The 42500-nt window shown below is 69.0% G+C and carries 46 protein-coding genes and 1 tRNA gene (1 of these 47 running past the window's edge); 27 read left to right on the top strand and 20 right to left on the bottom strand.

Translation table 11 applies throughout. The features are described from left to right. Positions 1-1356, bottom strand: the 5' portion of a protein-coding gene (gene casA / locus H565_RS0106955) for a type I-E CRISPR-associated protein Cse1/CasA (protein WP_281170897.1). 402 nt of this gene lie to the left of the window's left edge; 1356 of the gene's 1758 nt are visible here — the first part of the coding sequence; its start codon is at positions 1354-1356; the stop codon falls past the left edge of the window. 148 nt (positions 1357-1504) lie between these two features. Between casA and H565_RS0106950 the strand changes: the two genes are divergently transcribed. The 7 genes from H565_RS0106950 (at position 1505) to H565_RS0106920 (ending at position 10506) form a co-directional block, all read left to right on the top strand. Next, on the top strand, positions 1505-4369 hold the full coding sequence (locus tag H565_RS0106950; protein ID WP_027460405.1) for a CRISPR-associated helicase/endonuclease Cas3: 2865 nt from the start codon (positions 1505-1507) through the stop codon (positions 4367-4369). A 295-nt stretch (positions 4370-4664) separates the two neighbouring features. After that, the gene (locus tag H565_RS14615) at positions 4665-5585 is read left to right on the top strand and encodes a hypothetical protein (protein WP_034408657.1); all 921 of its coding nucleotides are present in this window, start codon (positions 4665-4667) and stop codon (positions 5583-5585) included. Between the two features lie 153 nt (positions 5586-5738). Continuing rightward, positions 5739-5996, top strand: coding sequence for a MerR family transcriptional regulator (locus H565_RS0106940; RefSeq protein WP_245576180.1), 258 nt, complete (start codon positions 5739-5741; stop codon positions 5994-5996). Positions 5997-6099: 103 nt separating this feature from the next. Continuing rightward, complete coding sequence (locus tag H565_RS0106935) at positions 6100-9525, top strand: DUF927 domain-containing protein (protein ID WP_157468911.1); 3426 nt, start codon at positions 6100-6102, stop codon at positions 9523-9525. Beyond that, positions 9522-10025, top strand: coding sequence for a hypothetical protein (locus tag H565_RS0106930; RefSeq protein WP_027460401.1), 504 nt, complete (start codon positions 9522-9524; stop codon positions 10023-10025). The genes H565_RS0106935 and H565_RS0106930 overlap by 4 nt, the downstream gene beginning before the upstream one ends. Continuing rightward, complete coding sequence (locus H565_RS16350) at positions 10022-10246, top strand: hypothetical protein (RefSeq protein WP_156103461.1); 225 nt, start codon at positions 10022-10024, stop codon at positions 10244-10246. The genes H565_RS0106930 and H565_RS16350 overlap by 4 nt, the downstream gene beginning before the upstream one ends. Continuing rightward, complete coding sequence (locus H565_RS0106920) at positions 10243-10506, top strand: hypothetical protein (RefSeq protein ID WP_027460400.1); 264 nt, start codon at positions 10243-10245, stop codon at positions 10504-10506. Before H565_RS16350 ends, H565_RS0106920 begins: the two co-directional genes overlap by 4 nt. Here the strand turns inward: H565_RS0106920 and H565_RS16585 are convergent. Next, the gene (locus H565_RS16585; protein WP_169726660.1) at positions 10501-10698 is read right to left on the bottom strand and encodes a hypothetical protein; all 198 of its coding nucleotides are present in this window, start codon (positions 10696-10698) and stop codon (positions 10501-10503) included. The genes H565_RS0106920 and H565_RS16585 overlap by 6 nt on opposite strands. On the opposite strand from H565_RS16585, the gene H565_RS14610 reads away from it, so the two are divergent. Together H565_RS14610 and H565_RS0106910 are read left to right on the top strand one after the other, a co-directional pair. Next, entirely contained in the window at positions 10626-11540 is a 915-nt protein-coding gene (locus H565_RS14610; protein WP_281170896.1) for an RNA-guided endonuclease InsQ/TnpB family protein, read from the top strand. The two genes, H565_RS16585 and H565_RS14610, sit on opposite strands and share 73 nt — an antisense overlap. A gap of 142 nt (positions 11541-11682) precedes the next feature. Further along, positions 11683-11895 carry a hypothetical protein gene (locus tag H565_RS0106910; protein ID WP_027460399.1) on the top strand — a complete coding sequence of 71 codons (213 nt, stop codon included), beginning with the start codon at positions 11683-11685 and terminating at the stop codon, positions 11893-11895. Between the two features lie 868 nt (positions 11896-12763). Here H565_RS0106910 and H565_RS0106900 read toward each other — a convergent pair. From H565_RS0106900 to H565_RS15715, 3 genes are all read right to left on the bottom strand, one after another. Continuing rightward, positions 12764-13111: a hypothetical protein gene (locus tag H565_RS0106900; RefSeq protein ID WP_157468910.1), complete on the bottom strand. Its 348-nt coding sequence runs from the start codon at positions 13109-13111 to the stop codon at positions 12764-12766. Positions 13112-13152: 41 nt separating this feature from the next. Beyond that, complete coding sequence (locus tag H565_RS0106895) at positions 13153-13458, bottom strand: hypothetical protein (protein ID WP_034408649.1); 306 nt, start codon at positions 13456-13458, stop codon at positions 13153-13155. Between the two features lie 187 nt (positions 13459-13645). Then, the gene (locus H565_RS15715; protein ID WP_157468909.1) at positions 13646-14047 is read right to left on the bottom strand and encodes a hypothetical protein; all 402 of its coding nucleotides are present in this window, start codon (positions 14045-14047) and stop codon (positions 13646-13648) included. 146 nt (positions 14048-14193) lie between these two features. On the opposite strand from H565_RS15715, the gene H565_RS16345 reads away from it, so the two are divergent. The 3 genes from H565_RS16345 to H565_RS0106875 all read left to right on the top strand — a co-directional run bounded on the left by H565_RS16345 (position 14194) and on the right by H565_RS0106875 (position 16669). Next, positions 14194-14433: a helix-turn-helix domain-containing protein gene (locus H565_RS16345; protein ID WP_034384728.1), complete on the top strand. Its 240-nt coding sequence runs from the start codon at positions 14194-14196 to the stop codon at positions 14431-14433. After that, the gene (locus H565_RS15710; protein WP_027460396.1) at positions 14430-14876 is read left to right on the top strand and encodes a type II toxin-antitoxin system PemK/MazF family toxin; all 447 of its coding nucleotides are present in this window, start codon (positions 14430-14432) and stop codon (positions 14874-14876) included. Before H565_RS16345 ends, H565_RS15710 begins: the two co-directional genes overlap by 4 nt. 503 nt (positions 14877-15379) lie before the next feature. Next, positions 15380-16669 (top strand): tyrosine-type recombinase/integrase, encoded by a 1290-nt coding sequence (locus H565_RS0106875; RefSeq protein WP_027460395.1) that lies wholly within the window; start codon positions 15380-15382, stop codon positions 16667-16669. A 404-nt stretch (positions 16670-17073) separates the two neighbouring features. On the opposite strand, the gene H565_RS0106870 is transcribed toward H565_RS0106875, so the two are convergent. The 3 genes from H565_RS0106870 to ffh all read right to left on the bottom strand — a co-directional run bounded on the left by H565_RS0106870 (position 17074) and on the right by ffh (position 20101). After that, positions 17074-17149 (bottom strand) — tRNA-Lys (locus H565_RS0106870). 516 nt (positions 17150-17665) lie between these two features. Beyond that, the gene (locus H565_RS15995; protein ID WP_084542912.1) at positions 17666-18538 is read right to left on the bottom strand and encodes a tyrosine-type recombinase/integrase; all 873 of its coding nucleotides are present in this window, start codon (positions 18536-18538) and stop codon (positions 17666-17668) included. 216 nt (positions 18539-18754) lie between these two features. Beyond that, on the bottom strand, positions 18755-20101 hold the full coding sequence (gene ffh, locus H565_RS0106860; protein WP_027460394.1) for a signal recognition particle protein: 1347 nt from the start codon (positions 20099-20101) through the stop codon (positions 18755-18757). Between the two features lie 106 nt (positions 20102-20207). Here ffh and H565_RS0106855 point away from each other — a divergent pair, with 106 nt between their 5' ends. The 3 genes from H565_RS0106855 to H565_RS0106845 all read left to right on the top strand — a co-directional run bounded on the left by H565_RS0106855 (position 20208) and on the right by H565_RS0106845 (position 22618). Next, on the top strand, positions 20208-21389 hold the full coding sequence (locus tag H565_RS0106855; RefSeq protein ID WP_027460393.1) for a thiolase family protein: 1182 nt from the start codon (positions 20208-20210) through the stop codon (positions 21387-21389). Positions 21390-21398: 9 nt separating this feature from the next. After that, positions 21399-21716: a YciI family protein gene (locus H565_RS0106850; protein WP_027460392.1), complete on the top strand. Its 318-nt coding sequence runs from the start codon at positions 21399-21401 to the stop codon at positions 21714-21716. A gap of 65 nt (positions 21717-21781) precedes the next feature. Next, positions 21782-22618, top strand: a complete 837-nt coding sequence (locus tag H565_RS0106845; RefSeq protein WP_027460391.1) for a 3-hydroxyacyl-CoA dehydrogenase family protein — start codon at positions 21782-21784, stop codon at positions 22616-22618. 61 nt (positions 22619-22679) lie between these two features. On the opposite strand, the gene H565_RS16340 is transcribed toward H565_RS0106845, so the two are convergent. Both H565_RS16340 and H565_RS0106835 read right to left on the bottom strand, forming a co-directional pair. Continuing rightward, the gene (locus tag H565_RS16340; protein WP_157468908.1) at positions 22680-22844 is read right to left on the bottom strand and encodes a hypothetical protein; all 165 of its coding nucleotides are present in this window, start codon (positions 22842-22844) and stop codon (positions 22680-22682) included. A gap of 11 nt (positions 22845-22855) precedes the next feature. Continuing rightward, a complete protein-coding gene (locus tag H565_RS0106835) occupies positions 22856-23446 on the bottom strand; it encodes a peroxidase-related enzyme (protein ID WP_027460390.1) in 591 nt (196 codons plus the stop codon). 58 nt (positions 23447-23504) lie between these two features. On the opposite strand from H565_RS0106835, the gene H565_RS0106830 reads away from it, so the two are divergent. Beyond that, positions 23505-24005, top strand: a complete 501-nt coding sequence (locus H565_RS0106830; RefSeq protein ID WP_027460389.1) for a DUF456 domain-containing protein — start codon at positions 23505-23507, stop codon at positions 24003-24005. Between the two features lie 58 nt (positions 24006-24063). Here H565_RS0106830 and H565_RS0106825 read toward each other — a convergent pair whose 3' ends face one another. From H565_RS0106825 to H565_RS16965, 6 genes are all read right to left on the bottom strand, one after another. After that, positions 24064-24738 carry a hypothetical protein gene (locus H565_RS0106825; RefSeq protein WP_027460388.1) on the bottom strand — a complete coding sequence of 225 codons (675 nt, stop codon included), beginning with the start codon at positions 24736-24738 and terminating at the stop codon, positions 24064-24066. 10 nt (positions 24739-24748) lie between these two features. After that, positions 24749-25135 carry a YkvA family protein gene (locus H565_RS14575; protein ID WP_051363458.1) on the bottom strand — a complete coding sequence of 129 codons (387 nt, stop codon included), beginning with the start codon at positions 25133-25135 and terminating at the stop codon, positions 24749-24751. A 2-nt stretch (positions 25136-25137) separates the two neighbouring features. Beyond that, positions 25138-26088 carry a CPBP family intramembrane glutamic endopeptidase gene (locus H565_RS0106815; RefSeq protein WP_034408644.1) on the bottom strand — a complete coding sequence of 317 codons (951 nt, stop codon included), beginning with the start codon at positions 26086-26088 and terminating at the stop codon, positions 25138-25140. 98 nt (positions 26089-26186) lie between these two features. Beyond that, positions 26187-27227 (bottom strand): threonine aldolase family protein, encoded by a 1041-nt coding sequence (locus H565_RS0106810; RefSeq protein WP_027460386.1) that lies wholly within the window; start codon positions 27225-27227, stop codon positions 26187-26189. A 36-nt stretch (positions 27228-27263) separates the two neighbouring features. Further along, the gene (locus H565_RS0106805; protein WP_027460385.1) at positions 27264-29288 is read right to left on the bottom strand and encodes an elongation factor G; all 2025 of its coding nucleotides are present in this window, start codon (positions 29286-29288) and stop codon (positions 27264-27266) included. Positions 29289-29295: 7 nt separating this feature from the next. Then, on the bottom strand, positions 29296-29421 hold the full coding sequence (locus H565_RS16965) for a hypothetical protein (protein ID WP_281170895.1): 126 nt from the start codon (positions 29419-29421) through the stop codon (positions 29296-29298). 144 nt (positions 29422-29565) lie between these two features. Between H565_RS16965 and H565_RS0106800 the strand changes: the two genes are divergently transcribed. From H565_RS0106800 to H565_RS0106750, 11 genes are all read left to right on the top strand, one after another. Further along, positions 29566-30399 (top strand): PRC and DUF2382 domain-containing protein, encoded by an 834-nt coding sequence (locus H565_RS0106800; protein WP_027460384.1) that lies wholly within the window; start codon positions 29566-29568, stop codon positions 30397-30399. Between the two features lie 95 nt (positions 30400-30494). Further along, positions 30495-30983, top strand: a complete 489-nt coding sequence (locus tag H565_RS14570) for a YsnF/AvaK domain-containing protein (protein ID WP_051363456.1) — start codon at positions 30495-30497, stop codon at positions 30981-30983. A gap of 37 nt (positions 30984-31020) precedes the next feature. Further along, a complete protein-coding gene (gene mnmC2, locus H565_RS0106790; RefSeq protein ID WP_027460383.1) occupies positions 31021-31701 on the top strand; it encodes a tRNA (5-methylaminomethyl-2-thiouridine)(34)-methyltransferase MnmC2 in 681 nt (226 codons plus the stop codon). Further along, positions 31698-32666 (top strand): FAD-dependent oxidoreductase, encoded by a 969-nt coding sequence (locus H565_RS0106785; protein ID WP_027460382.1) that lies wholly within the window; start codon positions 31698-31700, stop codon positions 32664-32666. Before mnmC2 ends, H565_RS0106785 begins: the two co-directional genes overlap by 4 nt. A gap of 35 nt (positions 32667-32701) precedes the next feature. Then, entirely contained in the window at positions 32702-33700 is a 999-nt protein-coding gene (locus H565_RS0106780; protein ID WP_027460381.1) for an isocitrate/isopropylmalate dehydrogenase family protein, read from the top strand. Between the two features lie 143 nt (positions 33701-33843). Then, the gene (locus H565_RS0106775) at positions 33844-34761 is read left to right on the top strand and encodes a phospho-N-acetylmuramoyl-pentapeptide-transferase (RefSeq protein ID WP_027460380.1); all 918 of its coding nucleotides are present in this window, start codon (positions 33844-33846) and stop codon (positions 34759-34761) included. Positions 34762-34862: 101 nt separating this feature from the next. Next, positions 34863-35813 carry a class I SAM-dependent rRNA methyltransferase gene (locus H565_RS0106770; RefSeq protein WP_027460379.1) on the top strand — a complete coding sequence of 317 codons (951 nt, stop codon included), beginning with the start codon at positions 34863-34865 and terminating at the stop codon, positions 35811-35813. 80 nt (positions 35814-35893) lie between these two features. Continuing rightward, entirely contained in the window at positions 35894-36538 is a 645-nt protein-coding gene (gene abxC, locus H565_RS0106765) for a monothiol bacilliredoxin AbxC (protein WP_027460378.1), read from the top strand. Between the two features lie 158 nt (positions 36539-36696). After that, the gene (locus H565_RS0106760; RefSeq protein WP_034408639.1) at positions 36697-37515 is read left to right on the top strand and encodes a hypothetical protein; all 819 of its coding nucleotides are present in this window, start codon (positions 36697-36699) and stop codon (positions 37513-37515) included. After that, a complete protein-coding gene (locus H565_RS0106755; RefSeq protein ID WP_245576178.1) occupies positions 37512-37952 on the top strand; it encodes a DUF8082 domain-containing protein in 441 nt (146 codons plus the stop codon). Before H565_RS0106760 ends, H565_RS0106755 begins: the two co-directional genes overlap by 4 nt. 67 nt (positions 37953-38019) lie before the next feature. Next, positions 38020-39648: a HAMP domain-containing protein gene (locus tag H565_RS0106750; RefSeq protein WP_027460375.1), complete on the top strand. Its 1629-nt coding sequence runs from the start codon at positions 38020-38022 to the stop codon at positions 39646-39648. A gap of 69 nt (positions 39649-39717) precedes the next feature. Here H565_RS0106750 and H565_RS0106745 read toward each other — a convergent pair whose 3' ends face one another. The 4 genes from H565_RS0106745 to H565_RS0106730 all read right to left on the bottom strand — a co-directional run. Further along, complete coding sequence (locus tag H565_RS0106745) at positions 39718-40683, bottom strand: hypothetical protein (protein ID WP_027460374.1); 966 nt, start codon at positions 40681-40683, stop codon at positions 39718-39720. Further along, positions 40680-41186 carry a PH domain-containing protein gene (locus H565_RS15700; protein WP_027460373.1) on the bottom strand — a complete coding sequence of 169 codons (507 nt, stop codon included), beginning with the start codon at positions 41184-41186 and terminating at the stop codon, positions 40680-40682. Before H565_RS15700 ends, H565_RS0106745 begins: the two co-directional genes overlap by 4 nt. Positions 41187-41217: 31 nt before the next feature. Then, entirely contained in the window at positions 41218-41544 is a 327-nt protein-coding gene (locus H565_RS0106735) for a hypothetical protein (RefSeq protein WP_027460372.1), read from the bottom strand. Positions 41545-41696: 152 nt separating this feature from the next. Then, on the bottom strand, positions 41697-42500 hold an 804-nt coding region (locus H565_RS0106730), incomplete at its 5' end, for a DUF1517 domain-containing protein (RefSeq protein WP_027460371.1).

The raw sequence follows: 42500 nt of genomic DNA, 5'->3' as shown, positions 1-42500 counted from the left end.
CTGCACGTGGTCGCGGAAGCGCTCTGGATTCTCGATAAAGGCTTCCGGCAGCGTGTACGTCTCCTGGCGCATGGCAAAGGCCTTGCCCTGGTCGGTCAGTTGGCCGAACACGACCACCGGAATCACCGGATGGGCCGCGCGGGCGTCGGGGATGCCTTCCTCGGCCCAGACGTCTTCGGGGGCGTCCTGGGAGGGGGCGGGCGGCGGCTTCCCTGCCCCGGCCCTCCGCTCGGCGACAGTCTGCATCACGTCGCGGGCGTGCGAGACGGTTCGGGGGGGGGTGCCGGGCCGCACCTTCACCTTGCCCTGGCGGTTTTCGTCCACCTGGGCGGCGGGGTCGGGCAGCAGCGCATTCAGGTCGCGCCACAGCAGCCGCTCACGCCGCAGTTTGTAGGGAAAGGGCTGCTCGTTCTTGGGGTCGCGGCTGGGGCGCAGGCTGACCATCGGGTCGGTGCCCGTGCCGCTGCCCTCGCCCGGCCCCTCCAGCGGCACCCCAGCGCCGAAGCCTATCGACCGCACGACCACTCCCTGCGGCGTCTCCTCCGGCAGCAGCAGCACGCTGCGGCTGGGCCACGCGTAACGGCTCGCGTACCCGGCGGCCACACGGGGCTGTTCGGGGTCGTAATGGGCGCGAATCTGGGCCACGGTGAGGGGGGCCTCCTCCCAGGGGGGCAGGTCCGGCCCGTGCATCGCCTGCGGGTAGGGCACCAGGTTGAGGCACAGGGTCTGGTACAGGTTCGCGCCCTCCGCCAGAAAGAGGCCCGCCGTGGCCACCGGAGCTGCACGCGCCGACGTGGTAAAGCGTTTAATCAGCCCCCCCAGGGCGAAGTTCTGGTGCTCCAGCAACCGCAGGGCCGCCTGCGCCGGGGTCAGAGCGTCGGAACGGTCTCCACCAGGCCGGGCCTCCACGTTGTAGAGGGCGGTCGTATTCGGGCTGCCCTCCTCGGCGCTCAGGCGGGTCCAGTGGCTGCGGAAGTTCTCGCCCACCAAGGCCGGGTCCAGGTCCGCCACCTGCATAAAGGGCCGCGGCCCGAAGAGGTGAAAGCGGTCGGCGTAGCGGTCCAGATAACGGGCCACCTCATCCGGGAAGCGCTCCGCCAGGTACCAGTCAGCCCCCTGCTCGGCGTCCTTTGGCCCCTTCAGCGCCCGGTGCAGCACCGCGAGGTGCAGGCGGTAGAGCGCGGCGGTCTGCAAGGGATGCCCGGCGTCGATGCGGCGGAACTCGGCGGCCCGCAGCAGGGAATCCCGCAGGGAGACGTGCCGCCGCTCGCCGCCCCCAGCGACCACAGGAACCCACTCCCTGTCCAGTAGGGAAAACGTGTCCAACAGCTCACCTCCGTGGGCACAGTCAAGCACGCTCGGCGCGTCGGCGCGGACGAGTTTGCCCGCGGACTTGTGGTGTGCCCTAAGCCTTAGCCTGCCGCTGAGGTGCGTCAGTGGTTGACAGCAGAGGCGAGACTCAGGTGTGTCACCAACCGACGCCGAGAGCAAGTAGGCTCGCGACATGACCCAACTCCACCCCATCACGGCGGCGGCGCGGACCCTGTGGGCCAAGAGCGCGAAGAAAAACGCGGACGGCACCCAGGGCGCGTGGCTGCCCGTGCTCAATCACCTGCTTGACGTGGCGGCGTGCGCGGCGGAGATTCTGGAGCTGGAGCCGCCGCAGACGCGAGCACTGTTTGAGGGCGACCTGGGGCTGGGGGGCGAGCAGGCGCTGGCCTGGACGCTGGCGCTGGTGGCCCTGCACGACCTGGGCAAGGCGAGTCCGGCCTTTCAGGTGTTGTGGGCGGAGGGGCGGGGCGGGGTGGACCCAGCGCTCCGCTTTCCCCCTGACCTGCGCGAGCCTTACACGCCGCACGGGGTGGTGACCCAGGCGGTGCTGCCGGACTTTCTGACCGGGCTGGGATGGCCGGGGCCGGTGGCGCGGGGGGTGGCGGACGCGGTGGGCTGTCACCACGGCTTCCGGGTGGAGGACCGCGAACTCAATCTCCCGCAGGCGCAGACCGGGGACGCCCGCTGGGGACAGGTCCGCCGGGAGCTGTGCCGCCTGGTGACCAAGGGCGTCGGTGCCCGCTACGACGCCGTGCCCACCGTTCCCACCCTCTCCCCTGCCGCCTTCATGCGCCTCGCGGGGCTGACCAGCTTCGCGGACTGGCTGGGCAGCTCCTTTCCGCTGCCGACCACGACGGACTTCTCGGCCTACGAGGACCCAGCGACCTACTTTGGGCGGGCGCGGGAGCGGGCGCGGCAGACGCTGGCGGGGATTCGCTGGCCCGCATTCGCGCCGCTGCGGGAGGAGGTGCCGCCCTTCGCGGACGTGTTCGGCTTCTCGCCCCGCCCCCTCCAGACGGCGCTGGCGCAGGCGCTGGCGGATGTGAATGGCCCGGCCCTCGTCCTCGTCGAGGCCCCGATGGGCGAGGGCAAGACGGAGGCGGCCTTTTACGCGCACCTCCAGCTTCAGCACGCGGCGGGACACCGGGGAATGTACGTGGCGCTGCCCACCCAGGCGACCGGGAACGCGATGTACGAGCGCTTCGCGGCGTTCCTGGCCGCGCAGGGCCGCAAAACCCCGCCCGACCTCCAACTCGCGCACGGGGGCACGCTGCTAAACAAGCACTTCCAGGCGACCATTCAGCGCACCCGCAACGCCCCCGGCGACCCCGCCGAGGCGGGTGGCTACGGCGTCCGCGCCGAGGAGTGGTTCACCAACCGCAAGCGGGCGCTGCTGTCCGAGTACGGGGTGGGCACGGTCGACCAAGCGCTGCTGGGGGTGCTGGGCGTGCCGCACCAGTTCGTTCGGCTGTGGGGGCTGGGCAACCGGGTCGTCGTGCTCGACGAGGTGCACGCCTACGACACCTACACCTCCGAGCTGATTGCCGCCCTCGTCGCGTGGCTGCGGGCGCTGGGGTCCAGCGTGGTCCTCATGAGCGCCACCCTGCCGGAGGCGAGCCGCCGCGCCCTGCTGCGGGCCTGGGGGGTGGAGGACGCGCCCACGGCGACGGCGGCCTACCCGCGCCTCACGGTGGCCCCGGTGGGGGGCGAAGTGCAGACCCTGACCATCCCCGACCACGACGAGGATGGCAACGCCAGCCGTCCGCGCCAGCACCTCACCCTGCGGCCCCTGGGCAGTGAGGCGGCGGGGGTGGCCCGGCAAGCGGTGGACCTCGCGGTGGGCGGCGGGTGCGTGGCGGTGATCGTGAACACCGTCGCGCGGGCACAGGCAGTGCAGGCGGAGGTACTGGAGGAACTGGAGCGGCGGGGGGTCACGGCCCGAACTTGCACGCAGGGGGGGAAGAAGGACCCGAAGGCCGTCGGCGTGCTCCTCTATCACGCCCGCTACCCGGCAGACGAGCGGCTGGAGCGCGAGGAACGGGTGCTGCGCTATCTGGGGAAAGGCGGCAAGCGCCCGGAGCGCTTCATCCTGATTGCCACCCAGGTGGCCGAGCAGAGCCTCGACTTTGATGCGGACGTGATGCTGACCGACCTTGCCCCCGCTGACCTCGTGCTGCAACGGGCCGGGCGGCTGCACCGTCACGCGGAGAACTGGGAGCGGCGGCACGGCCACGACGCTGCCGTGCTGTACGTCGCCGGACTGGACGAGTGGCCCAGCGAGAGTCTGGAGCGCGAGTTCTGGGGCCGGGTGTACGCCCCCGCGCTGCTCTACCGCTCGTGGCTGGCGCTGCGGCGGCGGCTGCCGGGGGGGCTGACCCTCCCCGACGACCTCGACGCGCTGGTGCAGGAAGTGTATGCGCCTGAGTTTGACGCGCCGGAGCTGGAGCCTGAACAGCGTGAGCAGCTCGCGGCAGCCGAGGCCGTGCTCAACAACCAGCGCCGGAACGAGGCCACGACCGGCACCTTCGCCCACATTGGCTGCCCCGCCGACTTCTGGGGCACACGCCTCCACCGCCACCCCGACGCCGACCCCGACAGCGAGAGCGCCAGCGACGACCCCGCAGCCCTGAGCGCGGAGGAGGACGACTTTCCCGGCACTCGCCTGGGCGAGGAGAGCGTGCGGCTCGTGCCGGTGGAACGCGCCGAAAACGGGGCCTGGCGGGTGTGCCGTTCGCCCTTCTGGGACCGGACGCGGGAAGACCTCGCGCCCCGCTTTGACCGGCTGGAGAAGTCAGAGACGGAGCACGCCCGCAAGATTTACCGCCGCTCGCTCAGTGTCTCGCGCCCGGAACTTGTGCGGGCCGCTAAGCAAGGCACTCTCTGGGAAGGCTCGCTGGGCACCGAGCACCGGGGCTGGCGAGCGCACCCGCTCCTGCGGGGCGCTGTGCCACTGGTGCTGACGAGCGGGATGACCGAGGTGGGGGGACTTCAGGTGCGGCTGGACCCAGAACAGGGCCTGGTGTACACCCGCCCCTGACAGCGGGCCAACACCAAAAAGAAAAACCCCGTCTAGGACGAGGTTCTTTCTGGTGGGTCGCCCGGGACTCGAACCCGGAACCCGCTGATTAAAAGGAGACGTAAGGGCGGGCCGGGGATGCCCTGCCCCTTCCCCTTTTCTGTCGCTGGGCGCTGTCTGGGAGGGCATTCATGGCGAAAGCCCATCCGGGGCTTTCCGGCGAAAAAGGGGTGCTTTCTGGCCCATATGGGCCACGCTTGGCCCACGGGTGCCCTGTAGTATTCGGCCCTTTACGTAATCTGCTACGCTGTACGGCATGGCACCCGCCCCCAGCCTGAACGCCTACGCGCCCGGAACATGGGCGCGGGTGGCGTCCCCGGTGACGTGGGCAGCTCACACCCTGACGCCCGGCGGTATGTTCGGCGCGAAAGTTGTACGCGGGCCGCTGATTGTTTGGGCCAAAGGGGGCGGCGAAGGGGAAGACCTGCCGCACCTGGGGCTACCCCAGCCCTCGCCGCTCGAAGTGGCAGCGGCCCGGCTGAACATGGCCCCGCACTTCCTGGCCTTCCAGCGGGCGACGCGGGGGCGGGGGCACATCTCAAAGGGGCCGCGCCGGGGGCGGCGCGTGGGGATGTTGGTCCTATGGCGTATGAAGCTGGGGTCTAAGCTTGGCTATATCAAAAAGCAGGCCCTTGCATGGGTTGTGTTTCTTGCCATGAGAGAAGCCCGCCGCGTGGCGGGTCTCCGAGGGGCTACGGCCCAGTGCGTTGTCCTTAGCCCCTCGGAGAAGAAGAAGGCCCGGCGGTCCATTGAAGAAGAACGCCGTATGGAAAGGCTGCGGGCACTCGCCCCCGCGTGGGCAGATGAAAGCAACCCGGATGGCGTGGACTGGGAGTACCTGCGGGAGCTTGCCGATAACTGCTATGTGGCATGGCAGCCGGAAGAACAGCCGGAGCAGTTCACTTTCTGGAAGGCAGGCGGGGCGCGGGACATGCTGGCCTATGCCCTGCTTACCCATGACAGCCGGGCAGCGCGGGCCATCATGCGGGCTATGAAGCGGCAGGCGCGGCAGGCTTCCCTCGCCCTCACCCTCGCCCTTCGCGCCCTTGAAGCTGCCGCCTACCGCGCCCACCTCGCCCGGCGGGTTAAGCCTGTTTCTCGCCGCACCCGTGCGCCCCGGCCCCTGTACGCCCGGCCACGGCCCCCCACCGCACCCCTAGCACCCCCCCTGGCCTGAGCTGCCGGGCTGCTTCGAGTATGGCGAAGCGGCACGCGGTAGGCCCGGCCCTGCTTTGACGTGTGGCCCCTGTCCCCAGTGGACAGGCGCGGCCCCTCAGACATGCACCCCTGACCCGGCTTTGATACAGCCCGGTCAGGGGCAGGGGAACATATGACGCTGAACCTAGACCCTCACGCGGCGGCCCGCCCGGACGTGCTGCCCGCAGAAGACCGGATGCTCAGCCCTCAAGCCCTGTGGAAGCGCTACGGGCTGCCCCGTGACCTGATTTACAGGGCGATTGGAGACGGCGAGCTGCCCGCCTACAACACGGCCCGGCGGGGTAGGCCCCGCTATTTGGTGGCACAGGCGGACTTCCTCACGTGGCGCGAAAGTCTGCGGGTGGCCCCTGCGGCGAAGGGCAACAAATGACGCCCGGCGGGAAGACCGGGCGAGTGGGCGAAGCGGGGTGGCTCCGGACACAGCATAACGGGCAGCGCGGCCCGCTGTGTCCCCCTCGCCTGGGGGGTGGGCGATGAGCGCCTTAATGGACGCCCTGCGGCACCCCGCGAACCGTCCGGGGGCTTTGGTCCGGCGGCTGGCGGGCATCGTCAACCCGGCGGCAGACCTGCGCGGCCTGGAAGACGGGGGCGGCGCTATCTGTGACTTCCGGCCTGGCCTGGAAGAGAAAGACCCGTCCCTGTCGGTGAGCATGGGCAGGGACGGGGCGGTCTTTAAGCGCTTTGGCGGGGACGGCTTCGAGGGGGGCGCACTCGCCTTCACCGCTTCCGCCCTGGGGATAAGCGAAGGCGAGGCGGCGCGGCTGCTGATTGAGTGGGCCGGAATCCCCGACACGCCCCCCGAAGCCCGGAAGGGCCAGGGCAAGAACGCCCGCCCCAACGGGTCGCCGGGAACGGTCGCCCCCCGACGGGTCAACCCGGACGCGGTGCGGGAAAAGCTGGCCCTCCAGGGGCCGCTCACCCCGGACGCCCTGGCCCACGCCCTGCGGGGGTGGGTGCCCATCGAAGCGGGGGAAGACAGCCCGGAACATGCGGAACTCGCCCGGCGCGGCCTCTCCCCCGCCCTGGCGTCCGGCATCCTGCGGGCGTACCGCTTCGCCGGGAAGGTGGGGCGGGAAGGCGGCCCGCAGAAGACCTACCGCTTGTCGCGCTTTGTCTTGCCCGGTGCCGTGGCCTTCGAGGTACGCGGCCCGGACGGCAAAGCCTGGGCGGTCAAGGTGCGGAACCCCGGCAGTAAGGCAGACCTGGAAGCGGCGAAGGCAAACAGATACGCCTACCTCACGAAAGGCGGCCACAGCCCGGCATGGTGCGCCCCCGGCTTCGAGGGGGACGCCGCCCGGCCCATGCTCGCCATAGAAGGCGAACTGAACGCGGTAGCCGTGCAGGTGATGCTCGAAGCGGCGGGGCAGGGCCACGCTTACCGGGTGCAGGGGGTGGCGAGCGCTTCCGCGTGGCCCCACCTGCACGGCCTGGAAGCGGGCCGCGTGGCCTACCTCTATGCGGACCCGGACGCGGAAGGGGACGCGGCACGGGGCGCGTGGGCGGCCCTGTGCGCAAGTGCGGGGGCCACGGTGCGGCAGGTGGGGCGCGGGGGCGGCGCGGGGGCGCACGTCATCCCCTTCGCCTTTCCTTCGCCGTCCGGGTCCGGGGACGTGACGGGTGGGGATGCCTGTGACGCCCTGGGGCGGGTGCCGGACTTCGGGACAGCGGAAGACGTGGCCGCGTGGCAGGGGGCGCGGCTGCTCGAAGCCCTTGAAGAGGCGGGCACGTGGCAGCCCCCAGCGAAGGAAGAGGCCACGCCCGAAGAGGGCCAGGGCGAAGCCGGGGACGTGTGGCTTTCCGACGTGAGCGGCTATGGGGTGCGGGGCGGGAAGCTGTGCGCCCTCAAGATTCAATCGGCAGACGGGCGCGAGTGGGAAAGCGCGGAAACACTCGCGGAGTTCACGGCGTACATCACGGCGGAAGTCTTCGAAGAAGACGGCGCAGGTGAGGCGGCTCGCCTCTTCGAGCTGGAAGGCACGCGCCCGGATGGGGGAAGGCTGCCCCGCGTCCGGGTCACGGCGGCAGAGTTTGAAGGGATGCGCTGGCCTGTGGCGAAGTGGGGCGCGGGCGGCATTGTTCACGCTGGGCAGGGCAAGAAAGACAAGGCGCGGGCGGCTATCCAACTGCTCAGCGCGGCCCGTGGCGTGGCAGAGCGCACGGTCTACCGCCATACGGGATGGATACAGCACCCCCAGCACGGCCCCCTGTACCTCACGGCGGGCGCGGTGATTGGGCGGGCGGGCGCGGTGAGCGGCGTGGAAGTGGACCTCGGCGGTCGGCTCAATGCCTACGCCCTGCCGGACCCCGGCGAAGGAAGCGACCTGCGGGCCGCCGTACGCCACTCTCTGGCCCTCTTGAACCTCGCCCCGGACCCGGTGGCCGTGCCCATCCTGGGGGCGGTGTACCGCGCCCCCCTGGGGCGGTCAGACTTCGCTGTGTGGCCCACGGGCGAGACGGGCCGCCATAAAACCGCCTTCGCCGCCTTCGCTATGGCGCATTTCGGGGCCGGGTGGCACAGGCGGCACCTGCCGGACAGCTGGAACAGCTCGCCCAACGCCCTGGAAAGCGCGGCCTTCCGGGTGAAAGATGCCCTCTTTCTGATTGATGACTTCAAGCCGTCCGGTCAGGCGGGTGAGGCGGCGCGGATGCACGCGGCGGCGGCCCGGATTCTCCAGGGGGTGGCAGACGGGCAGGGGCGCGGCACCCTGACCGCAGACCGCCGGGAACGGGCGGCCCTGTACCCGCGCGGTACGGTCATGTCTTCCAGTGAGCGGCTGCCCCAGGGCCACAGCAACCGGGCGCGGCTTTTGGCGGTGCCCGTCACGGCCCGGCTGATTCACTCGCCCGCTCTCAAGGCGGCCTTTGACGCGGCGGAAGACCTGGGGGCGGCGGGAGTCTATGCCCACGCCCTCGCCGGGTACGTCCGGCACATCGCGGCCCACTTTGGGGAACTCATGGCCGAAGCGCCGGGGCACCGGGACGCGGTGCGGCAGATGACCGGGCACTTCGCGGGACTCCACGGGCGCACGGGTCCGGCGGTGGCTGAACTCGCCTACGGGTGGGGCACCTTCCTCGCCTTTGCTCTGGAGGTGGGGGCGGTCACGCCCGGCGAAGGCGAGGCCCTGTGGGGCCGGGTGCTCGCGGCGCTGGGGGACGTGGCGCGGGGCCAGGGCGAGCACCTGCGCTCAGAAGACCCGGTAGAGCGGGCGCTCTCCATCCTGTCGGGCCTCTTGGGGTCCGGGCGGGTCTTTCTCGAAGACCGCAGGGAAGGCGGCCCGCCCCAGGTCACGCCGGAAAGGTACGGCTGGGAATACCACCCCCGCCGGGACCGGGACGGCGAAGAAGTAGGCGAGTGGCGCACGCGGCCCGGTGCCACGCGGGTGGGCTGGCACGAAAAAGACGGCGGGGATGAGTGGGGGTACTTCCAGCCGGACGCCTTGCATGAAGCCTTGCAGCGGGCGGCAGCCGGGCAGGGCGCGGGGCAGCTTCCCGACGCCGGAACGCTGTGGGCCAACATGCGCGACCGCTTACAGCCCCTGGGGGCCATGCGCTGCGAAGCGGTGAAGAAAGGCGGGCAGGTCACGGGCTGGCGGCCCATGTGGAAAGCCACGGTCTACGGCATGGGCGGGCAGCCCCGTCTGCTGACCCTGCGCTTGCCTATAGACCCCGATATCTTCCACGGTGGGATAAATGGGATAAATGGGATAAATGGCGAAGAAAGTACGACTGAGACGGCGTTCTCTTCTATCCCACTTACTCTCTTTTTCAAGGGAAGGGATGGGATAAATGGGATAAAAGAGGCCCCTTTCTCTTCGCCGCCCGCCCCCCGTGCCCTGACCCTGGAAGACCTCGAAGACCTGCCGGAAGGGGCAGACCTGCCGGGGACGGTGACGCTGTGAGCGTGGCCTCTCTCTTCGCCGCCCTCGAAGCAGCAGGGGCGCGGCTGGCCCTGAGTGAAGACGGCGAAAGCCTGACCCTCAGCGGCAAGCGGCCCCCGGCGGCGTTGCTGGCAGCGGTCCGGGCAGAGCGGGCGGCCCTCCTCGACGCCCTGCGGACGGCGAAGAAAGAGGCCCCGGCCCCGGCTTCCTCTTTGCCGGAAGACGTGCCCCTGGCGCAGGAAAGGCGCGGCCCGCCCCTGCCGGACTGGGGGGCGCTGTCTGCCCTGCCGGGGCACTGCGGAAGCTGTGCCCGCTGGGAAGAGGCCCCGGACTGGGGGGCGCACATGGGCACCTGCGGCTGCCCCCCGGCGGCCTGGCCCGGCAGCGTGCCGCCCCTCGCCATCCACGCCGGGCACAGGTGCGCGGCCTACCGGGGGGAGGGCGAAGAGGTGGGGCGCGGCTACCGAGCGAAGGGGCAGCCCCCCCGTCCGGTCCCCCAGCCCCGGCGGGTGGCCCCGTGACGGGGGTGGAATGGGCGTGTCTCGCCGCCTACGCCCGGACGCTGCCCCCCGGTCCTACGCGGTCACGGGTGCGGGCGCTGGCCTTAGCGGGCCGCCCCACACGGCAGGGGGTGGCCCTGGGCACGGCGGAAGGGCTGGGCTACCTCTGCCGGGGCAAGCTGACGCCCCAGGGCGAGGCGGTGGCCCGCCATTACCTGCGCCGGGAAGGGCTGGGGCTGTGAGCGGCGAAGAGAAGACCCTCACCCCCCACGGCTACGCCCTGGCCCTGGCGCTGCTCTCAGATTCTGAGAGCGTGCCCCTGCCCGTCCGGGTGGCCTGGGCCGCCTTCCTTCGCCGCCATGAGCCGCACCCCGCCCACCTGCGCCGGGCGGCCCTAGAAGCGCACGTTACGGGCCATTTCCGGGCGGGCAGACTGACCGCGAAAGGGCACGGGGCCGCCCTGGAAGCCCTGCGGGGTGTGGGCAGCCCCCCCCGTCTATAGACGGCCCCCACGTGGGGCGAGGTGATAGCGATGAACAGCAACCCGGTACAGGCCCGGATGGGCAAGCGAAAGAAGCGGCGCAGCAAGCCCGGCACGCTTGAAGATGCCCGCGCCCTGCTGTGGCGTGCCCTCACGCGGGCGGGCGAGCTGCTGGAAGAAGAAGACCCGCTGCTGAGCCTGAAAGCGATTCATGCGGTTTCACCGAAAGGCTCCGGGGAAGCCCCTGCCTTCAGGCAAGCAAGGTCAGGAAGCAGTACTTCCTGCTTGTCCCCCTGAGCATGGAGCTTCCTGACCCCGAACCCACCGCCCATAAGCAGGTGGTGGGCGTGGACGTGGGGATGCGCTACTTTGCCGTCGCAAGCAGTACCTCCAACAAGACGCTCTTCAAGTCGGGCAAAGCTCCGCTTCGCAAAGCGGAGCGGTACGCCAACGCCCGCAAGTCGCTTCAGCAAAAAGGCACCCGTTCCGCTGTGCGCCGCCTGGTGGCGCTGTCGGGCCGGGAAAGACGGTTTATTGCTGAGACCAACCACGCCATCGCCGCTGAAATCCTTTCCCGCTTCCCAAATGCTTTTATCGGCGTCGAGGAGCTGACCGGAGTCCGTGACCGCACCGAAAGGCGCAGCCGAAAGGGCAGTTCCGAAAAGACCCGGAAAGCCAACCGCCGCCGCTCCAGGTGGAGTTACGCCGAGTTGCTGAGCTTCCTGGCGTACAAGGCTCCCTTGCGGGGCAGCATGGTGGTGAAGGTGGACGCGCACTACACCTCGCAAACGTGCCCCCGTTGTGGGCATTGCAGCCGCGACAATCGCCCCCAGAAGGGGCTGATGTTCGTCTGTGAGAGCTGCGGGTATCAGTTGCACGCCGACCTCGTGGGGAGCAGGAACGTAGGACTCAGGGCATTGGTCGTCCGGCAAGACTGGGCGGCCACGGGGTGTTTGTCATGCACCCCCGATGTGTCGGATGCTGAAACCAAAGCTGAGCGCCTGAAAAGGTACTCGGAGTTGCGGTGGAGTCCAGACACAAGCCCCCGCCTTTAGGCGTGGGGTCATGACAGGGCGCGGCGGCCTATGCCCGCATTGTGGAAGTGGGCGAGCTGGAAGCCCGGATAGCAGCCCTCGAAGGGCAGCCCGGCGAAGAGGAAGGCACGCCCGGCCCCCGGCTGAGTGGCAGGGGGGCCGCGTGACGCGGCGTAAACGGCTCGCGGCGCTGGAAGCCCGGCAGGGCGGCGGCGGGCTGGAAGTGTGGCAGGAAGTGGAAGACGCCCCCGGCACTTTCCGGCAGGTCTTCCCCAGGGCTGAGGGGACGGGGCACACCCTGACCGCGCCCCAGGTGCAAGCCCTACGGCCCCGGCCCGCCCTGCGGGTCTTTGTGGAGTACGGGGACACCCCATGACGCGGCGAGGGTGGGCGCTCTTTTTTAAGTCGGAAAATGTCGGAAAATGTCGGAAAATGTGCGCCCATCGCGGCCTACGCGCTCGCTTGACTGCTCAATTTGAGCAGTGGAGACCAGCTCGTCAGCCCATGCGCGGCGGGCGAGTCGGCGTATCTCTAACAAAGTTATAGATAGCGCGGCCCCGCGCACACGCGGGCGAGAGAGCGCCTCACACGGGCGAGTCGGTCCCATCTTGAAAACTTTTCAAGATGGCCCACACGCGCACACGGGCGAGAGCAACCTTGACTTTTCTTAACAGAGCGCCGACCGCGAGCCGGTAGCGGTTTGATGGCGAACGCGCTGTTCGGGTTCCTCCTGGCGCTGCTGGGCGCGCGGCGAGCTGGTAGCGGTTAGGTAGCGAGCGCGCTATCCGCAGTCTTTTTTTGGGTGGCAATTACGGGGGATAAGTGCGTGAAAGCCCCCACCTGGGCGGTAGGGGCGCGTATCTGCGTTTTTCTCGCAGATAGCAGGTCTCGCCCCGCGTGCGTGGGGGCGCAGAGTCCACTTCGCAAATTGCGAAGTCAGAGGAACGTCTCGCCCGCGTGCGCGTGGGGGCGCAGACACCGCATTTTTGCGGGCATCGGTGCGGGCATTTTTGCGGGCATCGGTGCTGGCACCCGCGCAACCTTGACTTTTCTTAACAGCTGGACGCGCGGCGAGCTGGTAGCGGCCCTGCCCTGGAAAACATACGTGCTGACCCTGGCCTTTTTGCGCTACGGGCTGCCCGGTTAGCGGCGAAGAGAAAGCCCCCCGGTGGCAGGTCCGGGGGGCCTTGATGGGGCAGGTCAGTTGGGCAGGTGGGGCACGGGCTGGGCTTCCTTCTTCGCCGTCACGCGGCCCCCGCGCCCTCACCCGCGAAGACCTGCCGGGCCTCTTCCCACGTCTGCCGGGCGTGGGCATACGTCCCCAGGGCCTCTATCAGCTCACGGGCCGCCCGGACCGCGTGCAGGGCAAGGCGCTGCCCCTGGCCCCCTTCGCCCTCAAAGGTCACGCCGGACCCGGCGGGCAGAAAGACGCGGCGCTTGCCTTCGGGCAGCGGGTGGGGCACTTCCACGGTCACGCCCACCCCTTCAGGCACCCGGAAGACCTGCGGATGCCCCCCGGCGGTCAGTGTCCCCAGGTACAGGGCGGGCCGCCCGTCCCCCTCGAAGATCACAGCGGCGGTGCTGAGGGTCACGGCCCCAGGAAAGAGGGGCCGCCCCTTCGCGCCCTGCCGCCTCACGCTTCGCCGCCTTTGGGCAGGGTGAGGGGCCTTTTCTCTTCGCCAAAGAGTCGGGACAGAGCCGCGTCATGGGGTGCAGGAACGGCGAAGGCGCGGGCGCTGGGGTCTTTCCAGTCTTCAAGCAAGATGGCCACCCCCCGCGGCGTCTGCGGCAGAAAAGAAGCGCGGGGTGTGGCTTCCGGCGATAAGTGGAATACACCGCCCCCTTCGAGGGTCAGGCGGGCCGCATGGCCGGGCAGGGCTTCCACATGGGCCACGGTGGGCAGGTGGGCGAGGGTGGGAGAGTGGGCGAGGTCAGACACGGGCGGCACGTCCTTTCCGGGTGAGGCGGCCCACGGTCAGGGCCAGGGCGAGGAATACAGCGGCGGGGCCGGGGCTGGAAGCGGAAGGGCGAAGGGGGCGCGGCCTCTCTCTTCGCCGGAATCAGTCACGCGGGCACGGCTTCCAGCCGGGGGCAGGGGGTGGGGGGCACGGTGGCCCCCCAGCGGCTCAGGCGGTCAGGCGTGGGGCGTAGGCGCACAGGTCACGCCACACCCGCCGGGCTTCTACGGGGGACAGGGCCGCGAGGCTCGCCACGGGCCGCCCCAGGGTGCGGGCGGCGAAGGCGTAATGTTCCCCGCTGGGGATGCCCGCACGGGCCATGAGGCGGTGAAGACGGCACCCGGCGGCCTTCCCGATGGGCCGGGCCAGGGGCATGAACGCCACGCCGTCGAGGTAGCTCAGTTCATGGGCCACGTGCAGCGCGGTCAGGGGGGTGAGGGGCTGAGCTTCGCCGTTGCGGGTGAGGTAGGTCAGGGTGCCGCCCTCGAAGCGGGCGAGCATTGAAGCGCCACTCAGGGGAGCGCGGTAGCTGTAGGTGCCGTCTTTCGGGGTGGGGGTGATAGTGTTCACGGTGCTTCCTTTCGTTAGGGGGGAGTCAGTCAGGGGGCGGAATCTTGGCGGATGCTTGCCCTCTTTCTGCTGACCTGATACTACCGGAAAACGGTATGTATGTCAACCACCTTCCGGTAGATACCGGGGGGCGGTAGACTGTAGGCATGAATGACGAAATACGGGCGGCAGTAAACGCCCGCCTGAAAGAGAAAGGCATGAGCCGGGCAGACCTCGCCCGCGCTGTGGGGAAACACCCTAACCACATCACACGTGCCTTAAATGGCCTTCCAGACGGTGGGAAGGTGCCCCCGCTGTGGGCGGCCATCCTCGAAGCCCTAGACCTGCGGCTGACCGTGGCCCCCGGTGCCGCGAAGGAGTCCGGCGAAGAGGAAGGGGCCGGGTGACTGGGGGCAGTGGCACGCCGGGCGGCCCCACGGCGGCGGACTTTGACGCCTGGAATGAGGAAAAGAAGGCACTACACGCGGCGGGCGGCCCGCCCATCTTCCGGGAAGGTCAAGTGTGGTGGTGTGCCGTGGGGGTGGGCATCGGCTCGGAGGTATACGGGAAGGGGCCGGGGGGTGTGATCGGGCCACCCTTTACCCGCCCCGTGATCGTGCTTCGGAAGCTGAGCCGGGAAGCCTGTGTGATCGTGCCCGTGACTTCGCGGCAGCCTGCCCGCGTGAGTGACTGGTATCACCCGATGCGCTGGCGCGGGCGGGACCAATGGGCCATGCTCCACCAAACGCGCATGGTGAGCGCGGCCCGCTTCCGGTCCCGCATGGTGGAACTTCCAGACTCAGACTTCCGGGCACTCCGGGCCGCTTTCCGGGCCTTCATGGGCCTGTAAATAGTCACCCCCCGACTTTCGCCAGGGGGATCAGTGGCTAACGCCAAATGTAGACAGATTCTAGCACTTCGGGACGTGCCCGTAAAGTTTAGGGGCGACCCGGAAAGGGGAACGCATGAGACAACCGGAACGTGGCGAAGAGAAAAACAGGTGGGGGCGCGGGCGGGCTGTGGCGCGAGGGGGGGCGCGGGCGGCAGACGCCCTAAGCCGGGCCTAGACCGTGGAAGGGGGAAGCCGGGGCCACGCTTGCCCACGCTTCCCCCTTCGCTGTGCCCCAGCGCGTGTAGCTGGCCCCACGCGTGGGCCTGTGGGCGGTGAAAGAAAGCGGGGGCGCAGGTGGGGCCGCCGGGCACCGCGTCAATGGCTGACGCGCCCGCGTGGTAAGTGCGCCCGGACTCACACGCCCCAGGTGTGGGCGGCGAAAGGTTGACGGGGGGGCCGCCCCTTTCCGGGCACGTGCGGGCACGCCCCACACTGTCCGGGCCTGTCTTACCCTGGGGGCCATGACGGGGCGGGGGAAGGCGAAGGGGCGGCGGGGCTGGCACGCGGGCACGATTGAAGAGTTGCCTTCGGGCCGCTTCCGGTGGCGCGTGCGGGTGACGTATCCGGACGGGACACGCGAGCGGCGCGGGGGCACGGTGCGGACCCGCACCGAAGCGCAGCAAGCGATTATCACGGCGCAGAAAGAGGCGCAGGTGGGGCAGCGGCCCACTTCGCAGACCCTCACGGTGGGCGAGATGGTGCGGGAGTACATGGCGGCGAAGGCGGCAAGCTGGGCACCCCGGACCCTGTGGAATAACACGGCCCTGTTTGAGCGCCACCTGCTGCCGCACCTGGGGCACCTGAAAGCGGCGGGGGTAGACCCCCGGCGGCTGCGGGCTTACTGGGAACTGCTGAGCACGCCCCGGCCCCGCCATGACGAACAGCGCCCCGTGCCCCTGGGGTACAGCGGGCAGCGGCAGCTACACGTGCTGCTGTCCGGGGCGTACAAGCGGGCCATAGCAGACGGCCTCTTGCGCGAGAACCCGGCACAGCACGCCCGGCCCGTGTCCCCGGCGAAGACGGTACGGGAAGCGGGCGCACCTGTGGCCGGGCGGGTCAAGCACTTCACCCCCGAAGACCTGGGGCGCTTTCTTGCGGTGGCCCTCGAAGACCGCTACGCCCTGCCGCTGGCCTTTCTCGCGCTAACGGGAATGCGGATAGGCGAGGCGCTGGGGCTGACCTGGGGGGATGTGAAGCCCTACCCGGACGCGGCGGGGGGCTACTTCGTGGAAGTCTTGAAGACCCGCAGTGAGTTTCAGGGGCGGTACTACACGGGCGGGGGGAAGTCTGGAGCGCGGCGTGTCCCCCTGTGGCCCGAAGCCCTGGGCATCGTGGAAGACATGCGGCGAAGGGTGAGCATCGAAGCGCGGGCAGACGGCTACCGGGGCGCGGGGACGGCCCCACACGCGCCCCTCTTTGCGGCGGTAGACGGTCGCCCCATGCGGCAAGACGTGTTGCGGGCAGTTATGCGCCGGACCTGCGAGCGGGCGGGGGTGCCGCTGCTCTCCCCCCACGCCCTGCGGCACAGCACGGGGACCTACCTCATTTCACGGGGGCATGACCCGGTGAGCGTGGCCGCGCTGCTGGGGCATAAACAGGTATCCACAACGCTGAACATCTACGCCCACGCCCTGCCGGACAAGTTGCGCTCTCTGGCCTACGGGGTGGCAGACCTGCGCCCCCAGACGGCGAAGGCAGAGGCAGCGGACGCCTCAGCCCCGCCCCGGACGGGCCGCCCGGAACGGGGGTAGGCGATTTATCCCACCGGGGGGCTTTTTTGGTGGGATAAATGGGCATACCCGTTTTTGCCGTCTGGGAGCGCCCCGAAACCACTTTGTAGTTCAAAGAACTATCCCACCTGGTGGGATAAGTTTTTTATCGTCTGTAACGGCGTATTTTCCGTTTATCCCACTTATCCCACCATTTTTGAACCTAGAGACGCATAGGTGTTTTTGCAGCGTGAAAGTGGGGCGCGAGTGGGGGCGAAAGGGCACGGGTGCCCCTTTCCTTTCGCCGGACCTCTGGGGGGGTGAAGGGGGCGGAAAGATGCCCCCCCAAAAAGCAAATGGGCCGCGATTGGCCCACGCCCTCGCCCTCGCCCCTGACAGCGGGCCAACACCAAAAAGAAAAACCCCGTCTAGGACGAGGTTCTTTCTGGTGGGTCGCCCGGGACTCGAACCCGGAACCCGCTGATTAAAAGTCAGCTGCTCTACCGATTGAGCTAACGACCCAGAGCGGAGGGCAGTGTATGGGCACCTGAGAAGCCTGTCAAGCCCGGCGTTTCTACCTGTCTCCTACCCAGTGGAATCCTACCGCTGTAGCCCCCACAGGAGCAGGATACCTACAGCAGACTGTCATTGCCACAGGTGACGGGCCTGCCCCCCAGGTCACAGGGTGCCGATTGAAACTAACCGTTACTTTTGTGAACGGCAGATATGGCCGACTAGATACAATCGAATGCTGAAACAGATACCGCCCCTGTGACCTACTCACAGCAGGCGGCTTTCTGTTTATGGACTGCCCCGCCCCTCACCCCCTCTGGCGACACATATCCCATTATACAGGGTTTTATGCAGTTTGTCAAGTCCTCCAATGGACATGTGCCGCTGTGAATGCTTTCTGCCCCCTGCAAATGCGTCCGCCTATGCCCTGTGAGAACGCCCCTCACTGCCCCATACAAGCCGTTTCTAGCCCTTCGGAATTATTTTGTGGGTATCTGTGGGGGTGCCGCCGTATTTAATAAATATCTACAGCCTTAGCCCCCTGAGCAGTGACGATTCTTCCATCTTGTTACGGATGGACGCCGTACTGTTGTGGACGTACTGCATGGACGTTGAAAGGGTGCTGTGCCGGAGAATGCGCTTAAGGGCGAAAGGGTCCGGGTTCGTCTCCATAAAGTTGGTGCTGAACGTATGCCGCAACAGGTGAGGGCCGACCCGCCTTTGAATGCCCGCCTTCTTTCCAGTCCTGTGAAGAAGATGGGTCAGGCTGTTTTGAGTGAGGGGCCTGTTCGCAAACACAAACACATGCGGAATCGTCGCCTTACGCCCATGTGTGACGTAACGCCGTAACACTTGCAGGGTGCGCCTATCCACAGGAACAGTTCCATGCCCTGTCTTGCCCCTCACAGTGAGAATGCCGTTATTCCAATCTATGTCCGACAGGGTGAGGTTACAGAGTTCGCCTGCCCGGATTCCGGTGGACAGCAGAAGCCAGAGAATAGCTATGTTGCGTTCCTTATGACGCTTGTCTGCCTTCACAACGTCGAACATAGATTGTATTTCTTGTGCTGTCAGCACTTTCTTAGGCTCAGTACGGACTTTAGGACGTTTCCTGCCCGCCATAGGGTCTTTACTGAGCAGTTCAACCCCTACGGCCCATGCTGTGAAGCTCCGCAATGCCCTGTCGTAAGAAGCTAGGGTTGCGGTGGAAACGTTGCGTTCCACAACGGCTTGCATTGCCTTGTTCACAGTGAATGTGTTCAATTGCGCCATATCCTCATGCAAATAAGGGCGCAATAGAAGTTCCAGCATTGACTTGTAATACCGGACTGTTTTGGGCTGTGACCCCCGTACTATGTGTTCCGCTAGGAACTCCTGCAAAGCAAAAGCAATCTGCATACTTCCTCCGGTGGGGGTAAGTACAGCAGACTACATAGACGGTAGGATTTTTTAAATGCTGGCGTTACGGCAAAAAGTGCGTCTCAGACGATGTTTTGCCCGCACAGATTAAAAGTCAGCTGCTCTACCGATTGAGCTAACGACCCGCGCCGGGGCTGGGGGAGCTGCGAAGCGCAACGGGCCTGAGTATAGGCACCCTCCCCAGCGGCGTCAATGTCAGCGCTTCATGCCGGGGGGCATCGGAGGCATGCGGGGGGGCTTCATGCCCTTGCCCAGGCCGCCGGGACCACTCAGGCGTTGCAAGACCTTCATCATCTCCTTCATCTGCTCGTGCATCTTGAGCAGGCGGTTGATGTCCTGCACCGTGCTGCCGCTGCCCGCCGCGATGCGCTTGCGGCGGCGTCCGTCGATGATTTTGGGGTTGCGCCGCTCCTTGATCGTCATCGATGAAATCATCGCGTCGATGCGCTGAAGCTGCTTTTCGTCGATGTTAAAGCCCTCCGGCAGCGCCCGGCTCATGCCCGGAATCAGCTTCAGGAGATCGCCCAGCGGCCCCATCTTGCGAATCTGGCGCAGTTGTACGAGGAGGTCTTCGAGGTCAAAGTCGCCCGGCTTCTTGACTTCCATCGCCTTGAGATCGGCCTGCTGCGCCCGCTCGATCAACCCCAGCACGTCGCCCATGCCCAGAATGCGGCCCGCGACCCGGTCGGGGTAAAAGGGTTCGAGGCCCGTGAGCTTCTCGCTGACCCCGGCGAAGTAGATGGGCTTGCCCGTCACGCTGCGAGCGCTGAGGGCCGCCCCGCCACGGGCGTCGCCGTCCATCTTGGTGATAATCAGGCCCGACAGGTGCACCCGCTCGTCGAAGACGCGGGCGACGTTGAGTGCCTCTTGCCCGGTCATCGCGTCGACGACAAGGAGCGTCTCGGTAGGCTGAAGTTCGGTCTGGAGGGCCGCGAGTTGGTCCATCAGCGCCTCGTCAATCTGGAGGCGGCCCGCCGTATCCACAATGACCAGGTCGCGAAAATCGGTCTTCAGGAACTCGTCCAAGCGGCGCTTGGTCTCCTGGGGCGTCTCATGGTCGTTCACCTTGAGCACGGGCACGCCGACCTGCCGCGCCAACACTTCGAGCTGGTCGCGGGCGGCGGGACGCTGGGTGTCGGCGGCGACGAGCAGCACGCGGCGACCCTTGCTCTTGTAGTGGGCGGCGAGCTTGCCCGCGCTCGTCGTCTTGCCCGCCCCCTGAAGGCCGACCAAAAAGAACACGTTGCCCTCGTTGCTGAGGGTGGGCTGCTTTGCCTCACCGCCGAGGGTCTGAATCAGTTCGTCGTGGACGAGCTTGACGACCGTCTGCCCGGCGGTCAAGGACCCCTGAACCTCCTGCCCAACCGCCTTTTCGGTCACGCGGGCCACGAAATCCTTGGCGACGGTGAAGTTCACGTCGGCTTCCAGCAAAGCCATGCGAATCTCGCGCATGGCTTCCTTGACCTGTTTCTCGGTGAGCTTGCTTTCGCGGCCCACCCGGTCGAGGATGTCCTGCAACTTGTTGCCGAGCGCCTCAAACATGGGGCGAGGCTAGCATGCGGGGGCGGGCGACTTGGTGCCGCCCGTCGCCAGTGGCCTGGCGCGGGGAACCGAACGCCCGTTTGCCTGCCCGCGCTATCCTCCCCCCATGACCAAAGCAGTCATCGTCTCGGCGTCACGCACGCCGACGGGCAAGTTTCTGGGGGCTTTGCAGGACCTCAGCGCCGTAGAGCTGGGCACCATCACCCTGCGCGAGACCCTGCGCCGCGCTGGGATTCCCGCCGAGCTGGTGGAGGAAGTCATCCTGGGGCAGGTCGTGCAGGCGGGCAGCGGCCAAAACCCGGCGCGGCAAGCGGCGTTGAGGGCCGGTCTCTCGCCGGAGGTCGGTGCCCTGACCGTGAACAAGGTCTGCGGGTCGGGCCTCAAGGCCGTGATGTTGGCGGCGCAATCGATTCGGGCGGGCGACCAACACGTCGTGCTGGCGGGCGGCATGGAGTCCATGAGCAACGCGCCCCACCTGTTGCCCGGCGCGCGCAAGGGCTACCGCCTGGGGCACGCCCAGGTGCTCGACGCGAACACCCACGACGGCCTGTGGTGCGCCATCAATGACGAGGGCATGGGCCTGACCGGGGAGCGGGTCGCCGAGAAGTACGGCATCGGGCGGGAAGCGCAGGATGCCTACGCCACCGAAAGCCACCGCCGCGCCGTCGCCGCCCAGCAGGGCGGACATTTTCAGGACGAGATTGTTCCGGTCACCGTCAAGACCCGCAAGGGCGAGGTGGTGGTGGATACCGACGAGGGACCGCGGCCCGATACCAGCCCAGAGACGCTCGCGCGGCTCAAGCCCGCGTTTAAGGAGGGGGGCACCGTCACCGCGGGCAACGCGCCCGGCCTGAACGACGGCGCGTCGAGCCTGCTGGTGATGTCCGAGGAAGCGGCGCGGGCGCATGGGCTGACGCCGCTGGCCGAAATCACGTCCTACGCAACGGGCGGCCTGGCCCCCGAATGGGTGATGATGACCCCGGTGCCCGCCACCAAAAAGCTGCTGGAAAAAAGCGGCCTAAGCGTAAACGACGTAGACCTCTGGGAACTGAACGAGGCGTTCTCCGTTCAAAGCCTTGCCGTGCAGCGCGAGCTGGGGCTGAACCCAGAGCGGGTGAATGTGAACGGCGGAGCCGTGGCGCTGGGGCACCCCATCGGCGCGTCGGGGGCACGCATCCTCGTCACGCTGCTGCACGCGCTGCGGCAGCAGGACAAGGAGACGGGCGTCGCCACCCTGTGCATGGGCGGCGGCAACGGCCTCGCCCTCAGCGTCAAGCGGCTTTCGTAAGCTAGGCCCATGACGCAGACACTGGCCCTGTGGGTCATCGAGAGCCGCTATCTCAAGGGCGGCGACGACCTCGCCGCCGTCACGCCCCGGCACCGGGCATGGCTCGACGAGCACTACCGCTCTGGCCTCCTGCTCGTGTCGGGCCGCAAGGTGGACGGCACGGGCGGGGTCCTTCTCGCGCAGGCGGCAAGCCGGGAGCAGTTGGAGGAAGTCTTTAGGGATGACCCCTTCGTGCGGGAGGGCTGCGCCGAGTACCGCTACACGCCCTTCACGCCGGTCAAGCGGGGGCGAGCGCTGACGCTGGACGGCGTCCCGCTGGTGGAATAAGCGGCCAGCGTTCAGCTGCTGGCGGACCGCTGACAGCTGAACGCCCTCAAAACCAAGGAGAACCCATGAACTTTGGAGTCGTTGGAGCAGGACAGATGGGCGGCGGCATCGCGCAGGTCGCCGCGCAGAGTGGATTCAGTGTGGTTGTGCAGGACGTCAAGCCAGAGTTTCTGGAGCGGGGCCGGGCCGTCATTGAGAGGAGCCTCACCAAGCTGCACGAGAAGGGCAAGCTGGCGGACAGCCCCGCAGCGGTGCTGGAGCGCATCCGGTTTACAACCGACCTGGCGGACTTTGCCCACTGCGACCTTGTGGTTGAGGCGGTCGTGGAAAATGAGGCGGTCAAAGCGCAGCTCTTCCGGCAGCTCGGCCAGACCGTCAAGCCGGAGGGCATCCTGGCGAGCAACACTTCCTCCATCCCGATTACCAGCCTCGCCACGGCGTCGGGCCGCCCGGAGAAGTTTATTGGGATGCACTTCATGAATCCGGTGCCGCTGATGGCCCTCGTGGAGGTCATTCGCGGCTATTCCACCAGCGACGAGACCGCCCAGAAGGTGACCGAAGCGGCGCGGGCGATGGGCAAGACGCCCGTGGAGTGCAACGACTATCCCGGTTTCGTCTCCAACCGCATCCTGATGCCCATGCTCAACGAGGCCATTCAGTGCGTGATGGAGGGCGTGGCCGAGCCGGAAGCCATCGACCAGATTATGAAACTGGGCATGAACCACCCGATGGGACCGCTGACGCTGGCGGACTTTATCGGGCTGGACACCTGCCTCGCCATCATGGAGGTGCTGCACCAGGGCCTGGGCGACGACAAGTACCGCCCCTCGCCGTTGCTGCGCAAGATGGTGCAGGCCGGGCTGCTGGGGCGCAAAAGCGGGCGGGGGTTTTATAGCTATTAGCTTTCAGCCGTCAGGGAAAGGAGCCAGGGCGCGTGCCCCGGCTTCTTTTTCCCTGCGAGCCTCAGCTATGGCCGGGGTCGGAGTCGTCGGTGGGGCGGCCATGCTTGCCGGGGGTGCTGGCCTCGTCCTGCGGGGCGGATGGGGGCTTGTCCTGAGCGGACTCAGAGAGGGGGAGGTGCTCCTGTTCCTGCTCCTGGGGCTTGTCGTGACCTTCTTGCTTCGTCATGGCGAACCTCCTCAGCGGCCCTGGGTGTAGTACTCGGCGTTGGGTTGGAAGCCCAGGGCGCTGCTCACGCGGTTGGTCATGTTGAACATGGCGATGACCTGCACGAGTTCCATGATTTGGTGGTCGTCCAGGCCCGCTCCGCGCAGGGGCTGGAGGTCGGCTTCGGTGACCTCGGCGGGGCGCAGGGTCAGCTTTTCGGCATATTCGCACAGCGCGCGTTCGCGCTCGCTGAGGGGGGCGTGCCGCCAGTTGACGGCCACCGCGTCGGCCTTCTGGGCGTCGCCGTCAAAGTGGCGCAGGGCCGCCCCGTGCGACACCGCGCAGTACAGGCAGCGGTTGACGCTGCTGACGACCACGGCAACGAGTTCGCGCTCGGCGTTCGTGAGGTACCCTTCCTTGTTCAGCAGCAGGTTGAAATAGTTCCACCACGCCAGAAACTGCTCGCCGTTGACCGCCTGGGCACGAAACACGTTGGGCACGAAGCCCAGGTTGGCCTCCGCCTTGGCCCACAGCTTGCTGACCCCCTCCGGCACCCCGGAGGCGTCCGGCACGGGCAGGTAGGAGATGGGGCGCTCGTCTTTGGGCGGCTGGGTTGTGGTCATGGGGACAGTGTATGCGCCCTGGAACCCCCCTCCCCCACCCCGCGTATCCCCGCAGCGTATGAGTCTCGCTTTTTTGGTCTTTCTGGTTGCCTGGATTATCGGCATGGTGGGCACCTTCGTGCCCGCGCTGCCCGCCACCCTCATCATCTTTGCGGGGACAGTCGCCGCCACGCTGATAGACGGCTTTCAGCTCTGGCCGGACCTGCCCTTCCTCCTTACCTTTGCGGTCATCACTTTCCTCATCTCCATGGTCGACAACGTGGCCTCGGCGTGGGGGGCGCGGCGCTACGGCGGCAGCAAACAGGCGGTGTGGGGAGCGCTCCTCGGCGGGCTGGTGGGCATCTTCCTGCCCTTTGGGTTGCTCGTGGGGCCGCTCGCGGGGGCGCTCATTGCCGAACTGTTCGTGGTCCGCAAGCCCGTCGCCGAGGCCACCCGCGCCGCCTGGGGCACCCTGGTCGGCTTGCTCACCGGCATCGCCGCCAAGCTGGTGCTGCACCTCCTGATTGGCGTCTACGAGCTGTGGCGGCTGTGGGACCCGGCGAAGAGCATCTTCGGCTGAGCGCGGACGCCGGGGAAAAGCAGGGTCGGAAGCTCTCCGGCCCTTTTTGCTGGCTGCATTACCAGGCCGCCAAGAGGGGTGCCAGCCCCAGCGCCGTCACGGCGAGCACGGGGAAGAGGGGCAGCAGGGTGCCGAAGAGCGCCCGGCGGCGGTCTGCGGTCAGGATGAAAAAGCCCCGGTAGGCCAACACGAACTGGGTGAAGGGCGCAAGCAGCAGCAGGAGGACGGTCACGCGGGCGAGCGGCCAGCGCATGACCGCCTGCACCATCGCTTGTTGATGCTCCAGAACGCTGGAAGCCTGCACTCCCGCAGGCCAGTCCGGCTGCGGCCACATCAGCAGCAGCGCTGCCAGCGCCAGATACAGGGGCGGCAGCACGACGAACGTGGCCCCGTACACTTCCGGAGCGCGGCCCGCTCGTCCCGCCCCCAGGTGACCCAGCCCGGCCATGAGCGCCGCGCCCACCACCGTCAGGAAAAAGGTGCCAAAGGCGTTTACCACGTGGGCGGCGAGCGCCCCCGCGCCCTGGGCTGTCGCCCCCACCACCGGGCGCAGCAGCAGGGCATAGATCACCCCCGCGAGCAGCGCCGCGAGCACCGGCAGGAGGGCATACCGCCAGGGCAGGGGCGGCACCGGGCGCAGCCGCTCAAAAAAAGCGGTGGGGCCGCGCAGCACCTCGGCGGCCAGGGGCGGGGTGGGGGGCGGGGAGCCGGGTGCAGGTCGCGGGCGAGCCACATCTGCCACTCTAGCCCCCCGCACCTGCGCGCAGGAGCAGGTGCCACCCCCCCCACAGGGCGAGGGCATACAGCCCCAGCATCAGTGCCAGCCCCCAGGGGGAGCGGGCCAGCCGCCGGGGCTGCCGGGCAGCTTCGGCGCGGGCCTCTGCCAACACGGCGGGCGGCACGAGGCGCAGGGCCAGCCACAGCCCCGCCGGAACGAGCAAGAGGTCGTCAAGCTGCCCCAGCACCGGGATGGGGTCGGGAATCAGGTCGATGGGGCTAAGCGCATAGGCGAGGACCAGGAGGGCGACGGCGCGGGCGAGCCAGGGGGTACGGGGGTCGCGGGCGGCGAGGCTCAGGGCGAGCAGGTCGGCTTTCAGTCGCCGGGCGAAGAGACGCAGCCGCTTCAGCATGCTTAGCGCATCACCCCGCGCAGGTCGGTCAGGGCCTGCTGCACGGCGGGCAGCGTCGTGGCCGCCGCGACCAGTCCAAACAGCACCACCCCCACATACGCCGCGCTCAGCCAGGGTCCCCGCGCTTGCCGCGCTTGGGGGTCGGCCTTGGGGGTCAACCACAGGTGCAGCACAGTCAGGACCGCGAGACCGAAGAGCGCCGCCCCCACCGCCACGGGCACCGCCAGCGCCGGGTTTTTCAGCACTTCGCTCGCCTGCTCGGTGTTGTCGGGGAGCCGCCCCGCGAGGACGCTGCCCAGCGCCACCGCCAGCGTGTTGTTCAGGGCGTGGACGATGACCGCGTTCCACAGGCTGCCGCTGTGCTGGGTGAGCCGCGCCAGCGCGTAGGCGAGCGGGAGGATGCCCGCCACGCTCGCCGGAACCCCGTGCGCGACCCCGAAGGCGAGCGAGGTCGTCACCGCCGCCACCGTGAAGCCCGCCGCCCGCTCGTGCCCGCGCAGCATCAGGCCCCGAAAGGCGACCTCCTCCGCAAAGGGAATCAGCAGCCCGGCGGCCAGCAACAGCACCCACAGGTCAGCCCCGCGGCTCGCAAACTGCGGGATGGCGTCCGCCGCCCCCGGAAAGAGGGTCACGTACACCAGCACAAAGGCCCGCGACGCGAGAAAGGCCAGCACAAAGGCCGCCAGCGACAACCCCCACGACGGCGGCGTGCGCCAGCGCGAGTCGCGCAGGAGCGCCCGCATGGGCCGCCGAAACACCGTCAGGGCCAGCACCGCATTGCCCACGAACGAGAGCAGCAGAGCCGTCCCCAACGGCACTCCTGCTCCGATGGCGATGGCCGACAGGACATTTTGTGCCAGCAGCAGCACGAGCGCGGCGCGGTTGCCGTCCACGGCGCGGATGCCCGGAGCCTGTGGGGGACTGGAGGACAAGAGCTGGTCCGGGGCGGTCATGAGGGGCAGTATGGCGTGTGGCAGGCAGCTTGTCGCTTGTAGAGGCTGAAGCCTAGGCCTGAGCCGCTGCTCAATCTCTACACGCCACCCGCCACGAGCTACACGCTCTGCGTCAGTACCCCGATGGCCTCCTCGAGCGCCTCATCGCCCACCTGGTGGTGCAGCACGAAGCGCACCGAGTCCGGTCCCAGGGCACTCGCCAGCACCCCCTTGGCAGCCCAGCGGGCCACCTGCGCCGCCGCGTCCGGCAGGGTCACATAGAGGATGTTGGTCTGCACGGCGGCCATGTTGACGCGGTACCCGGCCTCCAGCAGCGCCTCCGCGAGGCGGCGGGCGCGGCGGTGGTCGTCCGCGAGGCGAGCGGGGCCGTTGCGCAGGGCGACGAGGGCGGCGGCGGCCAAAACCCCGGCTTGCCGCATCCCCCCGCCCATCATCTTGCGGTAGCGGTGGGCCTGCTTCATGGCGGCGGCGCTGCCCAGCAGCACACTGCCGACCGGGGCACCCAGACCCTTACTCAGGCAGATGCTCACGGTATCGAAGTGGCGGGTGATGTCGGAAAGGGGCACGCCCAGGGCCACCGCCGCGTTAAAGACCCGCGCCCCGTCGAGGTGCAGCGGCAAGCCTTCCGCGTCGGCCACCCCCCGGATGGCGGCGAGCACTTCCAGCGGCAGAACGGTGCCGCCCGCCTTGTTGTGGGTGTTTTCCAGGCTGATGAGGCCGGTGGGCGACTGGTGGACCGAGTGGCGCACGGCGAGCCGCACCGCCTCCGGGTCGGGCACCCCCAGCGGCGCGGGCACAAAGCGGGGCACCACCCCGGAAAAGGTCGCCATCATGCCGAGTTCCCACTCGTAGATGTGCGACCCCTCGGCGCAGATGACCTCCTCGCCCCGGCGGGTGTGCAGGGCGATGGCGACCTGATTGGTCATCGTGCCCGACGGCATGAAGAGGCCCGCTTCGAAGCCAGCGAGGCGGGCAAGTTCGCTCTGAAGTTGGTTGACGGTGGGGTCCTCGCCGTACACGTCGTCGCCGACCTGGGCCTGCGCCATCGCCGCCCGCATCTCCGGGGTGGGCGCAGTCACGGTGTCCGAGCGGAGGTCGGCGACGACGCGGGGGCGGGGGGTGGGGGACGCAGCGGTCATGGGGAGAATGGTACGCGCTGCGGCGCTCACCCTGCCCTAGCCTGCCGCCGCCTTTCGCGCTTCCACAATCTTTTTCGCCAGGTGGTCGGGCACCTCCTGGTAGCCGTGGGGCTTCACGCTAAAGGCCCCCCGGCCCCCGGTCAGAGAGCGCAGGTCGGCGGAGTAGGTCTGGAGTTCGGCCTGGGGCACGACCGCCGTGACCGTGATGACGGTCCCCTCCGGCTCCATGCCCTGGACGCGGGCGCGGCGGGTTTGGAGGTCGCCCACGAGGTCGCCGGTGAAGCTGGCCGGAGCCCGCACCCGCAGCAGCACCACGGGTTCGAGGAGGGTGGGCCGCGCTCCCTCGACCGCGTTGCGAAAGGCGAGCGCCCCAGCGGTGCGGAAGGCGAGGTCACTGGAGTCCACCTCGTGATAAGACCCGCCCGTGACCGCGACGTGCACGTCCTGCATGGGGTAACCCGCGAGCGGCCCCTTTTCCATCGCGTCTTGCACGCCCTTTTCGATGCTGGGAAGGTACTTGCTCGGAATCGCGCCGCCTACGACCTCCGAACGGAAGGAAAAGCCCGGCCCCGGCGAAAGCCGGACGTGGCAGTCACCGTACTGCCCATGCCCACCCGACTGCTTCTTGTGCTTGCCCTGCGCCTGTGCGGAGGCCCGGATGGTCTCCCGGTAGGGAATCTGCGGAAGGCGGGTGTCCACGTTTACGCCCAGCGCCGCGAGTCGCTCGACTGCGATCGTCGTGTGCATGTCGCCCATGCCGGAAAGCAGCAGCTCACCCGTCTGTGCCTCGCGCGAGAAGCGCAGGGTGGGGTCCTCGTCGAGGAGGCGGGCCAGCGCCGCGCCGAGGCGGTCCTCGTCCTGCCGGGTGCGCGGAAAGAGGGCGACCGTATGCGCCGGGTCGGGCAGCACCAGCGGGTCGTATTCGATGGGGTGGGCGGGGTCGGCCAAGGTATCGCCGGTGTGCAGCTCCGGCAACTTGGTCAGCACCCCCAGCATCCCGGCCCGCAGCTCCGGCACCTCGGTCAGGGTGCTTCCGCTCATGACATAGAGGTGGGCGGGCTTGAGGTCAGTCCCCTGCGTGGTGTTGCGCAGGGGGTCGCCGGGCCGCAGGGTGCCGCTCCAGACTCGAATGTGCGCCAGCTTACCCACAAAGGGGTCGACGCTCACCCGCCACACGCGGGCGCTCAGGGGCGCGTCCGGGGTCGGCTCGCGGGTCTGGCCGTCCACCCCGCTAAGGACCCCGCGTTCCTGGGCGCTGCGCAGGCCACGGGCCATCAGGTCGAGCAGCTCATCCACCCCGCCCCCCGTCAGGGCCGAGACGGGCAGCACTGGGAAGAGGGTGCCCGCGTGCACGGCCCGCCAGAAGGCCGAGCGCAGTTCCTCGGTAGACAGCTCCTCGCCGTCGAGGTAGCGGGTCATCAGATCGTCGTCTGTCTCCACGATGGCTTCGGTCAGCGTCTCGCGGGCTTCGGGCAGGGCGCTGCGGACCTCGGCAGGAAGGTCGGGGTCGGTGGGGTCCGCCGCCAGCACGTCCGCGACCCCCCGGAAGTCAGGTCCCTCGCCCACCGGCAAAAAGGCCGCCGCCACGTTCCCCCTCAGGCTGGCGCGGATGTCCGCGAGCACTGCCGAGAAGTTGGCCCGCTCGCGGTCCATCTTGGACACCAACACGATGCGGGGCATGGCGAAACGGTCGGCGGTCGCCCACACCCGCTCGGTGCCGACCTCCACCCCGCTCACGGCGCTGACAAGGACGAGGGCGGAATCGGCGGCACGAATCGCCCCCCGAATCTCGCGCACGAAGTCGGCGTAGCCCGGCGTGTCCAGCAGGGTGAGGTCGGTGCCCGCGTGCGTGAGGCGCAGCACCCCGGTCGTGATGGAAAAGCCGTGGGCCTTTTCCGCGTCGGTGCAGTCGCTTTGGGTGGTGCCGTCCTCCACCCTGCCGGGACGCGGCAAGGCCCCGCTGCGCACCAGCAGGGCCTCAGAGAGCGTCGTCTTGCCCGCTCCGCTGTGACCGATAAGGCTCACCACGCGGACCGGAACATCCTGTCTGCCGTCTTGCACGGACACATCACCTGACCTTCAGTGGGGGGCGCAATCCCGCGAGGAACCGCGCACGCACGGGCGGGCGAACGACCTCCGCAAGCCGCTGGGGGTTCTTGGTGCGCCGAGCATACACCCGCAGCGTGACGAACATGACCTTCCGCTCAAGGTCTGGCCAGGATGGGCTTTAGATGCCCCTCAGCCGGGGGGCGAGGGCGGCGGCGAAACTGCTACGGGTAAGGGCGAACGCTTCGCCTGCACGCCGTAAGCACCACCATCTCATCCCCGGAGGAATCCCATGACCCAGATGAACCTGATGCGCCTGTCCGACCTCAGCCGCGACAACATGTACGACAACTCGGACGTCTACAACCCCAGCGGCAACACCGCTTACGGGTACAACGGGGAGAAGATTGGCACCGTCCGCGACGCGCTCGTTGACCCCCAGAGTGGCCGCATCCGCTACCTGATTCTCGATGTGGGCGGCTGGTTCTCCTCCAAGGAAGTCGTCGTGCCCGTTGGTGAAGCCCGGTTTGACGACAACGGCGTGTACTTTGACAACCTGACCAAGGACCAGGTCCGCGACCTCGAAGAGTACCGCTACGACCAGACCTACACGGACACCCAGTTCCAGCAGACCAACGAGCGCGTGCTGCGAGCCGCCCACACCGATGTGGACGAGACCGCTTACCGCGAGCGGGCTTACCGCACGCCTGACCGCCTCCAGCTTCTGGAAGAGCGCCTGGTGGTCAACAAAGAGCGCTTCAAGGCCGGGGCCGTCGAGATTGGCAAGCACGTTGAGACCCGCCAGGAGCAGGTCAATGTGGGTCTCCAGCGTGAGGAAGTTGTCATCGAGCGTCACCCCGTGACCGATGCCCGCCCCGTCGAGGGCGCGGTGCTGGGGGCCAGCAGCGAGACCGTGCGTGTGGACCTCGAAGCCGAGCGCGCCAACGTGCAAAAGCAGGCCTATGTGGTCGAAGAGGTCGAGATTGGCAAGCGCACCGTGACCGACACCCAGACCGTCACCGAGACGGTGGGCCGCGAGGTGCTCGACGTCAACAAGACCGGTGAAGTGCGCCTCCAGGATGGCGATACGATGACTGACACTGACCGCAACAACGGTCGCCGCTGAAACACAGCCAGCTCCTGCCACGACAGTGCGGGGGCAGGGGCGGGGGCAACCCCGCCTCTTCCCTTTGGTTCTATTTCGCAAAATGAGGACACGCCATGGATGACTACCGACCCGACCAAGATGCTCATACCGACCCGGCGCGGCGAGAGCGTGAAGAGCGCCGCGAACTCATCGAACGTCTGCGCCTTTACGAAGAGCGCGCCAACGTGGAGGTCGTGCCGGAAGTGGTTGGGGCCGTCACCATCCGCCGGGTGGTGACTGAACGTCAAGAGATGGTGCCCATCACCCTGCGCCGCGAGCACCTCGAAATCACGGTAAAGGAGAACACCGGGGGGAGAGCTACCCTCAACGGCGAGGAACTGGAGGTGGGCCGCGTGTACGAAGTGCCCCTCTACGAGGAACGGGCACAGTTCGAGAAGCTGGTCTACCCCCTGAGTGACGTCACCATCGCCAAGGAAGCCCGCACCTACACCCAAACCCAGGAAGTGACCCTGCGCCGCGAGGAACTCGCCGTGGAAGACCCGCAGGGGCTGGTGCGCGAGCGGACCATGCCCAGCCCGCTGGACCCCGACCCCAGCCGCTAACGCACCCCCGCCCGCAGCCGCCCTATGCTGCGGACCGATGACCGACGCTGACCCTTCTCCTGCCGGGGCCATCTTGCTCACGCCTGACGGCTCGCGCACCGCCCTGAGCGCCCGTTATGGCGAAGCCTACGGCTCGCGGCACGGGGCGGCGGCGCAGGCCCGCCATGTCTTTGTGGAGGGAAGCGGCACCCAAGTCCATCCCCGCCCGCGCGTGCTGGAGGTGGGTTTTGGGCTGGGCGTCAACTTCCGGGCGACCCTGGCCGACGGCGAGCGGCGCGGGGTGCCGCTGGAGTACGTGGCTTACGAGTTTGACCCCGCCCCCGTGGCCGTGCTGCGGGAGGTGGCCGAGGGTGGCATGGGAGCTGACCATCCCGCGTGGAAGGAAGTTCTGGCAGGATGGGGCGGCCCCGGCCCGCTGTGGGTGAAGGTGCCCGGCGTTTCCCTCACCGTCCACTTCGCGGACATCCGCACCGCGCCCCTGCCCCAGGGCTGGGCCACGGCCCTCTACCTCGACGGCTTCTCGCCTGCCCGTAACCCGGAAGTCTGGACGGAGGAGGTGGTCGCTCGGCTGGCCTCGGCCCTCGCACCGGGGGGCGTGCTCACGACCTACAGCGCTGCCGGACACGTGCGCCGAGCGCTGGCGGCGGCGGGCCTCACGGTCGAGCGCCGTCCTGGCCCACCCGGCAAGCGCGAGCACCTGCGGGCGGTGCGTCCGTGAGGGTGCTTGTCGTGGGGGGCGGGGTCGCGGGGGCGGCGGTGGCGTACTTCGCGGGGCGGGGGGGAGCGCGGGTCATGGTAGTGGACGCTGGAGAGCACGCGGCGAGCCACGTCCCTTCCGCGCTGCTCAACCCGGTACGCGGGCAGTCGGGGGGGGTGGACGAGCGGGCGTTGGAGGGCCTCGCGCTGACTTGGGCGCTGGTGCGCGAGCTGGAGGGGGCGGGCTGGCGGGTCCCGCACGGCCAGGCGGGCGTGCTGCGCCCGGTGCCCGACGAGCGCACGCGGGCGAGGTTCGTGCGGCACCTGCCCCCGGCCCTCCCCCACCGCTGGCTGACGCCGGAGGCGTTTCCAGTGCCCCTCGCCCCCGGCTGGCCGCAGGCGCTCTGGCTCCCGGAGGGGGGCTGGCTGGACGGGGCGGCCCTGTGCACGGCGCTGCTGGGCGCGAGCGGGGCAGAGGTCATGCGGGGGCGAGCGGTCGCCTGGGACGCCCACTCGGTCACGCTGGAGGGCGGCACCGTGCTGAGGGGCGACGCCGTGGTCTGGTGCGGGGGCGCGGTGGGGGCAGGCTGGGCGGGCGAAGCGGGCACCCACCGAGCGGGCACGCTGCTCACGTTGGAGCGCCCGGCGACCCCGCTTCCGGTGAGCTTCGGGGCCTACCTCGCGCCGGGGGCGGGGGGGACGGGCGTGCTGGGGGCAACCTTTGAGGCCCCTACGCCGACATGGCACCCGCCCACGCCCCCCGTCCCTTCCCTGCGCTGGCTGCTGGACCGGGGGGGTGCCCTGACCGACCTGCGCGGGGTGCGGGTGACCGGGCGCTGGAGCGGTACGCGGCTCTCCGGGCTGGTCGCCGGGCGGCAGGCCAGCGGCGTATGGCGGCTCTCCGGGCTGGGGAGCAAGGGCTTTTTGCTGGGGCCACTCCTGGCGCGTCACGTTGCGGGTGACGTATTGCGGAGCGGGGCAGCGTAACGCCGGGCACACCCACCGCTTACACTGGCGAGGTTATGGCGAAGTACCGCATCTGTTTGATTGAGGGAGACGGCATCGGCCACGAGGTCATCCCCGCCGCCCGCCGCGTGCTGGAAGCCGCTGGCCTTGACGCCGAGTATGTGACCGCCGAAGCGGGCTACGAATACTTCCTCGACCACGGCACCAGCGTGCCGGAAGCCACCTACGAGGCCGTCGAGAGCAGCGACGCGACCCTCTTTGGGGCGGCGACCAGCCCCAGCGGGGAGAAGCCTGCGGGCTTTTTCGGTGCCATTCGCCACCTGCGGCGCAAGTACAACCTCTACGCCAACGTGCGCCCCACCCGCACCCGCCCGGTGCCCGGTGCTTACGAGAACGTGGACCTGGTGATTGTGCGCGAGAATACCCAGGGCCTCTACGTCGAGCAGGAGCGGCGTTACGGCGACACCGCCATCGCCGACACCGTGATTACCAAGGAAGCGAGCGACCGCATCGGCCAGTTTGCCGCCGACCTCGCCATGAAGCGCCGGGGAAAGCTTACGGTGGTCCACAAGGCGAACGTCTTGCCCGTGACCCAGGGCCTTTTTATGGAGAGTGTGCTGGAGCAGGCGCGGGGGTACGAGGGTCTGAACACGAACACCATGATCGTGGACAACGCCGCCATGCAACTCGTGCGCAACCCCGCGCAGTTTGACGTGATGGTCATGACCAACATGTTTGGGGACATCCTCTCGGACCTCGCCGCCGGGCTGGTCGGCGGGCTGGGCATCGCTGCGAGCGGCAACGTGGGCGACCAGTTCGGCATCTTCGAGAGCGTGCACGGCTCGGCCCCCGACATCGCCGGGCAGGGCATCTCTAACCCCACCGCGACCATCCTCGCCGCCGTGCTGATGCTCGACCACATCGGGGCGCACGACGTGGCCCGCCGCATCGACGAGGCCGTGAACACGGTGCTCACTGAGGGGCCGCGCACCCGCGACCTCGGCGGCACCGCTGGCACCAAGGAGTTTACGGACGCCGTGATTGCGCGGCTCTGAGGGCTGCGAAGGAAAGGGGGCCAGGGCTGTTGGGAGTCCGGCCCTCTTTCCTGCTGTTTCCTTGGACCACCGAGCGCCGTGCTACCCTCCCCGGTTGAGATGCTGCGCCCCTGCCTGTTCTCTACCCCCCGCCGGAGCCGCCCATGACCGTCGTGGCAGCCCTGCTTTCGTGGTTTCTCGTGGGTCTCTTTATTCGCTTGAGCAAGGCGCGGGGCTGGGGCCAGCCCATCCGGGCCGATGGCCCGCAGACGCACCTGAAAAAGGAAGGCACGCCCACGGCGGGCGGCGTAGCCTTTGTGCTCGCGCTGGCGCTGGTGTTCTTTCCGCTGTACCTGACCGGGAATGCGGGCGGGCCACGCGAGCTGCTGCTCATGCTGACGGCGCTGGCGATGGGCGTGATCGGCGGGATTGACGACTGGCTCAAGATTGTCTCGCGGATGCGGGGCCGGGGCAAAAAGGAACTGCTGGCCCGCGAAAAGTTCCCCCTTCAGTTCCTGGTGGGGCTGGGTTTTGCCCTCTTCGCTGCGCCGCTCGCCGCACACGAGGTCTTGCCCAGCCTGGGGCGCGTCCCCGACGTGATTCTGCTGACGCTGGTGATGGTGGGGGCCGTCAACGCCTTTAACTTCACCGACGGGCTAGACGGCCTGCTCGCGGGGGTCGCCATCATCGTGCTGCTGCCGCTGCTGGCGCTCTCGCCCGTCTCGGCGCTGATGGTGGCGGTGCTGCTGGGCTTCCTGTGGTTCAACGCGCACCCGGCCCGCGTCTTTATGGGCGACATGGGCAGCCACGCCATCGGGGCGGTCGCGGCGGGGGCTTACGTCCTGTACGCCGACGTGTGGCTGTTGCCGCTCGCCGCGATTATCCCGGTGGTCGCCGTGCTCAGCGTGGTCTTACAGGTGGCGTCTTTCCGGTTGCGGGGCAAGCGCATCTTCAAGATGAGTCCCATCCAGCACCATTTCGAGATGGTCGGCTGGCCCGAAACGCACGTCACCACCCGCTTCTGGGTGGTCACGGCGGTGGCAACGGCACTGGTGTGGTGGATTTTGGGCGGCAGGCCGTAGGGGGGCAGTGGTGAGTGGGAGCTAGAGCAACGGCCTCAGCTCCCGCTTCCTTTTTCCACTCCCCACTGACCACTCACCCCTCTCCCCCCTACACTTGCCGGGTGAAGTTCCCCGACCTTCCCGCGCTTCTCGCCCGCCGCGCCCACCTGCCCGCGGGGAGCACGACCCTTTACCGGGCGGCGCACACGACCGAGACGGGCGGCCTCTTTGCGCTTGACCTCGCGGGGGATGCGGCGGTGCTCAGCCTGTACGCGGACCTCTCGGCGGAGGAAGAAGGGGCGCTGGCGGCGGCCTGCGGCGCTCTGCCCGGCGTGGCGGGGGTGTACCTCAAGCGCCGCCCGGTCGAAGCCCGGCACGCCGCGAATGTGGCCCGCGAGCACCTCGCGCCCCCCGCACCAGTTTGGGGAGAAGCGCGGCCTGAGGTGACGGCGCTGGAGGGAGGCGTGCCCTTTCTCATTCGGCCAGGGGGCGACCTCAGCATCGGCCTTTTCCCGGATGCCCGGCCCCTGCGGGCCTGGGTGCGGGCGCAGGTGCCGCCCGGCGGACGGGTGCTCAACACCTTTGCCTATACCTGCGGCTTTGGCCTGAGCGCGGCGCTGGGGGGGGCCGGAGTCGTGAAGAACGTGGACCTCTCGCGCAAGGTGCTGGCCTGGGGCCAGGAGAACTACGCCCTGAGTGGCCTCGCGGCCCCGGACACCGATTTCCTGTACGGAGACGTGTTCGAGTGGCTGGGCAGGCTGCGCAAGAGGGGCGACCGCTTTGACCTCGTGGTGCTGGACCCGCCCTCCTTTGCGCGGGGGAAGGCGGGCGTCTGGCGGGCCGAGCGCGATTACGGGCGGCTGGCAGCGCTCGCGGCGCAGGTCACGGCACTGGGAGGCCGGGTTCTCGCCGTGACCAACCATGCGGGCCTCTCCCCCGCGGCCTTCGAGCGGATGGTTGCGGCGGGGCTGGCGGGGGCTGGGCGGCGCGGCCAACTCCTGACCCGGCTGGGCACGGGCGAGGATTACCCCGGCGCGGGCCATCTCAAGGCCGGGGTGTGGGCGCTGGACTGAAGTCTCCACCCCTTGTGGACCTGTAGACCGGATGTGGACCGGAACACTTCGTTTTTCAAAGCAGCGGGTATGCTGTCCCCATGACGGCCAACGCGACCGAACAGACCCAGGTGCTCGTGCCCCTGACGACCCCCGAAGAGGTAGACCGCTTCTTGCAGGACTACCCGCTTGCCGCCATTTTCAAGGCCGGGACCTGCCACAAGACGATGCAGGGCTTTGGGGTGGTCGAGAGCTTCTTGCAGCGCCACGAGCTGCCCGTGGGCTTTATCCGGGTGGTGGAATGGCGTCCGGCGAGCAACCACGTCGCCGAGCGGACCGGGCTGGTGCACCACAGCCCGCAGTTCATCCTCTTCCGGAACGGCGAGGCGCAGTTTGAGGTCAACAACTGGGACATCACGCCCCAGGCCCTGGAACCCGTCTTCCGCCAGCACGTGCCCCTGCGCGAGGGCGCGGCCAAAGTCGCTACCGACGACAACGTCGAACCCTACCGCCGCCTGATGCGGGCTTACCTCGCGGGCGAACTCAGCGAGTGGGCCTTTCAGGACCAGTACGTGACCCTTTTCCGCGACGACGCCAGCTTGCGCAGCCAGCGCGAGTTCGAGCTGCTTTCGCGCCTGTTTGGCGACCCCGACGCCTATCACGGCGGGCTGCACCAGCTCGGTGCCCCCCAGGAGCGCGGCGACCTGCGCGAAAGGGTGCAGGCGCTGCTGAACGAACTCGGCTAAGCCCGCTGCCCTGCCCCTCCCCGTCCGGTCCCCGCTGACCGGGCGGGTTCTTTTGGGCCGCATGAGGGTCATGTAAGTCAGCGGTAAGAGGAACTGAGGTGTGATGGGCGGCGAACGTGACGTTCGCGTGGCCCCTTTCCCGTCTCCGAGGTGACTCCATGCCCCAGCCCCGCCTCCCTCTTCCTCCCGAACCTGCCGTCTACCACGGTCTTTGCACCGACCACTACCCCTGGACCGAAGTCACCAGCGACCTGCTGACCCGCCAGGGCCAGGGCCTGAGCGCTGTGTTTGATGCCCAACAGGGACCGCATTGGGCGCGGTTCGTGTGGGTCGGCGGAGCGCTGCGCGGCGGGTTTACGGCCCACGGAGAGGTGGGTTGGGCGCAGGCGATGGCTGGGCTGCCCCGCGCCCGCGTCAGCCTGACGCCCCTCCCGCCCGCCGTCGCCGAGACCCTTTGGACGGCCCGCAGCGGCACCCCGCAGCCGCTGGAGGAGGGCTGGCCCGCGGGCCAAGCGCGGCTGGAGGGAGGCCGCTTTTCCGGTGTGCTCCTTGCGCCGGGGGCGTGCAGCTACTGGCAGCGCGGGCGTCTGCTGGCTGGGACCCTGCCGGAGCCAGGCGCTGCCTGCGAGTGGCTCGGCGAGGTCGCGCCGCCGCCTTCCGACGCCGAGTTGCTCGCTTTTTGGCAAGAGCTGCTCGCGGCCACGCACCGCCACACGTCCCTCGACGAGGTCTGGCGCACGGTCTGCGTGCGGCTCGCCGCCGAGCATCCCTGCCTCGACCCCTTTGCGCGTGAGGTCACCCTGCAGGGCGGACGCCTGACGGTTGACCCCAGCGTGCCGGCCCAGGAACTGCTCCCGGCCCTGCTCGCGGCCTTCCGCGCCAGCCTCACCCGGCTGGGGCAACCCCTCGCAGAACTGCCGCTGGGCAACCTCCCGGACCAGCCGGAGTGGCAGGCCGCCGGGCTGGGGGCCGCGTGACCGCCGCTTCGCTGGCCGGGAGTGCCCCGGTGGGAGTTCCCACCTGGCCCGCTGGCCTGCGCGACGACCTGCCGCTGCCCTTCGCGCTGTGGCGAGTGCTGCACCACGTGGACGGCGTGCGCACCGCCGCCGAGGTCGCGGCCCTCGCCCGCATGAGTCCCGCCGACGTGGGGACCGCCCTGGCACAGGCCGAAGCTTGGGTGCGCCGCGCCGCGCAGCGCAGTCAGCCCGTCACGGACGAGGTGCTGGAGGCCGTCACCGCCTGCGTCATCGCGGCGGTGGGGCCGATGGGCGAGTTTGTGGTGGACGACGTCCTCGATGAGCTGGGCGAAGAGCGTCCCACCCTCAGCACTCTGCTCTCGGCGCTCGCCGGACAGCTCGGCGAGGCGCAGGTGCCCGTCTTTGTGCGCCACCTCAGGGCACGGGACCTCGCGTGACCCTCTCTCCCCTCCCCCCCTCCCCTGACGACTGGCCCGCTCGGCGCGTGGCCCGGAAGGAACTGCCATGAAGTACACGGTCGTGATTCGCCAGCCTGTTCCCGACGAGGTGCGCCCCGCCCTCGAAGAACAACTCATCTCCCGCTTTGGCCTCTCGCCAGAGCAGGCTTCGCGCCTGGCCTCACGGCGCACAGGCCGCCTGATGAAGCCCAGTGGCCGCCCCCGCGCCGAGCTGCTGCTGCGCGTGTTCGAGGAAGTTGGCGCCGCCGTCAGCCTCGAAGAGGTCCGCGACGAGACGCGGCTGGACGTCAGCCCCTTTGAGGAGGCACCTCCCCGCCCCCCCGCTTCCCGCGCCGTTGCGCCCGACGACGTCGAACTCGCCCCCGCCGCTCCCCTGGCGGCCAACCCCTTTGGGGCGCTGGGCAGCCTTCCCGGCCTCGACACCGACCCCTTTGCCACGCCCGTGCCCGTCAGTGCTCCGGGCCGCGAAGTTCAGCGCGAACCTGTGCTGGCGGCTGGGCTGGCGGGGGCGGGGGCCTTGGGCGGCAGCGCGGAGCTGGGCCTGGGCAGCACGACCGTCTTCTCGCCTGACCCGGCGCCCCCCCGCGTGACGGACGGGGATGCCCCGGCTGCGCCTACCCCGACCCCCGCCGCCGACTCCTGGTCTGACTTTACAGGGGCGCTGACGGTGGGGGCGGTACCCAGCGCTCCGGCGGCGGAGGCCTCTGCCCCTGCCACTCCCGCCGCCACGGACCAGTTCCTGAGCGCCGTGGCCGCCGAGAGCAGTGCGGCTCCGGCAGGACGGCGGCGCAGCCTAGCCCAGCAGCTCATCGTGGCGTCGGTCGCGCCACTGGGCGTGGCGGCAAGCCTCTCGTTGCTCTCGCTGGCCGTGCTGCTGCCAAGTGCCCAACAGCGCCTGATTCGCCAAAACGCCGAAGCGGTGGCCGTGGCGGTGGGCACGGGTCTCGACACCCGCGACCAAGAGACGGTCAATGCCCAGCTCGACGCTCTGCTGAGGCGCTCGGCGGTGGGCTTTGTGGAGGTGGAGCTGCCCGATGGCACCGTCTACTTCCGCAGTCAGAATCCGGCGCTCGACGGCAGCTTGCAGGGCCGGGTGGCCGAGTTCATCAAGACCAATCCCAAGACGGGCACTTTCGTCAACCGCGGCACTCCTGCCGACGCCTACCGCGAACAGCTTGCTCAACTGGAAGAGGTGGGCGCAGGCGAATCGGCCCAAGCCCGCGAGCTACGTGCCCTGATCGAGCAGCCGGAAAACCAGCGCGGCGGCAACGAAACCTTTATCGTAAGTCGCCTGGGCGTGGTCGAGGGGCGCGACGGTTTCCGCCGCACCGTTGACGCGGCCCAGCAATCGCGTGACCTGCTCTACCGTATCGCCGTGGGTGTGGACAGCACCGATGCAACCCGCCGCCTGCGAACCACCCTGCTGCTGGTGCTGGGGATTTCGCTGCTGGCAGCCCTGACGGCTGCGGCCCTTACCCTGCGAACCACCCGCCGCATTGTGCAGCCCCTGGAGCGCCTCGTGAAATCCGCCGAGGCCATCAGCATGGGCGACCTCTCGCAGCCCGTGCGGGCCGACCGCAACGACGAAATCGGCGACCTTGCGCAGGCCCTGGAGCGCATGCGCCTGAGCCTGGAGTCCGCGATGGAGCGCCTGCGGCGGCGCAAGCGGGCGTAAGCCGCGAGCCAGAGGAAGGCCGGGACAGCGCGGAGCCTCTCCCGGCCTTCCTCCATTGGCGTGTCTGCACTACAGTTCGATGCGAAAGGGACGGCGCAGCCCCGCTTCTGCCGTCTCACGGGCCACGGCGGGCACGTAGCTCAGGGCCAGCACCGCACGGTAGGTGCGCTCGGCCAGCTCGCGCTCACCCTGGGCGTCGCGGACCTGCCCCAGGCGGGCGAGCACCAGTCCTGGCAAGCTGCGCGGTTCGTCCCCGCGCAGAAGGTGCGCGGCCCGCTCTAGCCGGGTGCGGGCGGCCTCCAAGTCCCCCACTGCGAGGCACAGCCCTGCCCCCGCTGCGAGCAGCTCGGCCTCCGGCGTCACGGCGTCCCCTGCTTCACGGTCAAGGGCCGCGAGCAGCGCTGCGAAATCGTCCTCCTCGCGCAGTTGCCAGGCCCGGTCAGCCAGCGCCCGGCGCCGCGACGTCTCGCCGGGCGTAAAGCCGCCGAGGTCAGGCAGGGCGGCCCCCGGTACCCGGTCCCGCAGCGCAAAGAGGTCGTCGAGGGGCACCAAGGCGGCCCCAGAGCGGCCCGCGAGCGCCCGCGCCACCTCGCCGAGCCGCCGCTCACGCCAGCGGGTGCCCGGCCCCTCGCCGAGCGCCTCTCGCACGGCGGCGTGATAGCGGGCAGCGGCTTCCTCCATCTGCGGGGCCAGCGCCCCCGGCAGAGTCAGCGGGGCGGTCACCTGGGCCGCGAACTCAGCCTCGGCGCGGCCCGCCGCCCGCAGGCGCTCGCGGCCCTGGGGATACTGCCCCAGGAAGCCCGCGAGCTGCGCGTGCTCGGCTTCGGCGGGGGCAGGATCGGCGAGGGGCAGGTCCTCCAGCGCGAATCCAGCGGCGGGCAGCGCGTCGCGCAGAGGGTGGTCAGGGTCGGGACCGCTGGCCCACAGCACCCCGCCCAGCTCCAGAAAACGCAGCGCCTCCACCACCGTGCCCGCGTTGAACTGGGGATGCAGCCGCAGCAGGTCGCCGAGGTCGGGCAGCAGCAGGAGGCTCACGGCTCCACCCGCGCCCCGCGCCGGGCCAGGGCCGAGAGCAAGTCCTGCGGGTGGGCCGGAGTCAGGAAGTACGTCCGCCCGCCCGATTCCAGCAGAACGCCGTCCCCCGTGCGGGTGGCCGCCGCCCGCACCTTTCGCACCGCCGGGTCTGGCCCGAAGGTGAAGTGCCCGGTGAGGTAACCCGGCAGCCCCGTCCCAAAGGTCCGCAGCCCCAGCCGCCCCGCCGAGCGCCGCGCCCGCAACCCCGCGTAGGGCAGGACCGTGCGGCTCAGCAGCGTCCGGACGACCAGGCCGTCATCCGTCAGCTCGTACCTCAATCGGCGTGGGGCGAGCCAGAAGCCCAGGCCCAGCAGCAGCGCCAGGGCCAGCAGCGGCAGGTGCGGTGGGGGGTCGTCGGGGTCGGGCAAGAAGGCGACCAGTGCCAGCAGCAGCGGCACGCCCGCGGCCACGAGGCGCGAAAGGAGGGGGGCCTCGGCGGGCGCAAGGGGCACGGGGGTGGACATGGGGGCAGTCTAGGTCGCGTCCGCCCGCGGGCTACCGCACCCGCACCCCTTTGCTCGCGGGCTGCCCCCGCACCCAGGCCACGAAACGGCGCACGGCCTCATGCGCCAGCAGGGCCTCGACACTGGAGTACTCGCCCGCCAACTCGGCATTGCTGAAGGTCCGGTGAATGAACTTGTGGCAGGCGGGGCACAGCCGCACGGTGGGCAGCTCCTGAATCTTGACCCCCTGCCGCCGCCCCTGCGAGCGCGGCACGAGGTGATGTTCGGTCAGCACGGGCGTCGCGCGCCCACACAGGCCGCAAGCTTCGGGAGCGCGGGGCGGTGGGGGCCAGTTGGACTCAGGACGGCGACGGGCCACCGCGCGATGATGCCGTCCCCAGCGGCGGGGGACCGGGTGGAGGGTTACGAGGGTGGGGAGTAGTGAGTGGGAGGTAGGAAGTGGGTCTACCGCACCCGCTCCTTGCTCTACCCACCACTCACCGCTCCCCACTCACCACTTCCCCCTGACCCTCACAGCTTTGTCAAGCCCGGATACTTGCGAATCGCCTCGTCCTCCGAGAGGAACTCGCCCTCGGCGTCAGGACTCCAGACGACCTCGGCGCGAATGAGGTCGCCGGGGGTCACCGCGCTGATGGCGGCGAGGGCGGCGCGGACCTCCCCAGCGGTGGTCACGCCCGCTGGGGGGAGGGGGGCCAGGGTGTGGGCGGCGACCGCAATCGTCACGGCGAGGTAGAGGTCGGTGCCGTCACGCTGAAAGGTGTAGTCGGAGCGCTGCTCGAACCCCGTGTGGGGGTCGCGGTTTTGGTAGTTGCTGGTGGTCTGAACGGTAAAGGCGGCGCGGGCCTCGGTCGCCCAAGCTCCAACCTGGCTCTCGGCGGCGCTCGCTGGCCCCTGCGCCCGCTGCACCTCGCCGTACACCCAGCGTTCGGGGTGGCGCAGCAGCACCAGGGCGGCTTCCTGAAGCATCCGGGCCAGCCCCTCGTTCGTGTCGGGGTCGCCGGAGCGGGCCACCCGCTGGAGGTCGCGCTTGACCTCGTCACCTTGCGCCAAGAGGAGCTGAACGCTCACGGCCTGCGCGGTGCCGCCCAAGCCCGCCCCCGCCAGACCCCGCGCCCCGCCCGCCATGCTGCGGCGCATGAACCCCAGCACACTCATCATCACGAACCCGAACAGCAGCAGCCCAACGATGCCGAAGCCCCCCCCGCCGACGTAGCCCGGCCCGGAGTACCCTCCGCCGTAGCCCCCGCCATATCCCCCACCGTAGCCGCCTCCATACCCGCCGCCTCCGCCGAAGCTGCCCCCCCCACTGCTGCC

The sequence above is a fragment of the Deinococcus murrayi DSM 11303 genome, from assembly GCF_000482805.1.
In the GTDB taxonomy this organism is placed as follows: domain Bacteria; phylum Deinococcota; class Deinococci; order Deinococcales; family Deinococcaceae; genus Deinococcus; species Deinococcus murrayi.
This window is presented reverse-complemented; position numbering and strand designations above follow the sequence as displayed.

Coding starts and splice junctions, on each gene's coding strand:
- H565_RS0106950 (WP_027460405.1), top strand. CDS start 1,505: ATGACCCAACTCCACCCCATCACGGCGGCGGCGCGGACCCTGTGGGCC.
- H565_RS14615 (WP_034408657.1), top strand. CDS start 4,665: ATGGCACCCGCCCCCAGCCTGAACGCCTACGCGCCCGGAACATGGGCG.
- H565_RS0106940 (WP_245576180.1), top strand. CDS start 5,739: ATGACGCTGAACCTAGACCCTCACGCGGCGGCCCGCCCGGACGTGCTG.
- H565_RS0106935 (WP_157468911.1), top strand. CDS start 6,100: ATGAGCGCCTTAATGGACGCCCTGCGGCACCCCGCGAACCGTCCGGGG.
- H565_RS16585 (WP_169726660.1), bottom strand. CDS start 10,698: ATGAATCGCTTTCAGGCTCAGCAGCGGGTCTTCTTCTTCCAGCAGCTC.
- H565_RS16345 (WP_034384728.1), top strand. CDS start 14,194: ATGAATGACGAAATACGGGCGGCAGTAAACGCCCGCCTGAAAGAGAAA.
- H565_RS0106875 (WP_027460395.1), top strand. CDS start 15,380: ATGACGGGGCGGGGGAAGGCGAAGGGGCGGCGGGGCTGGCACGCGGGC.
- H565_RS15995 (WP_084542912.1), bottom strand. CDS start 18,538: ATGCAGATTGCTTTTGCTTTGCAGGAGTTCCTAGCGGAACACATAGTA.
- ffh (WP_027460394.1), bottom strand. CDS start 20,101: ATGTTTGAGGCGCTCGGCAACAAGTTGCAGGACATCCTCGACCGGGTG.
- H565_RS0106855 (WP_027460393.1), top strand. CDS start 20,208: ATGACCAAAGCAGTCATCGTCTCGGCGTCACGCACGCCGACGGGCAAG.
- H565_RS0106850 (WP_027460392.1), top strand. CDS start 21,399: ATGACGCAGACACTGGCCCTGTGGGTCATCGAGAGCCGCTATCTCAAG.
- H565_RS0106845 (WP_027460391.1), top strand. CDS start 21,782: ATGAACTTTGGAGTCGTTGGAGCAGGACAGATGGGCGGCGGCATCGCG.
- H565_RS16340 (WP_157468908.1), bottom strand. CDS start 22,844: ATGACGAAGCAAGAAGGTCACGACAAGCCCCAGGAGCAGGAACAGGAG.
- H565_RS0106835 (WP_027460390.1), bottom strand. CDS start 23,446: ATGACCACAACCCAGCCGCCCAAAGACGAGCGCCCCATCTCCTACCTG.
- H565_RS0106830 (WP_027460389.1), top strand. CDS start 23,505: ATGAGTCTCGCTTTTTTGGTCTTTCTGGTTGCCTGGATTATCGGCATG.
- H565_RS14575 (WP_051363458.1), bottom strand. CDS start 25,135: ATGCTGAAGCGGCTGCGTCTCTTCGCCCGGCGACTGAAAGCCGACCTG.
- H565_RS0106815 (WP_034408644.1), bottom strand. CDS start 26,088: ATGACCGCCCCGGACCAGCTCTTGTCCTCCAGTCCCCCACAGGCTCCG.
- H565_RS0106810 (WP_027460386.1), bottom strand. CDS start 27,227: ATGACCGCTGCGTCCCCCACCCCCCGCCCCCGCGTCGTCGCCGACCTC.
- H565_RS16965 (WP_281170895.1), bottom strand. CDS start 29,421: ATGTTCGTCACGCTGCGGGTGTATGCTCGGCGCACCAAGAACCCCCAG.
- H565_RS0106800 (WP_027460384.1), top strand. CDS start 29,566: ATGACCCAGATGAACCTGATGCGCCTGTCCGACCTCAGCCGCGACAAC.
- H565_RS14570 (WP_051363456.1), top strand. CDS start 30,495: ATGGATGACTACCGACCCGACCAAGATGCTCATACCGACCCGGCGCGG.
- mnmC2 (WP_027460383.1), top strand. CDS start 31,021: ATGACCGACGCTGACCCTTCTCCTGCCGGGGCCATCTTGCTCACGCCT.
- H565_RS0106780 (WP_027460381.1), top strand. CDS start 32,702: ATGGCGAAGTACCGCATCTGTTTGATTGAGGGAGACGGCATCGGCCAC.
- H565_RS0106775 (WP_027460380.1), top strand. CDS start 33,844: ATGACCGTCGTGGCAGCCCTGCTTTCGTGGTTTCTCGTGGGTCTCTTT.
- abxC (WP_027460378.1), top strand. CDS start 35,894: ATGACGGCCAACGCGACCGAACAGACCCAGGTGCTCGTGCCCCTGACG.
- H565_RS0106760 (WP_034408639.1), top strand. CDS start 36,697: ATGCCCCAGCCCCGCCTCCCTCTTCCTCCCGAACCTGCCGTCTACCAC.
- H565_RS0106750 (WP_027460375.1), top strand. CDS start 38,020: ATGAAGTACACGGTCGTGATTCGCCAGCCTGTTCCCGACGAGGTGCGC.
- H565_RS15700 (WP_027460373.1), bottom strand. CDS start 41,186: ATGTCCACCCCCGTGCCCCTTGCGCCCGCCGAGGCCCCCCTCCTTTCG.